Origin of the sequence: Neobacillus drentensis, assembly GCF_036962125.1 — a bacterium.
Classification (GTDB): domain Bacteria; phylum Bacillota; class Bacilli; order Bacillales; family Cytobacillaceae; genus Neobacillus; species Neobacillus drentensis_B.
The window spans coordinates 57,672-115,342 of sequence record NZ_JBALOA010000003.1 but is presented as its reverse complement, the minus strand read 5'-3'; the positions used below and the strand labels follow the sequence as shown (position 1 = coordinate 115,342).

Annotated in this window: 59 protein-coding genes and 1 riboswitch (2 of these 60 cut by a window edge); of the genes, 2 read left to right on the top strand and 57 right to left on the bottom strand. The window is 38.4% G+C overall.

The window, feature by feature from the left end; translation table 11 throughout:
• The 50 genes from flhF to V7121_RS02345 all read right to left on the bottom strand — a co-directional run.
• A protein-coding gene (gene flhF / locus V7121_RS02590; RefSeq protein WP_335502496.1) for a flagellar biosynthesis protein FlhF crosses the window boundary here: on the bottom strand, positions 1–311 show its beginning. Its footprint begins 997 nt before the window's first position; the window shows 311 of its 1,308 coding nt (coding positions 1–311); its start codon is at positions 309–311; the stop codon falls past the left edge of the window.
• Entirely contained in the window at positions 308–2,341 is a 2,034-nt protein-coding gene (gene flhA / locus V7121_RS02585; protein ID WP_335502493.1) for a flagellar biosynthesis protein FlhA, read from the bottom strand. Before flhA ends, flhF begins: the two co-directional genes overlap by 4 nt.
• Entirely contained in the window at positions 2,338–3,432 is a 1,095-nt protein-coding gene (gene flhB / locus V7121_RS02580; RefSeq protein WP_335502491.1) for a flagellar biosynthesis protein FlhB, read from the bottom strand. The genes flhA and flhB overlap by 4 nt, the downstream gene beginning before the upstream one ends.
• Positions 3,433–3,436: 4 nt before the next feature.
• Positions 3,437–4,213: a flagellar biosynthetic protein FliR gene (gene fliR, locus V7121_RS02575; RefSeq protein WP_335502490.1), complete on the bottom strand. Its 777-nt coding sequence runs from the start codon at positions 4,211–4,213 to the stop codon at positions 3,437–3,439.
• Between the two features lie 9 nt (positions 4,214–4,222).
• Positions 4,223–4,492: a flagellar biosynthesis protein FliQ gene (fliQ, locus tag V7121_RS02570; protein ID WP_335502489.1), complete on the bottom strand. Its 270-nt coding sequence runs from the start codon at positions 4,490–4,492 to the stop codon at positions 4,223–4,225.
• A 16-nt stretch (positions 4,493–4,508) separates the two neighbouring features.
• Positions 4,509–5,117 carry a flagellar type III secretion system pore protein FliP gene (fliP, locus tag V7121_RS02565; protein WP_420490638.1) on the bottom strand — a complete coding sequence of 203 codons (609 nt, stop codon included), beginning with the start codon at positions 5,115–5,117 and terminating at the stop codon, positions 4,509–4,511.
• A 145-nt stretch (positions 5,118–5,262) separates the two neighbouring features.
• Positions 5,263–5,838, bottom strand: a complete 576-nt coding sequence (locus tag V7121_RS02560; RefSeq protein WP_335502487.1) for a flagellar biosynthetic protein FliO — start codon at positions 5,836–5,838, stop codon at positions 5,263–5,265.
• 26 nt (positions 5,839–5,864) lie between these two features.
• Positions 5,865–6,722 carry a MotE family protein gene (locus V7121_RS02555; RefSeq protein WP_335502486.1) on the bottom strand — a complete coding sequence of 286 codons (858 nt, stop codon included), beginning with the start codon at positions 6,720–6,722 and terminating at the stop codon, positions 5,865–5,867.
• A gap of 12 nt (positions 6,723–6,734) precedes the next feature.
• Positions 6,735–7,169 carry a flagellar export protein FliJ gene (fliJ, locus tag V7121_RS02550; RefSeq protein WP_335502485.1) on the bottom strand — a complete coding sequence of 145 codons (435 nt, stop codon included), beginning with the start codon at positions 7,167–7,169 and terminating at the stop codon, positions 6,735–6,737.
• Complete coding sequence (gene fliI / locus V7121_RS02545) at positions 7,166–8,488, bottom strand: flagellar protein export ATPase FliI (protein ID WP_335502482.1); 1,323 nt, start codon at positions 8,486–8,488, stop codon at positions 7,166–7,168. The genes fliJ and fliI overlap by 4 nt, the downstream gene beginning before the upstream one ends.
• A complete protein-coding gene (locus V7121_RS02540) occupies positions 8,472–9,299 on the bottom strand; it encodes a FliH/SctL family protein (RefSeq protein WP_335545592.1) in 828 nt (275 codons plus the stop codon). The genes fliI and V7121_RS02540 overlap by 17 nt, the downstream gene beginning before the upstream one ends.
• Positions 9,283–10,293: a flagellar motor switch protein FliG gene (gene fliG, locus V7121_RS02535; protein WP_335502479.1), complete on the bottom strand. Its 1,011-nt coding sequence runs from the start codon at positions 10,291–10,293 to the stop codon at positions 9,283–9,285. Before fliG ends, V7121_RS02540 begins: the two co-directional genes overlap by 17 nt.
• Before the next feature lie 5 nt (positions 10,294–10,298).
• Entirely contained in the window at positions 10,299–11,888 is a 1,590-nt protein-coding gene (gene fliF / locus V7121_RS02530) for a flagellar basal-body MS-ring/collar protein FliF (RefSeq protein WP_335545590.1), read from the bottom strand.
• 31 nt (positions 11,889–11,919) lie between these two features.
• Positions 11,920–12,219, bottom strand: coding sequence for a flagellar hook-basal body complex protein FliE (fliE, locus tag V7121_RS02525; RefSeq protein ID WP_335545588.1), 300 nt, complete (start codon positions 12,217–12,219; stop codon positions 11,920–11,922).
• A gap of 11 nt (positions 12,220–12,230) precedes the next feature.
• A complete protein-coding gene (gene flgC / locus V7121_RS02520; protein ID WP_335502470.1) occupies positions 12,231–12,686 on the bottom strand; it encodes a flagellar basal body rod protein FlgC in 456 nt (151 codons plus the stop codon).
• A gap of 5 nt (positions 12,687–12,691) precedes the next feature.
• Positions 12,692–13,084, bottom strand: a complete 393-nt coding sequence (gene flgB / locus V7121_RS02515) for a flagellar basal body rod protein FlgB (protein ID WP_335502468.1) — start codon at positions 13,082–13,084, stop codon at positions 12,692–12,694.
• Positions 13,085–13,237: 153 nt separating this feature from the next.
• Positions 13,238–13,921: a glucosaminidase domain-containing protein gene (locus tag V7121_RS02510; RefSeq protein ID WP_335502465.1), complete on the bottom strand. Its 684-nt coding sequence runs from the start codon at positions 13,919–13,921 to the stop codon at positions 13,238–13,240.
• Positions 13,922–14,141: 220 nt separating this feature from the next.
• Entirely contained in the window at positions 14,142–14,456 is a 315-nt protein-coding gene (locus V7121_RS02505) for a hypothetical protein (protein WP_335502463.1), read from the bottom strand.
• A 149-nt stretch (positions 14,457–14,605) separates the two neighbouring features.
• Positions 14,606–14,692, bottom strand: a riboswitch (cyclic di-GMP riboswitch).
• A 213-nt stretch (positions 14,693–14,905) separates the two neighbouring features.
• Entirely contained in the window at positions 14,906–15,253 is a 348-nt protein-coding gene (locus V7121_RS02500; RefSeq protein WP_335545586.1) for a flagellar protein FliT, read from the bottom strand.
• Positions 15,254–15,267: 14 nt separating this feature from the next.
• Positions 15,268–15,648, bottom strand: coding sequence for a flagellar export chaperone FliS (gene fliS, locus V7121_RS02495; RefSeq protein WP_335502459.1), 381 nt, complete (start codon positions 15,646–15,648; stop codon positions 15,268–15,270).
• 177 nt (positions 15,649–15,825) lie between these two features.
• On the bottom strand, positions 15,826–16,728 hold the full coding sequence (locus tag V7121_RS02490; protein ID WP_335545585.1) for a hypothetical protein: 903 nt from the start codon (positions 16,726–16,728) through the stop codon (positions 15,826–15,828).
• Positions 16,729–16,985: 257 nt separating this feature from the next.
• Positions 16,986–17,600, bottom strand: a complete 615-nt coding sequence (locus tag V7121_RS02485) for a flagellar brake protein (protein WP_335502455.1) — start codon at positions 17,598–17,600, stop codon at positions 16,986–16,988.
• A gap of 127 nt (positions 17,601–17,727) precedes the next feature.
• Entirely contained in the window at positions 17,728–18,618 is an 891-nt protein-coding gene (gene flgL / locus V7121_RS02480) for a flagellar hook-associated protein FlgL (RefSeq protein ID WP_335545583.1), read from the bottom strand.
• An 11-nt stretch (positions 18,619–18,629) separates the two neighbouring features.
• Positions 18,630–20,081 (bottom strand): flagellar hook-associated protein FlgK, encoded by a 1,452-nt coding sequence (gene flgK, locus V7121_RS02475; RefSeq protein ID WP_335502451.1) that lies wholly within the window; start codon positions 20,079–20,081, stop codon positions 18,630–18,632.
• Positions 20,082–20,110: 29 nt separating this feature from the next.
• A complete protein-coding gene (locus tag V7121_RS02470) occupies positions 20,111–20,596 on the bottom strand; it encodes a flagellar protein FlgN (protein WP_335502450.1) in 486 nt (161 codons plus the stop codon).
• Between the two features lie 11 nt (positions 20,597–20,607).
• A complete protein-coding gene (flgM, locus tag V7121_RS02465) occupies positions 20,608–20,889 on the bottom strand; it encodes a flagellar biosynthesis anti-sigma factor FlgM (RefSeq protein WP_335502448.1) in 282 nt (93 codons plus the stop codon).
• A 393-nt stretch (positions 20,890–21,282) separates the two neighbouring features.
• Positions 21,283–21,858 carry a DUF6470 family protein gene (locus tag V7121_RS02460; protein ID WP_335545581.1) on the bottom strand — a complete coding sequence of 192 codons (576 nt, stop codon included), beginning with the start codon at positions 21,856–21,858 and terminating at the stop codon, positions 21,283–21,285.
• Between the two features lie 33 nt (positions 21,859–21,891).
• Entirely contained in the window at positions 21,892–22,254 is a 363-nt protein-coding gene (gene flaG, locus V7121_RS02455) for a flagellar protein FlaG (protein ID WP_335494826.1), read from the bottom strand.
• A 201-nt stretch (positions 22,255–22,455) separates the two neighbouring features.
• A complete protein-coding gene (locus V7121_RS02450; protein WP_335494829.1) occupies positions 22,456–24,672 on the bottom strand; it encodes a hemoblobin-interacting domain-containing protein in 2,217 nt (738 codons plus the stop codon).
• A gap of 89 nt (positions 24,673–24,761) precedes the next feature.
• Positions 24,762–25,586, bottom strand: a complete 825-nt coding sequence (locus V7121_RS02445) for a flagellin (protein WP_335494830.1) — start codon at positions 25,584–25,586, stop codon at positions 24,762–24,764.
• A 118-nt stretch (positions 25,587–25,704) separates the two neighbouring features.
• Positions 25,705–26,052, bottom strand: a complete 348-nt coding sequence (locus tag V7121_RS02440) for a carbon storage regulator (RefSeq protein WP_335494833.1) — start codon at positions 26,050–26,052, stop codon at positions 25,705–25,707.
• A 339-nt stretch (positions 26,053–26,391) separates the two neighbouring features.
• Complete coding sequence (gene fliD / locus V7121_RS02435) at positions 26,392–27,903, bottom strand: flagellar filament capping protein FliD (protein WP_335494836.1); 1,512 nt, start codon at positions 27,901–27,903, stop codon at positions 26,392–26,394.
• 140 nt (positions 27,904–28,043) lie between these two features.
• Positions 28,044–28,901, bottom strand: coding sequence for a flagellar hook-basal body protein (locus V7121_RS02430; protein WP_335494839.1), 858 nt, complete (start codon positions 28,899–28,901; stop codon positions 28,044–28,046).
• A gap of 27 nt (positions 28,902–28,928) precedes the next feature.
• Positions 28,929–29,807 (bottom strand): flagellar hook-basal body protein, encoded by an 879-nt coding sequence (locus V7121_RS02425; RefSeq protein WP_335545579.1) that lies wholly within the window; start codon positions 29,805–29,807, stop codon positions 28,929–28,931.
• A 16-nt stretch (positions 29,808–29,823) separates the two neighbouring features.
• On the bottom strand, positions 29,824–30,246 hold the full coding sequence (locus V7121_RS02420) for a DUF6115 domain-containing protein (RefSeq protein ID WP_335494843.1): 423 nt from the start codon (positions 30,244–30,246) through the stop codon (positions 29,824–29,826).
• Positions 30,247–30,269: 23 nt separating this feature from the next.
• Positions 30,270–30,713 carry a YaaR family protein gene (locus V7121_RS02415; protein WP_335494846.1) on the bottom strand — a complete coding sequence of 148 codons (444 nt, stop codon included), beginning with the start codon at positions 30,711–30,713 and terminating at the stop codon, positions 30,270–30,272.
• 196 nt (positions 30,714–30,909) lie between these two features.
• Positions 30,910–33,117, bottom strand: a complete 2,208-nt coding sequence (locus tag V7121_RS02410; protein WP_335545577.1) for a methyl-accepting chemotaxis protein — start codon at positions 33,115–33,117, stop codon at positions 30,910–30,912.
• Positions 33,118–33,129: 12 nt separating this feature from the next.
• Entirely contained in the window at positions 33,130–33,642 is a 513-nt protein-coding gene (locus V7121_RS02405) for a chemotaxis protein CheW (protein ID WP_335494850.1), read from the bottom strand.
• A gap of 42 nt (positions 33,643–33,684) precedes the next feature.
• Positions 33,685–34,131, bottom strand: coding sequence for a chemotaxis protein CheW (locus tag V7121_RS02400; RefSeq protein WP_335494853.1), 447 nt, complete (start codon positions 34,129–34,131; stop codon positions 33,685–33,687).
• Positions 34,132–34,146: 15 nt separating this feature from the next.
• The gene (locus V7121_RS02395) at positions 34,147–36,159 is read right to left on the bottom strand and encodes a chemotaxis protein CheA (protein WP_335494859.1); all 2,013 of its coding nucleotides are present in this window, start codon (positions 36,157–36,159) and stop codon (positions 34,147–34,149) included.
• 239 nt (positions 36,160–36,398) lie between these two features.
• Positions 36,399–38,564, bottom strand: a complete 2,166-nt coding sequence (locus V7121_RS02390; protein WP_335494861.1) for a methyl-accepting chemotaxis protein — start codon at positions 38,562–38,564, stop codon at positions 36,399–36,401.
• A gap of 180 nt (positions 38,565–38,744) precedes the next feature.
• Positions 38,745–39,149 (bottom strand): flagellar protein, encoded by a 405-nt coding sequence (locus V7121_RS02385; protein WP_335494863.1) that lies wholly within the window; start codon positions 39,147–39,149, stop codon positions 38,745–38,747.
• Positions 39,150–39,204: 55 nt separating this feature from the next.
• A complete protein-coding gene (locus V7121_RS02380; protein ID WP_335494866.1) occupies positions 39,205–39,567 on the bottom strand; it encodes a response regulator in 363 nt (120 codons plus the stop codon).
• Positions 39,568–39,608: 41 nt separating this feature from the next.
• Positions 39,609–40,736, bottom strand: a complete 1,128-nt coding sequence (fliY, locus tag V7121_RS02375; protein ID WP_335494868.1) for a flagellar motor switch phosphatase FliY — start codon at positions 40,734–40,736, stop codon at positions 39,609–39,611.
• Between the two features lies 1 nt (position 40,737).
• The gene (fliM, locus tag V7121_RS02370; protein WP_335494870.1) at positions 40,738–41,715 is read right to left on the bottom strand and encodes a flagellar motor switch protein FliM; all 978 of its coding nucleotides are present in this window, start codon (positions 41,713–41,715) and stop codon (positions 40,738–40,740) included.
• 59 nt (positions 41,716–41,774) lie between these two features.
• The gene (locus tag V7121_RS02365) at positions 41,775–42,752 is read right to left on the bottom strand and encodes a flagellar hook-basal body complex protein (protein ID WP_335494873.1); all 978 of its coding nucleotides are present in this window, start codon (positions 42,750–42,752) and stop codon (positions 41,775–41,777) included.
• A gap of 32 nt (positions 42,753–42,784) precedes the next feature.
• On the bottom strand, positions 42,785–43,222 hold the full coding sequence (gene flgD / locus V7121_RS02360) for a flagellar hook assembly protein FlgD (RefSeq protein ID WP_335545576.1): 438 nt from the start codon (positions 43,220–43,222) through the stop codon (positions 42,785–42,787).
• A gap of 16 nt (positions 43,223–43,238) precedes the next feature.
• On the bottom strand, positions 43,239–45,203 hold the full coding sequence (locus V7121_RS02355; RefSeq protein ID WP_335545574.1) for a flagellar hook-length control protein FliK: 1,965 nt from the start codon (positions 45,201–45,203) through the stop codon (positions 43,239–43,241).
• A gap of 189 nt (positions 45,204–45,392) precedes the next feature.
• Positions 45,393–46,436, bottom strand: a complete 1,044-nt coding sequence (gene cheB / locus V7121_RS02350; RefSeq protein ID WP_335494880.1) for a chemotaxis-specific protein-glutamate methyltransferase CheB — start codon at positions 46,434–46,436, stop codon at positions 45,393–45,395.
• On the bottom strand, positions 46,405–47,229 hold the full coding sequence (locus V7121_RS02345) for a CheR family methyltransferase (RefSeq protein ID WP_335545572.1): 825 nt from the start codon (positions 47,227–47,229) through the stop codon (positions 46,405–46,407). Before V7121_RS02345 ends, cheB begins: the two co-directional genes overlap by 32 nt.
• Positions 47,230–47,562: 333 nt before the next feature.
• Between V7121_RS02345 and motA the strand changes: the two genes are divergently transcribed.
• Both motA and V7121_RS02335 read left to right on the top strand, forming a co-directional pair.
• Positions 47,563–48,360 (top strand): flagellar motor stator protein MotA, encoded by a 798-nt coding sequence (motA, locus tag V7121_RS02340; protein WP_335494884.1) that lies wholly within the window; start codon positions 47,563–47,565, stop codon positions 48,358–48,360.
• A complete protein-coding gene (locus V7121_RS02335) occupies positions 48,344–49,099 on the top strand; it encodes a flagellar motor protein MotB (protein WP_335545570.1) in 756 nt (251 codons plus the stop codon). Before motA ends, V7121_RS02335 begins: the two co-directional genes overlap by 17 nt.
• Positions 49,100–49,151: 52 nt before the next feature.
• Here the strand turns inward: V7121_RS02335 and V7121_RS02330 are convergent, their stop codons facing one another.
• The 7 genes from V7121_RS02330 to V7121_RS02300 form a co-directional block, all read right to left on the bottom strand.
• Positions 49,152–50,006: a GNAT family N-acetyltransferase gene (locus V7121_RS02330; RefSeq protein ID WP_335545568.1), complete on the bottom strand. Its 855-nt coding sequence runs from the start codon at positions 50,004–50,006 to the stop codon at positions 49,152–49,154.
• A gap of 113 nt (positions 50,007–50,119) precedes the next feature.
• Positions 50,120–51,328: an iron-containing alcohol dehydrogenase gene (locus V7121_RS02325; RefSeq protein WP_335494890.1), complete on the bottom strand. Its 1,209-nt coding sequence runs from the start codon at positions 51,326–51,328 to the stop codon at positions 50,120–50,122.
• Between the two features lie 19 nt (positions 51,329–51,347).
• Complete coding sequence (locus V7121_RS02320; protein ID WP_335545738.1) at positions 51,348–52,871, bottom strand: aldehyde dehydrogenase family protein; 1,524 nt, start codon at positions 52,869–52,871, stop codon at positions 51,348–51,350.
• 89 nt (positions 52,872–52,960) lie between these two features.
• The gene (locus V7121_RS02315; protein WP_335545565.1) at positions 52,961–53,854 is read right to left on the bottom strand and encodes a R2-like ligand-binding oxidase; all 894 of its coding nucleotides are present in this window, start codon (positions 53,852–53,854) and stop codon (positions 52,961–52,963) included.
• 23 nt (positions 53,855–53,877) lie between these two features.
• The gene (locus V7121_RS02310; RefSeq protein ID WP_335545563.1) at positions 53,878–55,398 is read right to left on the bottom strand and encodes a class I adenylate-forming enzyme family protein; all 1,521 of its coding nucleotides are present in this window, start codon (positions 55,396–55,398) and stop codon (positions 53,878–53,880) included.
• Positions 55,399–55,437: 39 nt separating this feature from the next.
• Entirely contained in the window at positions 55,438–56,382 is a 945-nt protein-coding gene (locus tag V7121_RS02305) for an MBL fold metallo-hydrolase (RefSeq protein ID WP_335494899.1), read from the bottom strand.
• A gap of 116 nt (positions 56,383–56,498) precedes the next feature.
• Positions 56,499–57,671: the 3' portion of a long-chain fatty acid--CoA ligase gene (locus V7121_RS02300; RefSeq protein ID WP_335494902.1), read on the bottom strand. Its footprint extends 504 nt past the window's final position; 1,173 of the gene's 1,677 nt are visible here — the last part of the coding sequence; its start codon lies beyond the right edge, outside the window — the gene reads right to left on this strand; its stop codon occupies positions 56,499–56,501.

Here is a 57,671-nt window from a genome sequence, read left to right as displayed (position 1 = left end):
TCTTGAGGCTTCTTATGGAATCCCGATTTATTCTCTTCCTTATCGTCGATATTGATTTGGGAATCATTACTTTTTAATTCTGGTTTATAGGGCTTCTCTTTCAATTCTAATGAGAATTTAGGCTCAGATTTAGGGCTTTCCTTCTCAATCGAATAGGCAGTCACTTCAAATTTTTGTTTTGAAAATAACCCAAAAATCCCCCCCTTGTTAATGGTCCTCGTATTAACAATAATCGCATTTTCCCCTAATTGCTGCCTAACCATCTTTAAAGCAAGGGGCATAGAATCTGCAACAATTTTTTTTGTTTTCATATATTCACCACTCCTATACTTTGAATTTCAATAGTAGGTTCCAGCTCAGTGTAAGCAAGAACAGGTACGGTCGGCATGATTTTATCAACAAATTGTTTCAAGTACATCCGAATCGACGGTGAAGTAAGAAAAATGGGAAGACCACCCGCTTTAACCACACGGTCGATTTGTTCCTGAAGGACTTCTATAATCCTTCGATTTGTTTGTGGGTCCATTGAAAGGTAATAACCTCCAGCTTCCGTTTGCTGAATGCAATCTGAAATCCCTTTCTCTAATGTGGCTCCTGCAGTTAAAACATTTATAACTCCATCTTCCGAATATTGCTCAGTAATTTGACGTGTCAGCGACTGACGAACATACTCTGTTAATACCCTTGGGTCTTTCGTATAGACTGCGAAATCGGCAAGAGTTTCAAAGATAGCGGCTAAATCTCTGATCGATATTTGCTCTCGAAGTAGATTCTGTAAAACCTTTTGAATGTCACCGTAAGAAAGTAAATTAGGTACGAGTTCGTCAACTAGATTTGGGTGACTTTCTTTTAAGTTATCGATTAATTCCTTTGTTTCTTCTCTTCTCAATAACTGGTACGCATATTGTTTCAATACCTCAGTCAAATGCGTGGCAATTACGGAAGGAGGATCAACAATCATATAACCCATTAGTTCGGCCATTTGTTTTGCTTCCAAGCTAACCCAGGTAGCTGGTAGGCCAAACGCTGGTTCTATGACCTGAATTCCATCTATCCCTGATCCTTCTGCACCCTGATTCATCGCGAGAAAATGATCTAAGTATACCTCACCGCTTGCAATCTTAGTGCCGCGAAATTTAAGCACATACTGATTCGGGGTCAACTGTAAATTGTCTCTAATCCGAATCGTCGGAATAACCAAACCTAATTCAATCGCAAATTGCCTACGAATCATGACAATTCGATCGAGAATGTCACCGCCCTGTTTTTGATCGGCTAAAGGAATTAACCCATAGCCTATTTCTAATTCCAAGGTATCAAGCTGCAACAGGCTAATTACCTTCTCAGGATTACTGATATCATCTTCGATTGATTCATTTTCAACCTCTGCACTGAGTAGTTCCTCTTTATTAGCAGATTTCTGCATAGTATAAGCACTAAATGCTAAAATCCCAGCAACTGGAAATGTTAAGAAAAGACCGATTGGTGTAAATAATCCAAGCATAAAAATGGTTACAGCAACAATATAGAGCAGCTTCGGGTAATTAAAAATTTGTTGGATAATATCTGATCCCAAACTGCCGTCTGTGGCAGCTCGAGTCACCGTTATCCCAGTAGCTGTTGAAATAAGTAAGGCTGGTACCTGGCTGACCAATCCATCCCCTACAGATAACAGGGTGAAGGTGCTTGCTGCCTCGGCAAACCCCATGCCATGAATGGCAATACCAATGATAAATCCACCAATAACATTTATTAAAAGAATAATAATACCTGCGATGGCGTCCCCTTTAACAAACTTACTTGCCCCGTCCATCGCTCCGTAAAAATCAGCTTCCATTTCGATTTTCCGGCGGCGGACACGGGCATCTTGTTCACTAATTAATCCAGCATTCATATCGGCATCAATACTCATTTGCTTACCAGGCATGGCATCCAAGGTGAAACGAGCTGCAACTTCCGCAACCCTTTCAGAACCCTTAGTAATAACAATAAATTGAATGACAACAAGAATTAGGAAAACAATAAAACCGATGACCGGACTTCCACCAATTACGAAGGAGCCAAACGTCTCGATTACTTTTCCACCATCAGCTTTAGAAAGAATGGAACGAGTAGTTGAGACATTAAGGGCTAACCTAAATAACGTCGTAATTAAAAGCGCGGTTGGAAAAATTGAAAAATCTAATGGTTCTTTCGTATTCATCGCTACTAATAAAATCATTAAGGATGCACAGATATTAAAAATTAGTAGAAAATCCAATAATAGTGTAGGTAGTGGAATGATCATCATCGTGACAATTAGTATGACAACGATGAATACCGAAAATTCTTTTATTTTCATGTCATCATCCCCTTATACCGACCTTCCTGATAGTAAACATACGCTAATATCTCCCCCACTGCATTGAACAATTCTTCTGGTATTGGCTGTCCGATTTCCACTGCTGCATAGAGTGCACGAGCCAAAGGTCTGTTTTCAACCGTCATAATTTTATTTTCTTTTGCGATTTCCTTAATTTTCAAGGCAATATGGTCTATTCCTTTAGCAATCACTTCTGGTGCAGCCATTGTTTCGAAATCATATTTGATAGCTACAGCAAAGTGCGTAGGATTAGTAATCACGACATCCGCCTTGGGGAGATCCTGCATCATCCGATTCATGGCCAACTGCTGCTGCCTCGCTCTCCGTTTCCCTTTTATCAACGGATCGCCTTCCATCTTTTTATGTTCATCCTTAATATCCTGTTTAGACATCCGAAGCTTCTTTTCATGGGAGAACCATTGATAGAAGTAATCGGCAGCAGCCAATACAACCAAGCAGATAGCTATTGTTATCCCAATATTCACCGTAAGTGAACCTACAAATCTTGCAGAGTCATACAGATTTTTTTCACCAATCTTAAACAACTCATTTTTCTGTTTCCATATTATTAAAAAGACGATTACTGTGGTTATCACGATTTTCAAAATTGATTTGATTAATTCGACGATGGAACGAATCGAGAAAATTTGTTTTGCTCCTTGCAATGGATTTAGTTTAGCTAAATTCATTTTTAATGACTCAGCATTAAACATAAAGCCAACCTGCATGTAATTGGCTAAGACCCCTGCTACGAGCACCACTGCAAATATGGGCAAGACTAACTTCGTGACATCCCACAATAATTGAGTAAATAACATCTGTGTATTAGAGATTGATAGATCCCAAAGCAAGTATTCTTGAAAACTATGCCGATAGATATTTAAGCAACCCTCCATAAAACTCTTTCCGCCGATCATAAAGAATGAAAAGGCGAACAGTAATGTGAGCGCAGAAGAAACCTCAGGGCTCTTCGCGACCTGCCCTTTTTTCCTAGCATCACGCCGCTTATTTGGCGTGGCTTTTTCCGTCTTTTCATCAGCAAATAATTGCAAATCTATACGAAGAAGCATTCTTCTACACCCCCATTATTTTCAGGATTGAGTACATCGAGGTAAACATGTTTTCAAAAAGAATTTTTAATAAATAAAAGAAACTAGGAAGAATAAAAATATAAATAAAAAAATGAATCATGATCTTCATAGGTGGGAATACCGCAAACAAGTTCATCTGTGGCACAGTCCTTGCAATAATTCCCAAGGCCACATCCACCAGAAACAGCGTCCCAATAATTGGTGCAGCCATCATAAAGCCAATTAAAAACATTTGTTGGACACAATCTAGCAAAAAGGAGGCTAAATGGCCGTCGGTAAACGCTGGAACAGTAGCTTGGATAGGAATCCAATCAAAACTTGTTAATACCCCTTGGATAAGGAGATGGTGACCATCTGTTGCTAGTAATACAAGTAAAGCTAAAGTATTTTGCATCCGACCCGAAAGTTGTGCGCTTGTCCCAAACGTGGGATCAAAAAGGCTTGCCATCGAAAAACCAATCAAAACATCCATCAAGGAGCCTGCCATTTGGACTGCGTACAGCAGAATATTTCCAACCATACCGAGTACGATCCCTACTAGAAATTCTTTGAGAATCAAAACAATAATGAACGACTCATCCAGTTCTGGAATCGGTTCTTTAACCAAGCCCACACAAAGAATACTAAGGACGGCACTAAAACCAATTTTATATTGGTTGGGAATTTGACGTCCGGAAAATAATGGAGCAGTCACCATAAATGTTGTGATGCGTATAAAAATAAGTAAAAGGGTCCACAGTGTCGCAGAATCCATATTCATAATCATCACTTATCCAACAAATTGAGAAAGATTTCCCAATAAACTTTGTGTGAAATCAACCACGTGTCGCAGCATCCACGGACCAAAAATTAAAATGGAGAGGAACACAGCGACAATTTTTGGAACAAAGGCAAGAGTCTGTTCCTGAATTTGGGTAGTCGCTTGAAAAATACTTACTAATAAGCCGACAATTAAGGCAATCCCAGCTACTGGAGCGGTAACAATCAATATGGTGTAAATAGCTTCTTGGGCGATCCGTAAAATTAATTCCGTCGACATGAGCAAAACTCCCTTCTTAGAAACTCACAAGCAATGATTTTACAATTAAATGCCAGCCATCTACTAAAATAAATAATAGAATCTTAAATGGAAGTGAAATCATCACTGGCGGGAGCATCATCATACCCATTGACATCAGGACACTAGAAACAATCATATCAATGACTAGAAATGGGATAAAAATCATAAATCCCATTTGAAAAGCTGTTTTTAATTCACTAATTGCATAAGCTGGCACCAAGGCAGTGAGTGGTATGTCTTTGATTTGATCTGGTTTTTTCATCTTGGCATAATCCATAAATAGCGCTAAATCTTTCTCACGTGTTTGTTTAGCCATAAATTCTTTCAGCGGTTCACTAGCCGATTTGAAAGCTTCCTGCTGCGTCATTTTCCCTGCTAAAAATGGCTGTAGTGCATCATGGTTCATTTCAGAAAAGGTTGGGCCCATGATGAAAAATGTCATGAATAAAGACAATCCGATTAAGACTTGATTGGGAGGTATTTGCTGTGTTCCCAAGGCATTACGAACAAATCCGAATACGACAATAATACGAGTAAAACAGGTCATTAACACGAGTATAGCCGGTGCAATGGACAGAACCGTTATTAATAAAATGATCCGCATGGTATTGGAAACTTTATCGGGATCACTTGATGAGCCTAAGTCGATTCCTGGTAAAATCGATTCAACCGGTCCAGCGGCATGAACCACTGAAATCAAACTGAGTGAAAGCAGAGGAACAAGGATGGCAAGCTTTTTTATCATCTTCCTACTCCTCTCCACTTTCTTGCTGCAAGTTTTGCAAATGTTTTCGAAAAACAGTATTCCAGATTTTTTTCGTATCTTTTGGAAACCATTTAGGTGTCTGTCCATCAGCTGCTTGATTTTCATAGACTTCAAGAAGATGCTGATACTCTTCACCTTGAGAAATGGTCCGAATTAGCGTAACGTCTTCCCCTACCCCAACAATATAGATTGTTTGACCAATGAGTAAGATTTGCATTGATCGGTTATTGCCAAGCAAATGACTGCCGATGGGGAGGACTGGACCATTCGCTTGCATACCATTTCCTCTTTTTGATAAGTAACGTAATAATAAAAACAATAATCCAATCACCAAAATAAACGAGAAAATAAACTTCAAGAATAAGGGGAATAAAGAAGTTGATTGACTATCCACGGCTTTTGTCGATGTTGTTGATGCAGGCGACGTTTTCGTTTCACCCTTTTGGATAGAATCATAAACGGAAGGCTCGCCGCTAGATATTGAACCCGCGGCAAAGGTAGTGGATTGAAATGAAAATAAATATAAAAGCAGAACAAAAAAAACTATCGTGCGTTTCATGAGTTTCTCCTTCCTTGGAGTTATTTCTAGTTGTTTAAATCGGCAGTGATTAGTGCAGCTAATTTAGCATCCACTTTAGTAATTTCCGTTAATATTTGAGACCGGGTAGTTGTACTAATATTTTTCATAAGTTCCATCGCTACAATCGAATTACTTTTCATCATGGATTGAATAATGATGGCTGATTGAGCTGCTGGCATCCCTGCTATTGTCTCCGATAGGGTATCGGCTGGATTCTCTTGTTTTAAGGCAAGTTCTTGAACCTGTTCTTCGATTGTTTGCTGTTCAGTTTCATAGAGTGAAGGGATTTCTTTCAGCATCATTGTTATTTGAGCCGCTTTCTTTGGGTCCTTCATCCCTCCAAGAATATTGCTTTGTTGCTCTTGACCCAGCATCATTAATGTTACTGATGCGTCCTCCAAGGACATTGCTTCAAATATTTTTGCTGCTTTAGAAGGTGACATATTTTCATAGATTGCTGCCACTTGCTTCAAGTCTTCTTGGGATTTTTGAGTTTCTTTTTCTTTTAATTGAGTTTCTAAATCCGTATTTTTCTGTTTAAGTACCTCTAAACTATTTTGATTGGTGCTCAGGTCTTTTTTCAAGTTTGACATTTTTTGATTTAACTCTTTAACAGCAGAATTACTTGCTACATATTTATTCTTCCAGTAATCGGTATCATCCTGACCTTCTGCCTGTACAGTTGCTGGTTCAGGTACTAATTGATTAATGAGTGGAATTTGATTTCCCCATTCTTGAAATGTCTTCCCCACTGAAAAACCCATAAATTTCAATAAAAACGCCACTAAAATAACAGTAGCTATTAAAGGTATGATCACAATATAAGTGATATTGGCTAGTTTTGAGCGATGCTTTTCTTCCATTTGTTTCTCTCCTCATAACCTCCGGGAATAGCGAAGGATGGCCATTTCATCCATCATGGCTTGTTCCTGTTTATCCAATTGCTTTTGAAATACATCCTTGGATTTGGCTTTCCATTGATTCCACATCTTTGCTTCCTGTGTTTTTTCGATGAGTAATTGGTGTTTTTGTTCTACCTCTTGGTGTATTAGCTGAGATTGGTTCTCCAGTTTTTTCATCTGTTGGTTAACATGATCAATCTCATTCTGAAGCTCTTGAATTTCCCAAATGGTTTTCCGGTTGACTTGGTTATATTGGTTGAATACCTCGTCCTTTACCATTACTAAACCTTCTATTTGATCCTCAATTTGAGATTGTTGAAGTTTAACCGTACCGTATTCCTGATGGGCTATTTCTTTTTCTTTTTCTTTGAAATCAAGTACTTTTTGAAATGAAAAGTTAAATTTCATCGCATAATCGCTCCAAATTGTGATGTTAAGAAGGATTCCGCTTCCTCTAGTTTAGAAGGTTCATAGATACCCTGCCTTAAAAAAAGATTCATTTGAGGCCTTAACCGCATGGCTAAATCAATCTCACGGTTCGACCCCTTTTTGTAGGCACCAATATTTATTAAATCTTCTGCTGAGTTATAGGATGCTAATAAGTTTTTAAAGTTTCGTGCCGCGTTTATGTGTTCATCGGAAGCAATTTCTGTCATGACCCGGCTAACACTGTTTAATACATCAATGGCAGGGAATATCCCCTTCGCCCCAATGGCACGATTGAGAACGACGTGGCCATCTAATATTCCTCGAACGGCATCTGCAATCGGTTCGTTCATGTCGTCTCCATCGACGAGTACCGTATAAATGGCAGATATCGTTCCCTTTAGTCCAGTTCCAGCCCGTTCTAATAACTGTGGAAGCATCGCAAATACAGAAGGTGTATATCCTTTAGTTGTTGGCGGTTCTCCAATTGCTAAGCCAATTTCCCTTTGAGCCATAGCAAAGCGGGTAACAGAATCCATTACTAGCATTACGTCCATACCTTGATCACGGAAATATTCCGCAATGGAGGTGGCGGTTAAGGCACCCTTTATTCGTATCAATGCCGGTTGATCAGATGTAGCAACAATGACAACTGATTTTTTCAACCCTTCTTCTCCAAGGTTTTGTTCAATAAAATCGAGGACTTCCCGCCCTCTCTCACCAATTAATGCAATGACGTTTACATCTGCTGTTGTATTTCTAGAAATCATCCCAAGCAATGTACTTTTTCCCACACCGCTTCCAGCAAAGATCCCCATTCGCTGACCTTTGCCCATCGTTAAGAGTCCATCAATGGTCTTTACACCCACTCCTAATGGAGCTTGAATCCTTGGTCTGCTTAATGGGTTAGGTGGGACTGCGTGAGTAGCAACCTCCTCTAATCCAACTGGCATTGGTTTACCATCGATTGGCTGACCCAGTCCATCAAGAACGCGCCCTAGCAAATGGCGGCCTGCTTTTACCATCATCTGTTTACCACTAGCGACCACATCACACCCTGGGCCAATCGAACGGACCTCACCAAGTGGCATCAGCAGCACCTTGTTTTCCCTGATGCCTACTACTTCTGCCTGAATGGGAATTTGAGAATTTTTAGGGTAAATCGAGCACAATTCACCAATTCTAACATCTGGCCCCTGTGATTCAATGGTAAGCCCAATAATTTGCGTGATTTTCCCATTTACCCGAACCGGATCCACGCTGCGAATGAGCTTGGCATATTTATCAGCTGATAATTCCACTTTCCGGCTCCCTTCTCGCTTCTAGAATCACCTTTTTGATTTCTTCGATTTGCGTATCAATCCGTGCATCGACACTCCCATAGGCGGTGCGGATAATACATCCTTTCGCCGTGACTGAATAGTCTGGAATAATTTTAATTTCAGTTTCCCCATTAACAACGGCAACCAAATGGGCCCGTTGTGATTGTATGAAATCAAAATCATCGGGATGAACACAAACGGTGATAAATTCTTTTTCTTTAAAGCGAAGGATATGTTGTTTAATCAACTCCACAAATTGAACTGGATTATTGGTTAATTCTTGTTTGATGATATGGGTCGCAATAACTGTACTAAGCTCAAGCAAAAATGGTTCTGCTTCAGAAATAATTGCTTCTTTTTGTACATAGGCTTGTTCTAACAAGTTTTGCACCTGCTCTATTTTTCCTAAGTACGCCCGTTCAATTCCTATCTCTGCTTCTTGTTTTCCCGCAGCATATCCATCTTGATAGCCTTTCTGTTCCGATTCACGGGATAGGAGTTCTAACTGATGATTATTTTCTTCCCACCATTGGTCCAACTGAGCTTTTGTTGATTCAAGTAGTGCTGCTGCCTTTTGTTCAGCTCCAGCAACGATCGATTGTGCTTGAAATTCGGCCTCTTGGATTATTTGCTGCGCCATACTTCCTAAAGAATCGTCTGCCGCTAGTTCCAGCTGATGATTGGAATCATCCTCATTCCTTTTGACAAAAATCCTCGGCTGGGTAATTAGTTTTTTTTCTTCCATTACTGAAAGCTGGGAGGATTTGAAAACCTTAGAATAAGACGTCATCCGACCCACCTCGTGCAATAACTAACTCGCCAGAATCCTCCAAACGGCGAATAATGGAAACAATTCTTCCTTGTGATTCCTCAACATCCTTGACTCTAACCGGTCCAAGATATTGCATTTCTTCCTCGAAGGTTTCGACCATCCGTGAGGACATATTTTCGAAAATAACCTTTTTTACTTCTGGACTTGACGCTTTTAAAGCCAACAGCAAATCCTGGTTTTCAACTTCTTGGATGACACGTTGAATCGCACGTTTATCCAATGTAATGATATCTTCAAACACAAACATCCGTTTTTTGATTTCATCAACAAGTTCATTGTCTTTCATTTCAAGCTGCTCTAGAATGCTCTTCTCTGTCGCACGGTCTACACCATTAAGGATATTGACGATTGCATCAATTCCACCCACCACACTGAAGTCGTGTCGAATCGTTGATGCTAGCTTTTGCTCTAAAATATTTTCTACTTCTTTAATTACTTCCGGTGAAGTTTGTTCTAACATAGCAATTCTTCTCGCAACATCCGATTGCAATTCATCATCGAGTGAAGCAAGAATCATTGATGATTGCTGAGGTTCTAAATGTGCAAGTACCAAAGCAATGGTCTGCGGATGCTCATTTTGAAGAAAATGATAGATTTGCATTGCATCTACGCGGCGCGCAAAATCAAATGGCTTAACCTGTAGCTGTGTCGTTAAGCGGTAGATAATTTCTTGAGCACGTTCTTTACCAAGGGCTGACTCTAAAACATCCTGTGCATAACTAATACCACCCATTTGAAGAAAGTCTTGAGCAATACACATCTCATGAAATTCCTTTAAAACTTCTTCTTTTTCTTTCGGATCGACCTTTTGAATATTAGCAATCGCAAGTGTAATCTGATCAATCTCTTCCTCAGGCAAATACTTGAATACTTTTGCGGAAGCTTCCTTTCCCAATGCAATTAGCAAAATTGCTGTTTTTTGTTTTCCATTTAACTTTAATGCAGATGCCATGGGACTTAAACCTCCTCTTCATGTATCCATGTTCTAATAACCTTTGAGAAATCTTCCGGTCTTTGATCTAATAATTTCTTCAGTTGACTTTCAACACTCATATCTTGCTCAGCAAAATAGTCAGGCTCATTAACAGGTGATGAATGCTCTAACTCGTCTTCCATTTCATCTTCTTCTTGCCTTCTACGTCTTACCATCCACCAAACCAGACCGCCCACTATTAGGATTCCTGCTAATGCAGCTATACCAATAAGTAACCAATTTTTGGATGTAGTACTTTGTGCTGACGTATTTTTAGCAAACGTATGCGGAAAAACGGTGATCCGTTCATCAATCTGTTGTTGAGTAAGATTGGGATGACCTAGCGCTGTTCGAACAGTATTGGCAACAATATTTCGAATATTATCCTGCGTGGCTTGTGATAACGTTTTGGCTGTGGCTGAATCTGGTTCGACACCAACATTAATGGTAATATCCTCAATTTGATATGGACTTTTTATGATTTCATTGTTAATATGGTTTACTTCATAATTAACCCTATTTTCTGATTCTTCAGAAGTACTTTCACCACCAGAATCTGTCCCCACATAACCCGGAACATCCGTTTCACCAGTTCCTACCACGCCTCCAGCATTAGACCCTGAACCAGTGGAAGATTTAGAGATTTTTTCAGAACTGACAGCAATACCATTGTTATTATTATCTGTTGGCTTTACAAGTTTTTCTTCCGTTTTAACTTTATCAAAATTCATTTTTACATAGGTATGAACAAACACTTTATCTGTTCCAAGGATGTTCCCCAATAAAGATTGCAAATCCTGTTGAATATCCTGCTCAACATTTTTTTGGACTTTACGCTGTTCATCATATTTATCCAATGTCTCGTCCGCACTGTCAGTATCTGTCAGCGTAAGTGTCTCGCTGTACTGGTTCATAATTGTGATATTTTCTACCGGTAGATTTGGTACACTTCGAGCCACTAAAGTATACAGGGCCCTTATTTGCTGAGAAGTTAGCTTCGCACCAGGTTCTACTTCAACCATCACAGATGCACTTGCTTTTTCTTCATCATCCTGACGAATAAACACAGAATTATCAGGAAGGGTAACAATGACCTCAGCGTTTGCAATTCCATCTACATGTTTGATGACTTCAGCCACTTGGTTTTGCATAGCTTCGCGTTCAAGGATATCGTATTGTCGATCAGTTGCGCCAAATGATAAATTTTGGCCAAAAATATCGTAATTTATTTTGTTATCTTTCGGATAACCCTGCGAAGCAAGGCTCACTAGTAAGTCAGGTGCATCCTTTTGAGCAACCTGTATACTGGTTCCTGTTTCTGATAACTTATAATCTGTGTAACCTTCCTTGTCCAATTCTGCTTTGATGTCCCCTACTTCCCGCTGGGATAATTGCCCCGTATATAAGGGTACATATTGAGGGCGTGACGCAAAAAAGATAAAGGTAGAAAGGGCAACTAAAAGAACCAAAAATGTCCCTATGATGAGTCCTTTTTGTTTTGAGCTTTTCGACTTCCAGTAATTACTGAAGAGCTCTCCTGTTTGTTTAAGTTGATCTGTCCATGATCGTTTCATCTCTCACCCTGCCTAGCTTTCTATCATTCTTTTAAAATTGCATCCGCATCATTTCTTGATAGGCTTCTAGTGCCTTATCTCTAACCGTAACCGTAAGTTCTAAGGCAACCTTTGCTTTTTGTGATGCTATCGTTACATCATGTATATTGTTAACTTCCCCTGCTGCGGCTTTTACAGTAAGGTCGGAAGCCTGCTTAACAGTTGTATCCACGTTCTCTAGATATCCTTGGAGCACATTCGCAAAGGAAGTGTTTGTAGAATTAGCATCTACTTTTTGAAAAGGATTTTGATTTATTTTGATTAATCCTGTATTAATACCTGAAATGGCCATTTATATTCCCCCTAACGACCCACTTCTAAAGCTTTTAACATCATCGACTTTCCAGTATTAAAGGCCGTTACATTTGCCTCATATGCTCTGGATGCAGCAAGTAAATCAATCATTTCCTTTGATATATCCACATTCGGCATCATGACATAGCCATCAGCATTCGCATCAGGGTTTGTTGGGTCATAGATTGTTTTGAATGGCGTCTTGTCACTCACAATTCCTGATACCCTTACTCCTTGCAATTGTGATTTTGATTCTGATTGTTTTTGAATTTCACCTTGTAAAATTTGATTAAAGTTTTTCTCTCGAGGCTCCATCATAACCATTTTCCGGCGATAGGGCTCCCATTTTCCATTCACAAATTTACCTCTGGTTGATTCAGCATTGGCTATATTAGAGGAAACAACATCCATGCGCAGACGTTGGGCTGTTAATGCGGATGCACTTATATTTAATGAATCAAACATGCCCCTTAACTCCTCCCTTTAATCGCAATTGATAACTGTTGAAATTCACTGTTCATTTGTTCTGTTAGTGTATAGTACCAAATCGAATTTTTTCCCATTCGAGTCATCTCTTCATCGATATCTACGTTATTCCCATTGTTTTGAATAACCGAATTTGTATTATCAACAACCGTTCCTGTAGGAATATTATTTGAATTACCAATCACTAAATGACGAGCATCGGTACGGTTTCCAGCAAAATTAGTTTGATTGGTTAAATGTTTTTTAAGTATATCTTCAAAAACGACTTGTTTTGTTTTATAGCCGGGAGTTTCTGCATTTGCAATATTATTAGAAATAACCTGTTGTCGTAAACTAGAGGCATCCATTGCCTTTTGTAGGAGGCTAATATTACTCAAATCGACCCCTCCTTTCTACCTGAAAAACTTCAAAATATTTTGATAGTATATCAATATCATTTTACATACATCAATCAATATACTAAAAAAAGGTTAATAAATCTATTGTTTTTTCACATACCGCAATGAAGGCAATGAACTTTCTGTTAACTGTTAGGCTTTTAGTTGATCAAAAAACTTGCTTACTCCATTTACCCAATGGTTGTTTAACCCAATGGGGTCATTACCTGCACCAATGGGCGCATATTTGCCAGCTATTTTAGAAATACTGGTAAGCCCAATTCCTATATAATTTTTACTGAGATTTCTGGCCATATCCATAATACTTTCCTCAATGGAAGAATACGACTTCAACCCATTTTTCCCCATCATTCCCGCCACATTATTCTTTATATAAGCAGCCTTTGATGTTCCATTTCCCGTTTCGTGCTGGGCAATTGCTGTTAATAAGGCAGGGTTAACATTATACTTTTGACCCGCTTTTACAAAAGCTTCTCCCATTCCTTTTAGCTTTCCATTAAGTATCTGGTTAATTTTGTCAGAGCTAACCACTTGAAAGCGTAATGGTTCGTTCGTACTGAATGTGTTTATCTTTAGATCAGTATTTGTCATTTCATTGTTAGTTGACAAAGGATTCGTTTGTAGATGATCTACAAACGATTGCAGGCTTGGAGTAATGGTTGAAGGTAACTCCTTTTGCATTAATTCATTTAAGACAGAAGTAAAAAGATCTCCAAAATCAGAAGTAATGGTCCCACTTTGTGATTTTATTTGCTCATTTCGGGCCAGAGCATTAATTAACATATTCTTGGTAAACCAATCATCACCGATAATCAACGGAATACTCCTTCCCTTTACCATTTCTTTTCCTAATTATTCATTCTTTAACCCATGGTGAACAGAAAAGATGCGTGACAACGATAATATTTTCGTTGTCACGCATTATAAATCTGCTTTATCTAAGCATTTATCCCGCATTAACTGGCAGTATATAAGCCCCCACTGATGGAAGTTTCACTTTATTGTTGTCATTGTTCATCTTTTTCTTTTGTTTATTTTAAATAGCACCTTCTAACATCCTGCTAACATCACCGACCCACTCTTCTGAAAGCATTGAAACACATGTGAGCTGACCATTTTCTATTTTCCCTTCAACTAACACGATTGTATCGGATTTATTTTCTTCCTGCATAGCTAGAATTTGCTTTCCCATGTAAACTATATTTTTTACAATATAATAGGAACTATTAATTGGATAACCAATTGTTACTTTTATTGGTTTTATGAAGTACGGTTTCTTCTTCTTAAATTCTAAAAAGTCTAATATTTTAGTATCGACCTGCTCGTCTGTTCTTGCCTGTGGTACGAACATTCTTTCGCCCTCTCCTTTAACCAGATGTTAAAGAGCATAAAAATAACCCCGCCTCTACCGAAGGGGGTTAACAGACATAAATGTTTATGTAGGTAAAGAAGACCTAAACCTATGTAAGACATATTATACCTAGGAAAAACACCCTATCTTTAGGCAGCTGGCTGGCATAGTTGTATTTCTCCTTAGCCCCTATAGCTTTGCGCCGCTGATTTTCATCAGTTTTGCCTTGATCGAGATTCAATGTTTTTAGCAACAAAACTAATCTATAATCAAATAATAGAATGTTTTATCATTATCGAATATCCGACTATTTTATCATTTTTTGTCGAAATAACTAGGTATTTTGTACTATTTGGCGGATTATTCCGTCAAAACGGATATAATCTTGTCAAAAATTGTCATTTTTGCAAATAAAAGCTCGTTTTTCCTTGATCAAACTTGTAACCCTACTACCTTTTTGAGTCTAAAAATACACCATTTGTTTGTTTACTATATGGAGTGTATTGCTTGGACACCTGTTTTTGTTTTTTCAATTGATTTAGTTGAGCTTTTATTTCGGTTAATTTCTTTTCAACTAACGGTGTTATTTGTTGATCAACCGTAAGGATATTGCTCAACATTTCTAGCGCCTTGGAAGTATACTGAAAATCCGTTACCTCTTGCTTCCATTCATCTACTCTTATCATCAATGCGCTTCGATGATTTAACAGCTCTTCAAATTCCTCAAAAGCTCCTTCTTTCAAAATGCGCTCCATGACGATCGTTAGTTCATAGATAGTTTCAATTAATTCGTCCATTTATATCTCAGACCTTAGTTTTTAGTTTTACTTAATTTCATAGCAGTGGACCATGTTTCAGATAACTCTAATGCAAATTCTTCCACTTCATTTAGGATATCCAAATTTTTGTTCATATTTGCTTCAATTAGGCGCGTTTTCATATAATTGTACATTGATAACAACGATTCAGACATTTTATACCCTGGTTTTAAAGTCACTATTAACTCACTGAGAATATCTTGAGCCCTTAGATTGTTTTTGTGACCTTCTTCTATGTTTTTATTTTGCAGCGCATGTTTTGATAATCTGATGAATTTGACCAACCCTTGATATAACATGAAAGTTAAATCTTCTGGTTTAGAAGTAGTAACGGCTTGTTTTTGATAGGTTTGATATGGATTATTTAAAACCATGATGTATTGCTCCTTTATTAAAGACATTTCCTATTCACTTTGTTTATCGGACCCATCGAAAAATAGTTTAGTACCCTAGCAACTTTTGATCACTTTTTCGATTAGTGTAACTTGCCAAGGTACATTATAAAAAAAGATAGTCCATTACCGTTTATGGATTATCTTTTATGACTACACTTAGCTACCCACTTGAAGGACCACTCCAAACCCATCAATGAGATAATTTAGTCTTTGATTATAAGATTTAAGATTTTGAATTTTGGCCGCATCACCTAACATATTAAATGCCGAAATTTCTTTAGCAAGCTTTGCGACCTCTTTTTGCAATTCGTCATTACGTTTTTTCTCCTGTAATAACTGCTGTTCTTGCTTCGTTAGTTTATCACGGAGCGTTTCTTTTTCGAGATTGATGGTTGATTTCATTTCCTCAACCTGTTGAACAGCCTCCTGGTTTTGAAGGGCCATGTTCGTCAGTTGGTATAAACCTCTTAACATCTCGTTTAAGTTTATACTAGGAATCTGTTGAACGTTTGTAATTAGGCCAGATAAAATGTCTAACAAATCCGTCTCTTGTTCAGGTTTCATTTGATTGGTAACTTGCTCTTGCGTTTTAACAGGGATCGCTTCAACCGTAGTCACAGGAACATCTTTATGGGCAATGGTTGTAAACTTATACGCCTTTTGATTTGTCGCCTGTTTTTTCTCATTCGCCTTTAAAATAGAATAATATTTATAGTTTACAGATTGGTAACCACGATTTAAAAGCTGTGCTGACTCCTCAAGGATTTCTGTAATATTCAGTGCACCTTCTTCTTGACGTGCCTGAATGTATACAAACATAAAATCAATTTCATGTTTTGTCCATTTACGGTTAACCTTTTTCGTATCTACAAAATTTTGACTAGCCTTCTCTAATTGATTCATACTCTCAATCATTAAATAATTAAAATAATAAACCAACGATCCAGAAGTCAAATTATTTTTATTCTCTAACTCTTGGATAAAAATCTCTTCAGAATGTCCTAATTTCTGATTGTCTAATCCTTCTTTCAGCTCAAATAGTGCCGATTTTAAACTCATAAGAATACCTCCTACATGGTCATAAGAAATGAACGTATTGGTGTAAAGCAATATTATCCTAAATTCCAAAATCCAGTTATCAAAATAATTTTGTACTTTCCAAACGCACTTCATAATCGGTGTTTTACTATATGTATTCGCACTTATGAATTTTTTATGGGTGTAGAGCAATCAAAATAATCATTTACTACTATTTACTTGATTATGATAATTATATAAATTTTGTAATTATCTGTAAACACTTTTGTTTGATATCGTTACTTTGAACGGATTTTTCTTTGCTTTTCAAAACAATGTTGAATGATTTTTATTTGATCATTTCGTTTAATATTGGTAAATTCAATTGCCACATGTTTCCTCTCGTGGCTTTTCATGATCCGGATAATTTTGCTTTTAAAGGAAATGGGGACTATATCCTTACTCTGGATATCTGGTACTAATAGAGTTCCGGCTAACTCTTCTCCCTCACGAAATGAAAAATCCAACTGACTTGAGAATAACGCACCACCAGCACTTATGTTTATCGTATTTAACTCGGTTCCATTAATAATTAAACGTAAATTAGAGTTGACACGAAAATTTTCTCGTTGCTGAATTTTCTCAATCTCTTTTTCCTCTGGCTTGGCCAACCGCAATAATGGAATGGTATCATTTGTTCTACCAATGATGTAGGTTCTAAAAACATATTTATTTTCACCTGTGATAAAGGATATGTCTAAATTCGAACGGATCGATAAGAGTCCAATAATTTCTCGATCCAAAGGGATACTAATTAGAATCTCCGAATCTCCCACTTCTGCAATATTTGACCTACAAGATAAGCCATGGTCTACTATATCAATCTTAATATTTTGGTTTACTTTTGGATACATAGTGTCCCCCTAAATCCATGACAAAAAATTTGATATCACTATTTCTAGTTTAATTTGCAATTAATTGCATCCGATTCATTTCTAAAAAAAAGGGCTCCCACAATGTAGATTGTGATGCCCAAAATAATTAACGTAAAAAATCAACAAGCGATGGTTGGATGATTCGTGCTCCAACGGATAAGGCAGCGCGCTGGACGTTCTCCTGGGTCTTTAGATTGGTAATCACTTCTGCCATGTCTACATCCTCTTCATTGGATAATAAACGTGTGGTAGAAACCTCTAGGCCCTCAATCCTCGACATACTTAACTCCATTCTGTTCATCCGGGCACCAAGTTCCGAACGTTCTCTTAAAAGATTGTCCATTTGACTATCCAATTGGGTTAAGTGATCAGTTGAACTTGAATTGGGTGAACGGAAATCAGCAACAATATCGCCAAGCACCTTAAAGACTCCGCCTGCCTCGTCATTGTTAAACACACTAGTTCCCTCAACATTGATTTGAATGGTATTGGTTTGGCCAACCACCAACTCCAGTTTGTCATTGTTTGTATTACTAAACTGTTTGCTGGCCGTATCGTACGGAGGAGTTTTTACATCCGTTCCGGCGAAGATGTATTTTCCACCTATCTGCGCATTGGCAATTTCCCCCAGATGCTCTTTTAACTGGTTTATTTCATTAGCAATCGCATTCCGGTCCGTATCACTATTAGTACCGTTTGTTCCTTGAATGGTAAGCTCCCGAACCCGTTGCAGGACGGAGGTTACCTCATCTAATGATTCATCTGTGACAGTCATCCAGGCAAGACCATCATCTGCATTTCGTTTGTATTGATCAATTTCATTTAAAGAGGAGCGGTAGAACATACCACGGACAGCTGTGACCGGATTATCAGATGGTTTACTGATTTTTCTTCCTGAAGACACTTGTTCTTGGAGCTGGTCCATCGTTTTATTGGTGCGCTGTAAATTAAATAACAGATTTTGATTTAATATATTTTGAGTCACACGAATGCTCATTTACATTCCTCCTACAAGCCTACCCGGCCCATGCCATTGATAATCTTATCTAAACATTCGTCCATCACTGATACCATTCGTGCAGATGCATTGTATGCCTGTTGGAATTTGATCATATTCGCCATTTCTTCATCCAAAGAAACGCCTGAAACAGATTGACGTCGATTTTCGACCTGATTGATAATCACTTCTGAGTTGCTCTCCAAACGCTGAGCTTCCTGCGAATCAATTCCAAGTTGACCGATAATGTTGCGGTAATAATCATCAGCAGTAGAACTTGAACCAGGGAAAGCAAGTGGTTTAAATTTAATATTAGCAATTTCCTGAGCTATGGTGCCATTACCAATCGATGATTGCCCCGAGGCGTCTTCTTTGGCAGCGGCAATCAGGTTCAAGGAGTTCATAATTTTCGGATTCACAGCCAAGTCTTTGGCACTGGTTCCAATAAAGAATGGTACCTTTTCAGTGGATACCCCATTAATATTATCTAAATTCATTCCACTTTGATGAATGCTATTGACTGCATCGGCAAATGTTTTTGCTAAAGCATTAATCTTATCATTAATAGTAGGAATGATAGATTTTGTATCCCCGCCAACGATCCCGTATGATTCAATTCTTCCTAGCAACTCACCAGAATTTAAACTTACATTCGTATCACCAATCAAAATCTTCGCTGGATCAACCAATCCAGTCGCCGAGTCATAGCCAACTGTCAGCTTATTAGGGCCCTTTGCCGATACCAACGACACGCCCCCAACTGATATGTCCACTACCCCTGTATCTTTATCTGGAGGTGAAACCTTTACCTCAACAAGTTTAGACAGTTGATCAATGAGAACATCTCGCTGATCATATAAATCATTCGGTTGAAATTTATTAGGGACAAGACGAGAAATCTGATCATTTAGACTGCCAATTTGTGTTGCCAGGGAATTAATTTCATCAGTTCTAGACGTAATTACAAGTTTAAGATCATCTTGAATTTGTGTTAACGACTGTGAAATATGTTGGAAGGTATCGGCCATGGCGACACCCTTTTGACGAATAACCGCCCTAGCTGCGGCACTATCAGGGTTTTTCGCGAGTTCCTCCCAGCCTTTCCAAAACTCATCCATGGTAGTAGCCAATCCATCATCAGATGGTTCGTTTAAAAGCTCCTCAACTTTCGTCAGCGTATCACTTTTGGCTTCCCAATACCCTAAGGTCTTGTTTTCCCCGCGCAATTGGACGTCTAAATAATCTTCGCGTAAGCGAACAATCTTGGTAACATCCACACCTGTTCCTAGCTTAATTTGCATACCCGGTATGGAGACGGAATTGGAGGCTTGCATCTCGGCCCGTTGCCGTGTATATCCTGTTGTATTCGCATTGGCTATATTATGCCCCGTGGTAGAAAGTGCTGCTTGCTGGGCAGCCAGCCCCCTTTTCCCTACCTCTAAGCTGTGAAAGGTTGAAGTCATCCTTAAATCCTCCTAAAAAATAAACCTATCTAAACCTTCGCATCCAACATGTTTGAATATCGATTTTTCGCATTCGGACCGTAGCCTATTGCCGGTTCTTTTTTAGCAAACATGCCAATCGAATATTGAATGTACGAAAGCGAAGTTTGAATTAATTGTTGATTGCTCTCATTTAAATGACTAATCTCTTGAATGAGTCCACGCAATTGTTTAGCAATCTTCGTTAAGGTTAGTCTTGAACTATCATCGACCTGTAGTGCTATTAATTCCTCAAGGGTAAAAGCATTCCCTTGATAGCCTTTTTGCTCCATATATTTTTGTACGTATTGTTTACGATTCTGTTCAAGCTTTTGAATTTCCTCGACGCACAAGCCTTCACGGTATACATGACTTTGCAGCTCCTGAATATGACCATCGACAAGAATGGTTTGTTTTCCTTTGGCCAAGTCTAGTAATCGTTGATGTGCGTCGACCATTGTTTCCATCGTTTGTATAAGTATGTTCAGGGCTGTCATATTCTCGTCTCCTAAATGGATGTATTCTTCCAATACGCAGTTAATTTATCAGCAATTTTGCTACTATCCACATGATAGTTTCCGTCGGCAATCTGCTGTTTCAATTCCTGAACTCGTTTTGTCCGCTGAGCTTGCTCTGACATCATCGCTTGAGAGATTTCACGGCCTCGTGAAGAGATATTCACCTCAGCAGGAGTAGATGTAGAGGTCTTTTTTGTTGTTTTATCTATATTTGAACGGTTCTGTTGATTTTGGTAGGAATAAAAACCATATTTGCTATCGTTAATTCTCATTACCTATCCCTCCTATTCCTTTATTAATGATTATCGGCAGTTTTATAAAAAAGTTTAGTTTCTTTTTTAATAAATAAATACTCTGTTTAACCTGGTATGTTGATTTCCGCTCCAGGCACTTCGCTTTCCGCGGGCGTAGCGGAGAGCCTACTCGGCGCTTAAGCGCCTGCGGGGTCTCTCCTGCTCCGTACTCCCGCAGGAGTCTTCGTGCCTTCCGCTCCAATCAACATGTGGAAAAAATCGATCCAGAGGTTTAACTTAGCTTAAATATTAAACTAATAAATACGGTATATAATCTGTCTAATTGTATCAAAATGAGGCTGGTATTTCATTATTAATTTATAGGATAAAAAACAAAAACAGCGGAAAGTTTTCTCCCCACTGTAGGTTATTTTACGATTTAGTATTGATGTTTCCTCCGACGAAATCTATTTGGAGTGATTGCATTTGACGAAGGTATACTTCTGTTTTTCCTGGTGTGTAGGTGTGGTTGGGTTTGTGTGGTGTTACTTCTATTTCTGCTCCGCCTTTTTTCCAATCAATGTTGAGTTCTGGAGGTGTGTAGTTTATTTTTACTGATCCCTCACTAGGGATAAATGCGATAATAGTCTCTGCTGGTCCAGGATTGGCTTTTGAGGTGACAATCGCATCAATAGCATCCGTCTTTTTCTCAATCGCTGCCATTTGGTCGCCTTCTTGGGATTTTTCAGCAATCGCCTCAAATCCCTCCTGCCTTGCAAACTCTGCCATATCCTCACTAAAGACACTATTACTCTTAAAATTCAGCTCATTCCACATCTGCTCTTGATTGATATCGAGATGATAGGGTTTGTGGTCGATATTCATAGTTGCCGGGACCTGTTTAATAGATAGTTCGGCAGGTAATTGTTCAATCTCTTGCACAGGCTGTGTGATCCGGAGTCCAGTCTGGGCATAGGTTTGTTGTAATCGAATTTGTGGAACCTGCATATTTCTCACCATCTTAGTAATTTATTCTAAAAGTTAAACCTTTTTATCGACCAATAGGCCAAGATAATCTGTCATCGCTGCATACATATCTAACAGTTTCTTTGATGGAATCTCCTTGACCACTTCGTTGGTTGAATCATCAACAAGCGTAACATAGTATTCTTTCAATTCATCATGGAACTGGAACTTCAAATGAGTATTGGAAGCCTTTAAAAAGTCATTCATACTATTAATAACTTTTTCTGTTTTTTCTTTTGCCTGTGATTGTGATTGAGGTTGTGATTGAGGCTGTTCTTGTTGGTCAGGTAAGACTTTTTTAATCTTGGGAGTACTTTCAACTTTTGGAACAGAATATTCCGAAGTTTGAGTTGTAGAATTGTGCATCTTGTCGATCATGAGAATTCCCTCCTTAAATACAGTGCTATTTTAACCTATTATCGGATGAGTAAAGGAAATGTTTAGTGTAAGAATTGGAAGTTAAGTTAATTATTTGAGGGAATTTTGTTCTCTAGTTTATAATGAATATTTTTAATAAATTCCTATGAACAAAAAAACTGACTCAAAGATTACGTATGAGTCAGTTTAGAAATTAAATAATTATGGAGCTGTTACTAATGTAATTGTATATTCTGCTGTTTTACTTGTATCTTCAGCAGTAGTATTAATTGTCATATATTCAGAAACAAGTTCCTCAGCATCCGCTTCTCCCAATGCTTCATTATTAATTATGAAATTTCCTTTACCACCATCTACTAAAAGAGCAGCTTTAAGTGCTCCTGCTTTAATCCCATCAGGAACTTTAACTACTGTACCCTCTATAACAATTAAAGAATCGGAAGATGTCAATGTGGTAACCGTGCTTTTAACAGCTTCAAGTTCTTGAGTTAACGCTCCCGTTGTAAGAGCCGTTGCTATTTTGTTTGCAAATTTGTCCTGCACTGCATTAGCAGCAATTTGAATTTTATTCGTATTACCAGACAAAGCAGTCTCAAATGTAATTACTAAAGTCTTACCTGAAATTGCAACTTTATCACCCGTTTTCAAAGCTGCAAACGTTGTCCCATTCGCAGCAAACTTAACTGCTGATTTTAGTGCAGAATCAGTTGTACCTGTTTTAAAGATGTTTTCACTAAATGTTAGTGTGACTACCTTTTTATCTGCAGCATAAGTTGCTGCTGTAGATAGCGTTGGAGCTGTAGTCTCTGTTTTTACAGAAACAGCTGTTAAAATTATCAGTTTAAACTTTACAACTCTATCATTTTTGTCTATTTCATAAACACCAATGTATTTATTATTAACTGCATCCACGTCGCTAATAATTTTGTTCACAGGTAAATCTATCAATTCAAGACTTGTGACATCAGCTCCAGCCTTTGGTGCAGCAACAGGAGTATTTGAAACTTTATATTGTACTTTATTACCAGAAGCTACTCCAGTTGCTGTTACTTGTGTAGTTCCTACTTCTGTTAATTTACTAGAAGATGCTGTAACAGTTAATGCCTGAACAGTACCTTCAATTAATTTTTGTGTTAATACCACATCATTAAAGCCATCATTCTTTAATGTAATCGTATTACTTCCTAGGTTTAACGCATTTGCCTTGATTGTTAACTTTCCAGAAACAATGCTGTACTGTGTATTATTAAGTGTTACAGCTTCTTCACCTGTTCCAACAGTAACTGCTGTATTAGCAGTAGTCATTAATTTATTAGCATCTGAAAGGGTAATAACTACATCCTTACCGTATAAGGCATCTAAAGGAGTAACAGTCATTGATAATTTAGGGATCGATGAACTCATAACATCTAAGTATTCATTGCCAGCTGCATCAACCACTTTAATAGCCAACTTTTTACCAGGCATTACATTTGACAATTTCAATGCAAAATTACCAATTCCAGTTGTTTTGTTGTTAACTACTTTTGCGGAAGTTACTTGATTTAAATTAGTAGAAATTACTTTTCCTTCGTTATCCTTCACTTCTGCTACTGTATAAAGGTAAACAGTTGAATCATTAAGTGCTGTTCCTTTAATTTCTTTTGTCGTATTAGCTAAATCATTAATTGTCTTCTTTTCAATAGCGGTTCCGAAAGTAAGCTTATCATATCCAAGTTTGTTTTCATTTACTGTCCATTCTTGCTTTGGATTTAAATCCTCCAAAGGAGATGAAGTGACCCCAGCAGTAACCTTTACGTCATATACATTATTTTTATAGTCTACTGACTCATTTTCATCAGTTTCAGGATTATCTGAAATATCTTGTCCAATTACATAAAGCTTGTAGCTTCCCGCTGGTACAAATATTTTGAATGAACCTTTACTATCTGAACTTGTTTCCCAAGTAGTGGTGGCATCTTGCACTTTGATTGCGGGTGCATCCTTCACAAGGTTGTCTGTGCTATCAAAAAGTACTCCGCCAATAGCTCCTAATTTGCTAGGGTCAATTACTGAAGCAGAAGAAGCAAAAACAATATTTTTCTTAAAAGTAGTACCTGATACTTTTAACTTAGATGTCATTTTAACTTTAGTATCACTCACAACAAGAGTGTAGTCACCAGCTTTAAGATTGGATGCTGAATACTTTGTTGTAGCAGCACTTAAAGTAATTTCCTTATTTGCTGAATCGTATAATTTAACAGTTGTTCCAGATAATGCGGCACCTTTACCATTAGTAATGGTCAATTCTACATTAGAATTAGTCACTGTTGCAGCTGTTGCAGTTTGAACAAAATGACTGCCTGCAATTGGAGAGACTAACAAGCCCAGGGACAAAGTAGCGCTTAAAAACTTCTTTGAGTATGGATATTTATTCATCATTTTTCCACCTTATAATATTAATAAAGAACTAATTTTAATGTATGTAAGTAAAGAGACTCGGAAAGGAGTCTCTTTATTAGTCATAATTAACGAAGTAATTGAAGTACTCCCTGCGGCTGCTGATTTGCTTGAGCTAACATAGCTTGAGCTGCTTGAGAAAGAATTGAATTCTTAGTTTGGTTCATCATTTCTTTCGCCATATCAACGTCTCTAATACGAGATTCAGCAGATGTTAAGTTCTCTGAAGATGTATTCAAGTTGTTAATAGAATGTTCTAAACGATTTTGGTACGCACCCATTTGAGCACGAGAAGCTGATACTGACTTGATTGCATCATCCATTGTATCAATAGCTGTTTGTGCATCAGATTTAGTTGCAACTGTAACAGCACTAATATTTACTGCATCTTCCCCTAAAGCGTCTTTAGTTTGAGCTTTCCATGCAACTGATAAGGCTTGAGACGAATTTGAACCAATGTTAATATCTAGAGTCTGATCAGTTGCTAAGATATCTTTAGTATTAAATTGAGTGTTTTTACCAATACGGTCTACTTCTTCGATTAACTGTGCTACTTCTTTTTGCATTTCAGCACGATCATCGTCAGTATTTGAATCATTTGATGATTGAACCGCTAATTCGCGCATACGTTGTAATATGTCATGAGTTTCGTTTAAAGCTCCTTCTGCAGTCTGGATAAGGCTTATTCCGTCCTGCGCATTTTTAGAAGCCATATCTAACCCACGGATTTGCCCACGCATTTTTTCAGAAATTGCGAGACCAGCTGCGTCATCACCAGCACGGTTGATTCGTAAGCCTGAAGCTAATTTCTCCATAGACTTTGATTGCCCAGTTGACGCAGTGTTCAACTGACGAAGTGTGTTCATAGCTGTAAGGTTGTGGTTAATTTGCATAATAAAAATCCTCCTTTGAAATTCTTTGATTATGGTTTTGTTTGGGAAATTCCCCTTTGAAAAAATTTATCTATAATAAACCTTTTAAGGTTATTATCTAAAATTAACTAATTAAAACTTAAAGTATTTTTACTTTTTGATTGTTTGATAATTGTTTTTCAATAGACAATTCTTCTCGAAAAATACTGATTTCTCTTGGTGCATCAATTCCAAAGCGAAGTAGTCCTGATTCTGTCTGGAGAATTGTCACTTTAATATTGTCTCCAATTAAGGTCGGAGACTCAATGATTTTAGTTCCTTTTCTCAGATAATTCATGCTATTTTTATTATCTTTTTCCTTTGAAATCCGAATACCCTTTGGTGCATCAATGACCAGTCTTAGCTTAGAACCTATATGTAGAACAGTAACTTTAATGACATCATCTATGATCACTGATTGCCCAATTTCCCTGCCTACAATGAGCACGTTACCATCCTCCATGATTCATTTACTACTACAATTCTTATTATCGGATGATCAAAAGAATAGTTTAGTAGTTTTATAAAAAGAGTTTCAAAAAAGTGGTTAACAAGTATTTCTTTGTAATATATTTATCGGTTCCTCAAATAAATTGTTTAGCTATTTTTTAATTTATTTTTTTGTTCTCAAGGAATTCCTTGTTGTTATTTATTATCGTCAGGTCAAAAATATTGTTTAGGGATTTTAACAAATTGTTTGATAGTTTTTTATAAATTTATAAAAAAAAGAACCATAAATCATTAAGGGTAGTAACCCCAAAAAGATTAACGGTTCTTATTTCTCTATTTACCCACCTAACTGTTGTGATAACCATGACCCTTGGGAATTAAGCTTTGATAAGGCTGATTCCATTGCCCCAAATTGTTTCCAAAGTCTTTGCTCGTAGGTATTTATTTTGTCTTGTTCTCGTTCGATGTTTGTATCAAGAGATTTGATTTGTTTAGCCATAAAGCTATTTGTATCAACTGTTGAATTTGGAGAACCAGCTAATGACCCCAATTGTGTAATAGTCGAATTCAACCGTTCATATATTCTCCAGCCAAAACCACTTTTCAGATGTAAGGTACTATCTGTCACTGTTGTCGCAGACCCAGTGGCTGTCTCTTTAGTCGTGAACAGATTCTTTACATCCTCTAAATTAGTTTGTAGAACTCCTTTAAGTTTGTTCTCATCTAAAACCAATTTACCATTATCACGATAATTAGTAGAGTAGTTTATACCGATATCTTTCAATGAATTAAAACTTCCGGAGTTTTGTACAGTAGATACTAAACTATTGCGCATTTCCGTCAAGAAGGATCTGATTGTTGAATCGCTCGAAAGTACGCCACTCTTTGCTTTTTCATCCCAAAGTTTGATATCGTTGTCTTTCATATCCTTTTTTTGGTCATCAAGTAATGGCGGATAATCCCGATACCGTTTTTCTGTTAATTTTCCATTTAAATCGGCAATTAGTTCATTGTATTTTTCAACGAATGTCTTAACGCTATCAATAATCCCTTGTGTATCACTTCCTATTTTAACAGAGACACTCCCACTAGTAATCTTGTCCTTTAACGTAATCGATACACCGTCATAGGTAAACTTATTAGACGAAATCGGGATCTCTTTTCCGTTGATAGTCACTTTTCCACTAGTTGCAGGAGTTTTTACGGCACTCATATTATTTATATTTAAAGAATTATCAAATGTTGTGGTACCCGTCAAAGTAAGATTGATCGGTTCTTCTAAGCTTGTTGAGGTCAGAACTAATGAACCACCTACGTTTGAGGCCTTTACTTTGGTATCAGTACTATACTCATTAATTTTCGCCACAGCATCATCCAAACTCATGCCAACAGTAAGCGTAATTGAGTTTTCAACTGGTGTGTCACCTGTGGTATCTGCTGGTATCCCATTTAGTTTAAAAGTTATATTTGAACCTTCAATCTTTGCAGAACTACTCGGAAAGCTTACCATTGCTGGTTTTGCAGATGAAGCTAATGTTACATCCGATATAGTAAAGTCGGTCTGCGTACTTGTCCCACCCATTGATACTTCAACTCTAGAATCGCTTGATGTAACTGACTGTTTATTAAAAGTCGATTGCAACCTCAAATTTTCCACGGCCGTACGGAAGTCATAGATTTTTTTGTTCACGTCCCGATAAGCATCAGTTTTCCAGGTTGACGTGATTTTGGTTTGCTTCATTTTATTTAATCGGCTGCTTTGCGCTTTTACAAGGTTAGCGACGATTTCATCAGTATTCATCCCAGAAGCAAGCCCGCTTACACGCAATGTATTACTGCTATCAATCATTTTACTCACTCCTTTTCGATTCGATCTATCTTAGTAGAGTAGTTTGTCATTTATTATCGGATTTTTATTAAAAAAGTATAGTACTTTTATTAAATCGCTTCACAGACAAAAAGAGACGCTATAAAACGTCTCTATTAAACTTATCTTAAAATCCCATTGGCAATCCCTATCATTTGGTCTGCATAGGAGACGGCTCTTGCATTCATTTGGAAGCTTCTTTGTGTTGACATCATATCCGTCATTTCTTTCGTTAAATCGACGTTTGAGCCTTCAAGATATCCCGTGGATAGCTGGACCTCATTCGTTTGCATTGATTTTACATAGTCAGTAACATCCGAACCGTTAGGCAGCGCTGTCGGCTCAACCGCAAATTCATTCCCGCCCAAATTCTTTAGTAAATGTGGATTTTCGACATCAACGAGCCCTACTTGTTGACTAGCGAGGAATTCTGTTCCCTTGCCATCTTTATTTTTCAAATGGATTTGACCATTCGCTCCGATACTTACATGGTATTGATCATCCAGCTCGATCGGTTGTCCACTTTGGTCTAGTAAAAATCCGCCATTTGCTGTAACAAGATGATAGCTTCCTTGTTTGTTTGGATTAGGGCTTATATGGAAATTACCATCGCGGGTATATCTTACTCCATCAGCCGCTCCGGTCGCGTTTGAAGGATAGCCTACTTGAAAAAATCCCTTTCCTTGGATCATAAAATCGAAAGGATTGCCAGTTGAAACAGCTTGACCTTGTGCCATATCAAGTTGAGTAAGACCTGTCCGGACGCCGTAACCGACTCGGATTCCATTAGGAGTGAGGCGGCCGATTTCTTGACCAGTCCGTCCTTGATTGTTGAGTTGTGACGCTAAAATCTCGGAAAAGCTTTGGTCTTTGCGCTTGAATCCGGTCGTGTTCACATTGGCGATATTGTTTGCAGAGGTATCAATTTTTTGTTGGTATGCCTGCAAGGCACCAGAAGAAATATATAATGACGTATTCAAAAGTCTATTCTCCTATTCTGGAATGGATTATCCGTTAATCTTCCCAACCGAGTACAGCTGGTCAAGTGTTTGATTATATGCACTAATCACTTTTTGATTGGCCTCATAAGCGCGGACCGTACTCATCATGTCGGTCATCGTTTGCCCGGCATCTACATTTGACTGTTCAATAAACCCTTGGTGGAGAGCCACACCTGGATTCGTACCGCCATTATCTTGGATAAACGGCAATTGGTTATCTGATTTATAGACATTGACACCGTGTCGTTTCAAATCATATGGGTTTTGTACGAGGGCAATCCCTATTTGTCCTATATTAGTAGATTTTGGCGGGTTATTGGTCTTAGCCACTACCTGCCCCTCGGCATTAATGGTCAAATCTTCTTTACTTATACTTCCACTGATTTGAATCGGCTTGTGATCGGCCCCTAATACACGATACCCATCTGATGTAACTAAATTACCATTCGAATCTAAATCCCATTTTCCGTTCCGTGTATAGCCAACCGTTCCATCAGGCAACTCAACAGCAAAAAATGCAGTTGGTTTCACGGTGCGGCCGTTGACCACCTGTAGTGGAATATTTTGATCTTCAATCGCCACATCTAACGGTTGGTCTGACTGGACCAGTGCCCCTTGATTGAAGCTTGGAATCCGTTCCTGAGCATAGACACCGTTAGTTAATTCACCAATGTTTACATGCTGACCTAGTACTTGAGAGGCACCTGGTACATTTTCATTAAAATCTTGAATTCGTTGAATGAATAATTTAGGGAATGCCCGCAGGACTGTATCATCCTTTTTAAAGCCTGGTGTTTGCGCATTCGCCAAATTATTTGATAGCACTTCTTGTCTCCGTTCCATTGAAAACATTCCAGAAGCAGCAGAATATAAACCTCTTAACATGAACAAACCTCTTTTCCTAGGTACGTGCTTGGACCGCCAGCTGGAGAATGAAAGATACCTCTCCTGATCCTTTTCCGAGTTGCATTGCGATTTCATCCGCGGTTAGACCCTGTTTTTGAAGATCGAATATCTCCTTGTAGCGATCATTTAAAAATAAATTCTGTACACTGTCTTCGATCTTAGTTTTAAATTCAATTTTTTCATTAGCTTTTAGACCGGATTTCCATTGTTCATGCTTATTCCGAATGAGTGTTTGATGATGCATCATAAGCTCTTTTAACTCCTGCATTTCACGACTCAATATTGCTTGGTTTTCGATTATTTTTTGTTGTTGATCCTGTAGGTAATCCGATTTTTGCATAGAAAAAACTTTGACGATTAAATACAGCACAACAATAATACTTACAACTAAAAGTGCCTCAATTAGATAATACTGCACACTGTACTTCTCCCTTCTTACTACTAAGTATAAAGATTTACCAACAATCCTTTAATTTCTCCAATTCGACCTAAGATGGAAAGTCCGGCATTTTGTTGATTTATCACATGATCGGTTAATTCCATTAGTTTACGGTCAAGAACTTGAATTGTTTTCAAGGTTTTATTTCCCCCATACGGGTCCCAGCTTTCAGTTTGGTATAATCCAACCCCATTTTTGGTTACCTCTCCCATAAACTTTTTGACTAAATCCTTATATTTACGAAGTTCAGAAAAAGTTGGATTCTCACTTAAGCGCTGGCCCTGCTGCTCCACGTCTTGGAAAATTTGTTGGAGATGGTCCTTAGTAAGGTCCTTAGAATAGGTATTGATTATTTTTTGAAAGGAAGCTGCATTGGTTGATGAACGATCGGCTACAGGCAGACGTGAATCACCGATATTTATTCGAACTGGATCTTGTATTTTCAAGTGATTTCACCCCAAATTCTTTATTCAAAAAAAGCATCAAAATAAATCAAAATTATGTTGTAATTATACCCCAACTTTTCATAAATTTCATTATAAGTTGTAGAAAAGTATTTTGATAGATACATGGTTTGAATAGTTTCGTATCAACACATAAAAACGCCTCCGCTATTGCGAAGGCTTTTTTATGGTACACTCATTATTTTAGTCGTTTAATTTCCTTATTAACATCTGTAATAGCACTTACGACTTCTTCTACTTCTTTGGATTGGGTTTCAATACTTGAATTAAGTTCTTCTGTTTGCTTTTGAACATTTCCAACCTCTAACGCAATTTCTTTACCATATCTTGCTTGGTCATTCGTTGCAATTAACATCTGTTGGACCATATCTTTGATGCTGTTGATATTGCGGACGATTTCCTCCGCAGTCAATGCCTGTTCTTTTGTTGCATTGGTTACTGAGCTTGATTGGTTAGTCACATTTTCTACAGCTTCAACAATTGCATGACTGCCTTTGGCCTGCTCAGCAGTTGCAATCGAGATTTGATGAATTTGGTCTTTTGTATTAATAATTCCTTTTACGATCGCTTCTGCGGTTATTGATTGCTCCTTCGTTGAAAGGGTCATCTCCTCAGCTTGGCTGGTCACACTTTCAACCGCTTTTGTAATGAATTCACTATTCTTCGTTTGTTCTTCCGTTGCTTTAGCGATTTGGTTCATTTCTTCTGTAACCTGAGCAATACCATCAGAAATTTTCTTAATTGCTTGGTTTGTTTTTTCAGCCAACTCATTTCCTACTTTTACTTTTTGTGAGCCATTTTTGATAGAAGTTATCGCGACAGTTGTTTCTTTTTGAATTCCTTTAATCAGATTGGCAATTTCTTTCGTAGCATTGGCAGATCGTTCGGCTAACTTTCTTACTTCATCCGCAACAACTGCGAATCCTTTACCATGTTCGCCTGCTCGGGCAGCCTCAATCGCCGCGTTAAGTGCAAGTAGGTTAGTTTGATCGGCAATATCATCAATAACTGCGATAATACTTCCTATTTCTTCTGAACTTTTTCCTAAATTCTCCATAACAACACTAGTTTGGTCTATCACTTGAGAAATTTCTTTCATCCCATTCAATGTTTCATTAAGAGAAACGGTTCCTTCAACTGCATCAACTTTAACGGCGTTACTTAACTGGTTCACTGTTTGCGCACTAGCCGCTACTTGTTTGATTGAAACAATCATTTCCTCAACTGTTTCAGAGGTTTGTTCAGCAGTATCAGTTAAGCTTTCCGCATGTTCACTGACACCCTTGATTGAATGGCTCATCTCCTCAATAGATTCAGAGAACTTTTCTACACTATCCGTTACATTGCTTGTATTTATGGCAACCTGTTCAATCGAAGCCATCATTTCCTGTATAGCAGAAGACGTTTCTTCTGCTGAGGAAGCCAAATGGTCTGCGTTTCCTTTAACTAAATTAATTGAAGCACTCATTTGTTCTACCGCAGCGGAAATTTCATCAACTCCCGAAGCGGTTACATTAGTGTTTCCAGCCACCTGTTGAATGGATGCAACTAGTTCGCTGACGGAATCGTTGGCTTTATTCATCGATGTGTCTAATTCTTGGGCACTGATTGCTGATTTATCAATGGAATTCTTAATTTCAGTTACAGAATTCACGGTAATTTCTGCATTTTTGATGACTCTAGTGACCGTACGACGAATCAGACCATTAATCAGGAATGCAATTAAGATACTGAAAAACATCGCAATCACTGAAATGACTATGATTTGAATCAGAGAATTTGTTGATTTCTTCTTGGCATCATTTATTATCTCATTAGTACTTTTTTGAGCATTTTGCGCAACTTTTTCAAGGTAACTTATCGTGGTATCCCCATGATATGCTAGGACACCTAATCTTGCATGCGAAGTGTAATAATCGTCTCCACCCGTTTTATTAAAGAAAGAAGGAATAACAGTAACATAGTCTTCAAAGTTCCTGTTGAACTCTGCAAATAATTTTTCATCATTATTCGTCGCTTTTAATTTTTTCATTTCTTTAATATTATTGTTTGCTTTTTGGATGTCTTGGTTTACAAGTTTTTTGATTTTATCCTGTTCTTCTTTACTCTGTTCATAAGAATACTTGGTTAAGTTTAAACGAATATCAGTTACGCTGTCTTTAAGTTTAGCGATTATTTCAAGCTCTTTTACTTGAGTGTTTCCTAAATATTTCACGTCCCCACTAAGATTGTTAATTTTATAGTAGGAAACAACTGATACCGATCCTAAAAATATTAAGAGAATAATAAAACTGCCCCAGAGTTTTATCCCCATTGGCACATTATTTGCCCTCCTTAAAATCTTTAAACTACGGCTTGAAATATTACTTTTTTCTGGTTTTGACATAAATAACTCTCCTTAGGATTCGATTGCCTCTTTGCTAGTAATATAGGATTCAATCATTTCTTTCAATTCATCTAAATTAGTCGTATCCTCGAGGAGCTTTTCAATATCTAGAAGAATGACTAAACGATTTTCTAATTTAGAGACACCTAAAAGATAGGAAACCTCTTTTGTTTCAAGTAAATTGGTGTAATCAATTGATTCTGGAGGAAGCTCCAGTACATCTGTTGCTGCATCAACCACAAGGCCGATTTCTTTATCATAAACCCTCACAATAACGATTCTCGTTACATCCGTTTTCTGGAGTGATTCTCCTGTCAGTGCAGCACGGATATCCACTATTGGTGTTACAGCATTTCGGATTTTAGTCATTCCTAATACATGTAACGGTCGATTTGGATAAGGCGTAATTGAAAGTGTCTGCATTCTTTCAATCGAGACGACTTGATTAATATGCACACCATACTCAACCTGTCCTAACTTAAAAATGAGTACTTTAGAATCCTGAAACCTGATTTGATCTTCCATAAGAACCCCTCTTCATTTGATCTATTTTAGACCAGATCCTGCTTAATTCTCGTCTGTCGTTTGGTTAGTATCCGTTTTAATTAGTTCTTCCAATTTTATCAGAATGATTAAGCGCCCTTCATGTTTAGCTATACCTTCAAAAAAGTCTGAATTAACTCCACTTGATGCTACAGGTTCAACCATTTCTGAGGAAACATCGATTACATTACTGGTTTTCTCAACAATCAAACCCAATTCAATCTCGTGATATTTTACGATGATGACTCGTGAATTTGCCGTATACTCTGTATCTCCAAGCTCTAACTTGGCTTGGAGGTCAATAATTGGAATCACATTTCCGCGAAGATTAATTAGACCTTTAACATATCCCGGGACATTTGGAACTCTAGTAATTTGACTGAGTCGTTCAATGGATAGGACATGCTCTATATTTAATCCATACTCTTCATTGCCAAGTGTGAAGGCGATTACTTTTATATTTCCCAACATTATTCACCCTTCCTATTAAAAAAACTGATTTGAATCGATTATGAGGGCTACATGTCCGTTACCTAAGATTGTTGCACCAGATATATAATGTAAGTTTGTTAAATAGTCCCCTACTGATTTTAAGACAATCTCCTGCTGCCCAACGACAGTATCAATCACTAACCCTCTCGTCATATTCCCCTTCCGAACAATCACGATAAATTGTTCTAGTTCTTTGGAGTTTTTTTCAATCGCTGGCACTTGAAGAACTTCATTTAGATAGACTAACGGAACCACTTGTCCACGGAACTGAATCACATCTTGACCTTGAATTGTAGATAACTTGTTTTCGTCTGCTGTAGTAATTTCAACAATTGAATTGAACGGAATTGCGAATGTCTCATCTTCCACTTTTACCAACATCGCATAGATAATAGATAATGTTAATGGTAATTGAATATGAAAAATTGAACCTTTACCTGGTGTGGAATCAATTGTGATTAATCCACCCAATGATTCAATCTTTGTTTTAACCACATCAAGGCCGACACCCCGACCAGAAATATCAGATATTTTATCGGCTGTGCTAAACCCTGAGGAAAATAGTAAGGCGTAAACTTGTTGATCGGTCAAGGTTGCAGCTTCCTCTTCTGATACTACTCCGCGCTCTATTGCTTTATTCAATACCTTATCGCGGTTGATCCCCTTCCCATCATCAGCCACTTCAATAAACACATGGTTCCCGCTATGGTACGCTTTCAATAAAATTTTACCCTCTTCTGATTTGCTTGCTTCCAATCGCTCCTCAGTTGTCTCTAATCCATGGTCTAAGGCATTTCTTAGTAGATGTACCAAAGGATCTCCGATTTCATCAATAACCGTGCGATCTAATTCGGTTTCTTCTCCTTCTATGATCAACTGTACTTTCTTATTCAGTTCCTTGGCCAGGTCTCTAATCATCCTAGGGAAACGATTAAATACCTGCTCAATCTGGACCATTCTCATATTTAAAATGAGCCCTTGCAGGTCTGTCGATATCCTGGTCATATGTTCTACGGTTTCTGTCAGTTCGGTTATGTGCGCCATTTTAGCAATCTGATCCAATCTGCCTCGATCAATGATCAATTCGCTGAATAAATTCATTAATTGGTCTAGTTTATCAATATCGACACGGATTGATTTAGAACGCTGTTTCTTCTTTGCCGTACCCGAATCTTCCCGTTCCTGTGGTTGGCTCCTTTGTTCCTCGACAACATCCTTTACTTCAGCTGGACTTCCAGCCACTTCACTATCTTGACCCGTCTTTTCTGTAACAAGGACTTCCCGAATTTCTGAGACATTAATTAATTTTGAATGAATCTCTTCGGAACTTCGCTCAGACAACATTAATAGGGTAAAAGAGTCATCAAATTTCTCTTCTTCGATTTGTTCCACTGGAGGAATAGTCAGAATCAGTTCACCAAGTTCTTCTGCCGCCTGAAAAACAAGGTAAGCCCTAATTGATTTCATTACACATTTCTCATCAACTGATACAACAATTTGAAATAATTTATTTCCAGATTTTCTGGCCTCGTTAATAACTGTTGATTGATACTCATCAAGGACATATTCAGCTGTAGCTGCCATCTGCTTGGAAGCTTCTAAAATATCATTAAATACCAAAATAGCTGAAGGATCCTGTATCTGTTTTAGTTGTAATACCACGTCAGTTACGTTTTCTTTTCCATCTCCGCCTTGCTCAATACTATCAACCATTTTTTCAATTAAATCGACACACTTGAAAATTACATCCATAATATCGGAATTAGTTTTTAATTTTGAGTTACGAAGGAGATCTAAGACATTTTCCATTTCATGAGTTAATGAGGCAAGGTCATCGAACCCCATAGAACCTGCCATCCCTTTTAATGTATGAGCAGAACGAAAGATTTCATTAACAATCGCCGTGTTTTCGGAATCTGATTCAAGCTTTAATAATTCATCATTTATTGCTTGCAGATGTTCTTTCGATTCTTCGATAAACATCTCTAAATAATTACTTAAGTCCATTTCAACTTCCCCTCGCTAAATAGCATACAAAAGTAGTACTAAAGCTTTTAATTAGCTACATAAAAAAGACAAATATATATTTCATCTTAGCATATATTTTGATTAATTTAACCAGATTTTTTGATAGTTTTTTATATATTGATACCATATTTATCAAAAAATTATTTATTTAAATCTTTAAGTGTTTATATGAAAACGCTTCCGCAAGCATTGCGAAAGCGTTCTATCAAATTTATTATCTATTTTAATTTCTTTATCTGCGAGTTTACATCTGTAATTGCTTGTACGACCTCTTCTACTTCTTTCGTTTGCGTTTCGATACTTGAATTGAGTTCCTCGGTCTGCCTCTGAACATTTCCAACCTCAATGGCAATTTCCTTCCCGTATCTGGCTTGATCATTGGTTGCAGTTAACATTTGTTGAACCATCTCTTTAATGCTGTTAATATTGATAACAATTTCTTCCGCGGTTAGCGCCTGTTCTTTCGTTGCATTAGTTACCGAACTTGATTGATTTGTCACACTATCAACTGCTGCAACAATCGCGTGGCTTCCTTTTGCTTGTTCTGATGTTGCAATCGAAATTTGTTGTACTTGTTCTTTTGTGTCAATAATACCTTTTACGATTGCTTCTGCAGTACTCGATTGCTCTTTCGTTGAACGTGTCATCTCTTCTGCCTGACTAGTTACACTTTCAACAGCTTTTGTAATAAATTCACTATTCTTCGTTTGTTCTTCTGTTGCTTTAGCGATCTGATTCATCTCTTCTGTTACTTGAGCGATACCTTCTGATATCTTGCGAATCGCTTGGTTTGTTTTCTCAGCAAGCTCATTTCCAATTTTCACTTTACTTGCGCCATCTTTGATCGATTCAACGGCAACAGTGGTTTCGTTTTGAATTCCTTTGATAAGCGTTGCAATTTCTTTTGTTGCTTTTGCAGATCGTTCCGCTAACTTGCGGACTTCATCAGCAACAACGGCAAAGCCTTTTCCATGCTCTCCAGCCCTGGCAGCCTCAATTGCAGCGTTGAGGGCTAAAAGGTTAGTTTGATCGGCAATATCATTGATAACGGCTACAATGCTGCCAATTTCTTCTGAGCTTTTTCCGAGGTTTTCCATGACAATACTAGTTTGATCGATAACTTGAGATATTTCTTGCATTCCATTTAGCGTTTCACTCAAGGAGATGGTACCTTCATAAGCATCATCCTTAACATTGTTACTTAGCTGGTTGACTGTTTGCGCACTAGCTGCTACTTGCTTGATTGAAACGATCATTTCCTCAACAGTGTCTGATGTTTGCTCAGCTGTCGCAGTTAAACTAACGGCATTTTCACTTACGCCCTTGATAGAATGGCTCATTTCTTCAATAGATTCAGAGAATTTTTCAACACTTTCAGAAACATTACTTGTACTGGCAGCCACTTGTTCAATTGAAGCCATCATTTCTTGGATCGCAGAAGAAGTTTCCTCTGCAGAAGATGCTAAATAATCTGCACTACCTTTTACTAAATTAATAGAAGCACTCATTTGCTCTATGGCGGCAGAGATTTCATCAACCCCTGAAGCCGTAACATTTGTGTTTCCGGCTACTTGTTGAATAGAAGCTACTAGTTCACTTACAGAATCATTAGCTTTATTCATCGAAGCATCTAATTCATTCGCACCTAGTGCAGTTTTGTCTATCGACTTTTTGATTTCAGCCACTGACTCGGTAGTGATTTCTGCATTTTTAACAACACCTTCAACCGAACGACGAATGAGTTTATTAATTCGAAAAGCAACTAAAATGCTGAAAAACATTGCAATAATAGAAACAACAATAATTTCAATGATCGCTCTTGATGAATCTTTATCTGCTTTCGTGATGATCGTTTCATTACTCTGTTTCACACTTTTGGCAAGCGCCTCAAGAGACACCATTGTCGTGCCACCAAGGGATGATAGTAATGACATTTTTTCGTGGACTTCTACATAATTATTACTTTTTGACTTTTCGAAAAAATCCGGTGTATATGCTATGTATTTTTCATAGTTATCACTAAACTTCGTTAATAATTTATTATCATTTTTAGAAGTATTCAGTTTTTTCAGCTCTTTAATATTCTTCCTGACCTTGACAGATTCAGTTTCAATATATTTTTCAAGGTTTGATTTACTTGTTGCCTCCTGCTCGTATGCATGCATTGAAGCATACATTCTAATGTTAGTTACTTCCTCTTTTAAATTTCCGATTAACTCTAGTTCAGGAACCTGCGTATTACCAAGGCCACCGACATTACCACTTAATATGTTAATCTTATTAAATGATACAATTGAAATAGAGCCCAAAAATATAAGCACAATAATAAAACTACCCCATAATTTTATACCCATGGACAATTTGCTTGTCGCTCTACTTAACATTACTTACCTCTCCTTGTTCAAAAATAATATATTTTGAAATCAATCAATACATACTCATGGTAGCATATATTTTGATTTGAAAACCAAATATTTTGATAGTTTTTTATATTAGTTTATATTACAAGAAAGCGAGAATGCTAGGAACTAGGCTAATGTTCCATTCACATCTCGCTTATTGTATTATAAGTAATGTGTTATGTAGCCCCCAGCATTATTATTTTTCTCTGGGTTGTGCTCTTTTTCTTCCTTTGATGTTTGATTACTTATTTGGTTTACCTGGGCCAAACAGCTTTTACACGCTTTACCACCGCGAATCATATTCCCACAGATTTCACAGGGATAGGAAAGGTTAGGAAAACTTCCCATTAGAATTCGTCCAGATAAAATGTATTGGCGAATTTGCGTCACCGAAACCTTCGTTTCATCACTGACTTCTTGAATCGTGCTGCCAGGATATTCACGTAGATAGGCAGCAGTTTTTAGATAATCCTCCTCTTGTTTTTGATAACATTCATCACAAATGTTTCTGACTCGAAGGTACAACTTCTTGCATTTCGGACAATTTCCCAGTTGCGGCGTAGCCAAAAGCCCCCACTTCCTTTGCTTTTAAAAATAACTTTACGAAAGTGATCAATTAATATTAACTGCCTAATACTTTTTTAATTGATTCCATTACTCGATCTGGTTGGAATGGTTTTACAACGAAGTCCTTGGCACCAGACTGTATTGCTTCTAATACCATCGGCTGCTGACCCATGGCAGAACACATAATAATTTTCGCCTGTGGATGGAAAGCTCTTATTTCCTTCACCGCTGTGATTCCATCTTTTTCAGGCATGGTTATGTCCATGGTCACAATATCTGGATTCAGTTCTCGGTATTTATCCACAGCATCGGCACCATTCACAGCCTCACCAACAACCTCAAGTCCATTTTTAGTCAATATATCCTTCAACATCATTCGCATAAAAGCAGCGTCATCAACGATCAATACCCTTGCCATTTTTTTCTCCTCCATTATTCATTGTTGTAAACGGTTTGCAGTTAATGAGACATTTTAGTAATACGTTCAACCGGGTTAATAATGTCAGTAATCCGCACACCGAAACTTTCTTCAATTACGACAACTTCTCCTTTTGCAATTAGCCTCTGGTTCGCAAGAATATCCACAGGTTCACCCGCTAATTTATCCAATTGGATGACCGCTCCAGGTCCTAACTCAAGGATTTTTTTAATTTGCATTCTTGTACGCCCTAACTCCACCGTTATCTCTAATGGAATATCAAATAACATATCAATATTACCTGAGTGAGAGCCAGCTTGTGGGGCATCAGAAAAGGTAGCATATTCAACCTTTTGTACATTAGCATTGAATGGAGCATTCGCCGTGCTTTCTTGGACAGAGACTTCCCCAAATGGAGATGAAGGTACAGTTTGGGCTGTTGGCGTATGAAAAGACACATCCTTCATTTTGTTATCTGCCACTGGTTCAGTAACTACCGGTGCTGGTTCACTAATCGAAAGGATTTTTTGGATCATTTCCTTCCCAAAGGATAACGGAATAAATTGAATCATATTGGAATCGATAAGAGTTCCAACCTTTAAACGGAAAGAGATCTCCAAAATAATATCTTCATCAAGTTCTTGTAATTTTTTCGGAGGAAAACCAAGTATATCAATTGTTGGTGGTGAAATATCCACCTTTTGACTAAACATGGTTGACATAGATGTAGCAGCCGATCCCATCATTTGATTCATAGCTTCCTGTACAGCACTAAGATGCATTTCAGATAGTTCAGGTTCGAGTGTTGTACCGTCACCGCCCATCATCAAATTGGCAATAACTTTTGCATCCTTTTCTTTAATCATCAACAAATTTTTACCACGAATACCCTCTGTATAGTCAACATGCACAGCTACATGCTTTTCGCTGATTACTTCTTCCATCCGTTCTTGCTCAATCACGGCTAAGGTAGGTGTGGTAATTTCCACCCGTTGGTTCAACAGAGAAGATAAAGCAGTTGTTGAACTTCCTAACGCTATATTTCCAATCTCACCTAAAGCGTCTTGCTCTAAGGAGGTCAAGAAGTCGTCTATAGATAAACTCCGATTTTCATTCATCTGATTAAATAGTGCGTTAATCTCATCTTGAGATAATAACCCTTCGTTCATCTTAATTGTCATCTCCTTCAGAGTGGATTATTTGATCGATTTGCACCGCATATCGTCCTTTTTGAACGCCTGGGTTTCCTAAAAATCTAGTCATTTGATCAACTTTGACTTGAATTTTTCCGGTTTCGATACCAATCACATCTCCAATTTGAAGGTTGAAAAGTTCGGAAATCGGTAATGTGGCCCTGCCTAATTCTGCGATGACGGGAACACCTATAGTGTCCAGGTTTTGTTTTAATTTATCTTGCTGCGGGACGCTTGCTTTTGACATGGATGAAAGCCATTGATGTGTTGATAATTTTGGTAATACTGGTTCCACAATTAGATGTGGCAGACACAACGTCATTCTTCCCGTAATCTCTCCAATAGTCGTATGGAGAGCAATAACAATCACCGTGTCGTTTGGGGAAGAAATTTGAATAAATTGCGGATTGGTCTCAATGGCTTCCCATCTAACCTTAATATTTTCAATGTTTTTCCATACACTTTGATACATGTCAGAAGCGCGTGAAAAAATCTTTTGCAGAAGTACTGTTTCTATTTCCGTTAACGAACCATTTCGTGAAGATGGATCCCCTTGCCCCCCTCCTAGCAATCTTTCTAATACCGCATTAGCGACTTGGGGATTCATTTCCATAACCATTTTTCCGTCCATCGGTTTAACATCAAACACGTTCAAAATTGTTCGCGAGGGGATAGACGCGATAAATTCTTGGTAGTTCACTTGATCTACCAGGTCAATTTGAATTTGAACGAAGGTTCTAAGCTGCGCTGAAAGATAGGAAGTCAATAGTCGTGTGAAATTCTCGTGAATTTTTGTAATACTTCTTAGTTGTTCTTTGGAATAACGCATAGCGCGTTTGAAATCGTATAGCTTTACTTTTTCTTCCTTAACTGTAACATCAGAAGCCTTAATATCACCATTATCTATGGCTGATAAAAGGGCATCGATTTCTTGTTGCGATAGTACATCTGCCAAAGGGCTTCCCCCTAACTCTTCCCTGAGTTAATCAATCTTTTTAGTATTATTTTTATCTATTATCGTTTTAAGTTCACTATTTCTTCCAATAAGGAATCAGAAGTAGTTATTGTTCGCGCATTAGCTTGGAAACCACGTTGAGCAACAATCATCTCCGTAAATTCCTCTGTTAAATCAACATTCGACATTTCTAGAACACCCGAGACAATTTGACCACCCTTAGTGTCGTCAATCCGGCCAACATCAAGCTTCCCTGAGTTTCCAGTTTCCACAAACATTGTATTGCCAACCTTTTGTAAACCACCTGGATTAGTAGCTACAGCTGTAGCGATAGAGATATTTTCATTCGAATCTGAAGAATTCAAATAATACTTGCCGTAATTAGGACTAGCTGGATCCATTACCATAGCTAATTTCCCGCTTGTATTATCCTCTCTAACGACGTTAATATAACCTTTTGAATCAATGGAGTAGGATGTGAATTTTAATGGTTCTTTCTGATTACCATTCTCATCTGTAATTACGTTCCCACTATCATCAAGATTACTAGTTTGATCTACGGTTATGTTTATTGGAACATATTGAAGTGCCCCAGCCGGAGACCCGTCTGTTGGATTTTCACCTGCCATTCCAGTTACAAAAAATCCATTGGCATTTACGAGTGTCCCATTTCCATCTCTAGTGAAATTACCAGCTCTAGTTAAATAACTTGCTTCACCATTATTGACTACAAAAAACGCATCTCCATCTATAGCTAAATCTGTTCCTACAGATGTAGTCATTGGGCTTCCCGGTGTATGAATCGTATCAATCGTTGCGGTTCGTGCTCCAAGACCAACTTGCATTGGGTTCACCCCGCCGCTTTTTCCCGTTGGTGATGTGGCTCCAGCAATATTTTGGTTAATAATATCTTGAAACATGACACGATTCTTCTTAAATCCGACCGTATTTACATTCGCTACATTATTTCCAATAACATCTAATTTTGTTTGGAAACCTTTCATTCCAGAGATTCCCGAGTAAAGTGACCTTAACATTATATATTCCTCCCGCGTTTCTTTTCTAGAAATTATTTACTTTCGACATTTACTTGCTTTATTTCAGAGATTTCTTCCATTGGTACTTTTTCATTGCCAATTATATAAAAGAAATTACCATCTTGATTTGCTACCCCAGTTACCACACCTGTGACAGGGTTTGTAGCACCATCTGGCGTCCAGCTTACCCCTTTGCCAATCACAGCAGCGTATTGACTCATTTGGCTTCCTGCGAACTTATCAAACGACTTATTCAAATTTGTCATTTGTTCTAAGGAACTAAATGTTGCCATTTGCGCAATAAAATCTTTATCTTGTAAAGGACTGGAAGGATCTTGGTGTGCTAATTGAGTGGTTAAGATCCTCAAAAAATCATCCTTGCCGAGAATGCTTTTTTGTTCAAAAGATTTCACATTATTATAGATTGAGTTATTTTTAGAAACAGTAGTAACATCGACCCAATTACTCATTCAGCTTTACTCCTTCTTATGCAGTGAAATCAATTCGAGAGGATGTCTTTCTCGGGGACCCACCGTATGTAATTGATAAACTCTCTAAATCTCGTTCTTTTTGATCTGTCGACTCTTTTTGTTTTTTAGTGCCATCCTGGGATGGAGTGAATGCGCGCTGATCACTTGAGGATGAGGAACCACCTTGAGAAAATGACAAACCTGCTTGGCTAGCCTCGGAAGATACTAGCGTTTGCTGTACTATATCAATTTTTTGCACATGCAAACTTGACTGTTGCAGGGAAGTCCTTAGATGTTGTACTTGCCCTTCTAATATTTCCTTTGCTATAGGTGTATCGGTCAAAATTTCAACAGAAATCTGACCCTGCTGAGAATTGATCTTTATTTCAATATGGCCTAAGTGTTCTGGATATAATGAGAACTTTGCCTCCGTACTCCCCGACTTACCACTGGTTATCTTTGTAAAACGGCTAATCCAATCGCTGACTTCAGGAGCAAATTCAGAAACTGTAAGTTTCGTTGGAATCGTTTCTGGTTTCAATTCTTTACCATCCATTTGTTGTTGTAGTAATGCTATATCTGGCTGGCCACTTACTTTTAGTAGATCATCTATGTGTGATGCATCTGGACTAGGACCAACTCTATTTTCTAATGGAACTCTACTACCGTGTTTTGCCAATCTATTTTCTTCTGGAACATGGTTAACTGATAGTGCCAAGTTATTTTCATTTGGTACTGTGCTTCCAACTACTGCAACTTTATTTTCTTCTCGTGCTGTGTTAACCGATGCTGCCAGTTTATTTTCTTCAGGTACTATATTAACCGGTGTTGTCAGTTTATTTTCTTCTGGTGTTAATCTAACCGGTGTTTCAACTTTATTTTTTTCCAGTACTGTGCTAACAATTGCCGTCATGTTATTAACTTCTGGTAGTTTGCTTACGAGGGTTGTCAGCTTATTTTCTTCTAGTCCGTTCCTAACTGGTGCTGTCTCAAAAGAAAAAATCACTTGATTTTTATCTAAATTTAAAACTGGTTTCGAATGATAAGCGAGCTCTGGTTGTACATTATTTGACCCTAAAGTGTCTATATTGGGCTGGCTAGAAGAAAGTGCTATCCCACTCCGTTCTACCAATTTTAATTCATTCATAATTGTTTGAATCTTTTCTTTAATATTTTCAGGAATAACCAAAGCTTTCTGGTTTCTATTAGCGTTCAACGCACTTACTAATTCGGTAAGACCTTGCAATACTTGACTAGAATTGAAAGGGTGCTGTTGAGCAATTTCTTCAACCAAACCTTCCCTCTGAGCTGGTACCTTACCTACCTCAAGATTAGCATGGCGGAGTGAACTTACACTGATAAAATTTGACTTTGTTTGTGAGCTACTTATTAAAGAATCGGAGTTTGTAATACTTTCCTGTACATCGTTAGTATGTAGAGCTTGCTGTATGATAGTAGTAAGGGCAGTTAATATTTCGTTTATTTTCTCCGAATCTTCTTCATTCATTTTCACTTGTTCAGATTGAGCCACTTTTTCATTATTATTCATTAAATTTGTTTTACTATTTTCTAAACTGGTTGAGTCATCTTTTGTTACCTCTATGTGAGATTCCAACTGATTAATTAGGTCATTTCCCACTGAATTTAACTTTACGAAACTAGATTTATCTTCTTCATCACCCGATCCAATCAGAGCAGATTGCTTGTATAAATCAATAGATATCTTGGGATTAATCTGTCCGTCACATTGAATCTGTTTCAACATTTCAATGTGATCATCGCTAAACTGATTAGGGACGTTTTGTAAAGATGGTGTTGCTGGCTGTTCGTCTTTTTTGAGCGCTTGACCTGAAAAGTTAAACATAGCTAAAATCTGGTCGAAAGAATTTATTGGCGCATCTGATAAAGAGGCAGAATTGGGTTTTCCTCCGGATAATAATTTAGTTTGATTTATTTTGATATCAATTTGAGTAATTCCCAAATAGTTTGCCTCCTCTCGATTTTGATTACTTAATTCAACTAATCTACATTATACCTCATTGACTTCTTTTCGTCATGACAATTTTCTATTACCAATATGATAATATTTTATCCCAAGTAATTTACTTTTTGATAGTTTTTGAAACTTAAGTAAACAGGTGGTCATTACAACTTTTACCACCTGTTTCGTCTATAAAGCTTTTATAGAAGATATAATTTCTTGATAGATTCGTGTCAGTACATATTGACCATCTGCATGTCCTGCATCAAGAACAGCTTTTGGCATACCGTAGACAATACATGAATCCTCTGCTTCCACTAATACCTTCCCGTGATATCTCTTGACTAAACCACAACCTTTAGCCCCGTCGATCCCCATTCCTGTTAAAATCACAGATAATAATCTATCCGTAAAAATTGGCGCAGCTGAACTAAGTGTTATATCTATGGATGGTTTGTATAATTCATTTTCGTCTTCATGGTTTTCGACATTAAAAATGATCTTTCCATCTTGTTTTTCAAAACGAGTTTGATAACCTGATGGGCAAATATAAATTGTTCCTGGCTTTACTTCTTGACCATTATTTATCTCAGTTACATCCAATTGACATATAGAGTTAAACCTCTCAGCCAAATGCTTAGTAAAACCAGTCGGCATATGTTGGGCGACCACAATTGGAATAGGAAATTTTTTCGGAAAACACGGTAAAATCGTTTGCAAGGCTTTTGGCCCACCTGTTGAACAACCAATAAAAATAAGTTCCGTTTTCCCTGGTGATCCTTGACCCACTTCGTTTCGATAAGGTTGAACCGTATCCTCGCTCTTTGGGAGTTTGGCTTCCACTATTCCAGATAAACGGTTTAGAAATTCTTTACTTTGATCTTCACCATTGTTGTTTCTTATCAGGTTCTCCTTTAAAAAGAAATCAACGGCACCCAAGTCGAGGGCCTCTAAGGTTTCCTGTGCTCCTTCACTAGTTCTGGCACTTATCATAACCACAGGAACTGGTGAGGATTTCATAATCTGTTCCAATGCCAAAAGACCATTCATTTCTGGCATTTCCACATCCAAAGTGACCAGATCAGGTTTAAGTCGCTGAACCTTTTCGACAGCTTCCACACCATTCCTTGCGATTCCAACCACAAAAAAACGAGAGTCATTTTCTATCATTAGACAAATGGCTCTGCGAATAAAAGCAGAATCATCGACTACTAAAATACCGTATTGTTTCATCCTGATTAGATTCCTTTCGATAATAAAAACTCTTATCTGAACGTACTTTTTGAAACCCCATGCTCGAATCAGTTATGGATTCAGCATGGCCAAGAAACAGGTAACCAGTAGGTGTTAAATTTCGATATAAACTTTGAATCACTCGCTTAGTTTTATCTTGATCAAAATAAATCAAAACATTTCTACAGAAAATTATGTCCACTTGACCAATCTCAGTTAATTGATTTTCGTGAAGCAAGTTTACTTGTTGAAATTTCACCATTCTTTTAGTAGATGCATTAATTTGATATCCATCATTTTCATCAATAAAATATTTTTTTAATAACCTTTCTGGTATGCGCCGAAAGGCAAATGAACTATTATGATACCAGCCCTTTTCGGCTTTTTGAAGGACCTTCTTGTTAATATCGGTCGCAATAATCTCTACTGAACCAGGTAAAAAAAGACCAGTTTCTTGTATCAACATGGCAAGCGTATAAGGCTCCTCCCCACTTGAACAAGCTGCACTCCAGATCCTTAATGGCCGATTTTTATTTTTATCTTTCATCAAAGGCAGAACAAACGAACAGCACTCGTTTAATTGGTCTTCTTCGCGATAAAAATAGGTCTCATTAATTGTTAGTAACTCTATAACTACATCCCATTCTTCATTTGTTTTAGTCAGATAATTACAGTAATCTTCGTAAGTTAATCCAAGTTCATTCACTCGTTTTGATATCTTATCTCTAAGGATGGTAAGCCGATCATGGTAACCAAGTCCACAATAGTCATGAATAATTTTGCTTAATTTCACTAATCCGGTCTCTTGCAAGTGCATCACCTTTTTCTTGCTACGCTTTCATAAAGTAGAGCAGCTATTTTTTAATATGAGAGAAAATGACTAAATCTAGAATTTTTAAAACAAAAACTACAGTCGAAGTTCACGGACACATACTAATTAAGTTTAAAATTACTAGATAAATAGTTACACGTCAATTGGATTCCATAAATGTATTAAAAATTGAAAAACAATCAAAATTCTATTACTAAGTTAATCAAAAAAATTTGGTCCTATCAAAAACAATATTGTCGTAATTCCACGAATGGCGTACAATTAAATTAAAAACTTTTTAATAAGGAGAATATAATGTCTAGTCTTTTCGGAATTATCTTGGCATTTCTTGCAATTGGAGTGGGAATGGTCTTAAAAGGGGCCTCACTATCAGCATTATACAATCCGGCAGCATTTCTCATTATTTTCGGAGGTACTGCAGCTGCGGTCATCATTGCATTCCCCTTTAGTGAGATTAAAAAATTTCCAATTTTGTTAAAAATCGCCTTTTTCGAACCAAAACAATTATCAAAGTCTGAACAAGTTGCCAACTTAGTTAAATGTGCAGAAATTGCTAAAAAAGAAGGATTATTAGCCCTTGAGGAAATTGCCAACGACACAAAGGATCCTTTTTCCAAAAAAGGTCTAGAAATGATTATTGATGGACACGATATTGAGTTCATAGAAGAGGTATTATTAGATGAAGTAGCTGCAATTGACAAACGACACAAAACGGGAGCTCTTATTTTTACACAGGCAGGCACCTATGCCCCAACTTTAGGAGTACTCGGTGCAGTAATTGGACTCGTTGCATCCTTAGGGAATTTGAATAATGTTGAGAAACTTGGACATTCTATTTCTGCAGCATTTATTGCAACCTTACTAGGTATATTTTCCGGTTACGTTATGTGGCATCCGTTAGCTAATAAATTAAAGCGAATTTCTAAACGTGAACAGGAGTTTAAGCTCCTTACAATTGAAGGATTGCTTGCTGTTTATCAAGGTGTTTCTCCTAGCTCACTAGAGAAGAAATTAACTGTTTACATTGCACCGAAAGAACGGAAAAAGTTTGAAAAAACAAACGAGGAAACTACACATGAGAAAACAGCGTAATCGATTTGATGAGGATCATGAAGAACACATTGACGAATCTTGGTTGATCCCCTATGCAGATATACTAACACTTTTACTTGCATTATTTATCGTATTATTTGCTTCAAGTACCGTCGATAAAGAAAAATATCAGTCCATCATGGAATCGTTCAAATCCGAATTAACTGGAACCAAAATTGAAAGTAAAGAATCAGGTCTTTCAGTTAATCCTTCTAATACGAAAACAGATGAACAGACTGGCAAAGTGCCACCTGCAAAAGAAGCTGCTCCCGCTCCGAGTAAAGAGGAAGTCGAGCTCAACCATTTAAAGGAAAAATTAGAGAACTATGTTAAGAATAACGGCTTGAATGCAGTTATTACCCTTCAAGACACAAAACGTGGAGTTGAAATTTCCTTAAAGGATGTTATCCTATTTGATCCCGGAAAAGCAGAATTAAAATCAAGTTCTTTCAAGACACTTAATGTATTAGTTGGCTTAGCAAAAACAGTCGATAATCCAATAAGTATTGAGGGTCATACCGACAATGTTCCGATTAAAAATGCGTCATACGCTTCAAACTGGGAGCTTTCCTCAGCTCGAGCTGTTAGTGTTTTGCATTACTTCGAATCAAAAAAACTAACAAAAAAACGCCTGCAATTTGTTGGATACGGTGAATATAAGCCCATATATCCCAATGATACTAATGCACACAAGCAAGCAAACCGCAGGGTAAATATCGTTATCCTACGGAAAGCCTAAAACTATCAGTTAAAAAGCCAGTCTCCTATTTGAATAGGAAACTGGCTTTTCTTTAATTTATTTTTTTCACCATTTGCACTTGCTCCGTTGTTTTCTCAAAGCCTAAATCTTGTAAGATTGGAATAACTAGATTTGATAAGGATGCGTTAATGGTCATGAAGTTAAGCGGCTTCTGATTTTCTTCAGGGATTGTTCGAAAAATAGATTTAATTAATTCTATTTTACTTTCAACTAATACTTCAAGTTGATAGAGCAATACTCTTTCCAGTTGCCCCTGTTGATTCCATACCCGTTTAAATAAAGAGTAGCCCAGTGGATTCTGATATTCATCAAAGTAAATCTGTGCTTCGCCTGACTTCACACTTTGCCACTGACATTGCCACGGGACATTTTCTTTATAAAAACTAAACGTTGGGAGCTGCTCGGGACGGATTGATGTGTACGGAATTAACGTATCTTTCAACTCTACGGTCCCATTTAAATAAACTAGGGAATTAATTATTTCATAACCGAAGCTTTGATAGAGGCGAATCGCCCGTTCATTTTCTTTAATGGCCTCAAGGGTGGCAACTTCGACTCCTTCTTTGGAATAAACGCTGAAGGCTGCCTCCATTAATTGTTTAGAAACCCCTTTCCCACGGTATTCAGTAGCGATTCCAGTCCCGCCATTCCAGGCAGTCTTTTTCCCGTCTATAACGCGAAAACCATTTAAAACTATCGCTACAGGTTCTTTTCCGTCAAAAGCAACGATTGAGTGCTCTAACGATAACTCTTCATTAACCAAACGGTTAAAGAATTGTTCGGGAGTCATCTCTAATTTCACAAAATATCCTTCAAACCCCCGATTCCAAGCAGTTATTGTGTCTTCGATGGAGCATTCTGTTAATTTTTTAAGCGTAAGATTCATCCAGTTTTACCCCCTCAAAAATACAGAAATACATCTTGGCTTTTCTATGGCAGACCATTGAAAAACCATTATGAACAAATCACATTCATAATGGTTTCTCTACTATTATCAAATTATTTCACTGTCAATGGAACGACTTTTTGCCCAATCGCTGCAATTAATTCTTTCGGCATTGGGAAGCTTAATGCGGCTGGGTCCTTCATGACTGCTGGAATCGCCTGCTGGAGTGCCTCTTCTGTTATGTTGAATTGTTTGAAATCCGCTGGCAATCCTACCTTATACTGGAGTAATTTAATTTTCCCAATCACTTTCGCTAACGCAGTTTGCGGGGAATCTCCCTTCAAATCAACGTTTAACGCTTGCGCTAATTCAGCTGCTTTTGGCAGATATAAATCTGGAACCATTTCCATGACCACAGGCAAAAAGACAGCATTGGCTAGGCCATGCGGAATTCGGAACAAAGCGCCATAGGCATGGGCCATATTATGAACCGGTATTGCATTTAGGGCAAAACTGAAAGCGGTAATCCCCATTAAGCTTGCTTGCAGTAGATCCATGCGTGCATCCAGGTTCGTACCATCTGCGACCGCCACAGGCAGATTTTTTTCAATCAGCCTAATTGCATGCAGCGCATAAGCGTCAGTGAGACCGGTTGCTGTTGGAGAGGCTAGAGCCTCAATCGCATGTGTTAAGGCATCAAACCCTGTAAATGCCGTTATCATTGGTGGAAGTCCGACGGTTAAATCCGGATCCAGGATTGCCATATCAGCATTAATAAATGGATTAATGATATTTGTCTTCATTTGAATATCTTCATTAAAGATTACCGCAATTGGCGATACCTCTGAACCAGTTCCCGCGGTTGTCGGGATGGCGATATGCGGAATCGGCATGAAATTGGCTTTTGGAAAAGACTCATACAATAAACCGCCTGGGATGGCCTCTTTAATGTCCGTCAAACCTTTATGAAGTGCATATTTTACTCCTTTTACCGTATCTAGGACACTCCCCCCACCCACTGCTAGTAAGGAATCCGCTCCGATTTCTCTTGCATAACGAACCGCTTCATTGATGCATCTACTTTCGGCATCCTGTTTAATATCAAGGTATTGACCCACTAATTCCGGGCCAGAACCATGCCCTGTCAGTGAAAAAATATCAGCCACTTTTTCAACAATTCCGGCTGCCTCTAAGCCTCTGTCACTTAATAGAAGCACGCGTTTCGCACCAAGGCCCGCAAAAAGACTTGGTACCATCGCCCTTGAGTTTGAACCACTGTAAATTCCTGTACGTAACATAAACTGTGATAAGGTTGTTTTCATTAGCTTCCTCACCTCTTCTTTAGTTTTGGCCAAACAGAATTCCGTACCAATTACGTCGCTCAAGTTCCGGAGTCATCGAAGTGTGAACATGCTTTACCTGGGTATAGGCATCGAGTGATTGCTGACCCATTTCTCTGCCAATACCACTTTGTTTATACCCTCCAAACGGGGCATCGCTGCGGAGCATATGCCAGTCATTAATCCAGACCACACCAGCCTGTAGTTTCCTCGCGACCGCATAGGCTTTATTGACATCGCGCGTCCATACACCTGCTGCTAAACCATAAATTGTATCGTTCGCCATTCGAATCGCATCGTCTAAGTCTGAATAACGAATCACACAGAGGACAGGCCCGAAAATTTCTTCTTGGGCAATTTTCATATCATTGGTGACATTTGTAAAAATCGTTGGTTCGATAAAATGTCCCTCTTCACAGCCAGCTACCTTCACTTCTTTGCCGCCACATACAAGTGTAGCTCCTTCTTGTTTGCCAGCTTCAATGTACGAAAGTATGGTTTCCTTTTGCTTTTTCGATATTACAGGACCGACATCAGTGGCTGGATCTAGTGGGTTACCGAGCTTTAATTTACTAGTGAGTGCGACTAACCCTTCAACCACTTGGTCATAGAGCTTATCAGGTACAAATAATCTTGTTCCAGATTCACATAGCTGTCCAGAATGGAGAAATACTCCAAATAAACTACCAGGAAGGGCTATACTCAGGTCGGCATCCTCCAAAAGGATATTAGGTGATTTTCCACCGAGTTCGAGTGTGGTTTTTTTAATGGTACCTGCAGCAAGTCCCATAATCCGTCTACCCACCACTGTAGAACCGGTGAAGGCTACTTTGTCAACCTTCGGATGGTTCACTAATGCTTCGCCCACTTCTGTGCCTGGCCCAGAAACAACGTTAATTACACCTGGAGGAACAACTGCAGAAATGATTTCTGCTAGTTTCAAAGTCGAAAGCGGAGTATAACTAGCCGGCTTAATTACAATTGTGTTCCCCATTGCAAGTGCAGGGGCAATCTTCCATGTGGCGATTACCATCGGCAAATTCCATGGTGTAATTGCTGCACAAACACCAATTGGTTCCCGCCAAATAAAATTATGTGCTGGACCTGGGAAAGGTGGAACTGGAAGTGTTTCCGAGAATGGGTAGTCCGCCGTAAAGTTGGCTAATGTTTGGAACAAGTCAACCATCTGTAAAATATCACTATTGCCGATGCGCCGTACCGTTCCGCCCGAGCTAATTGCTTCTAAGTAAGCTAGTTCCTCAGCGTGTTCAGCAATTTGATAGGAAATTGCGTATAACACCTTGGCACGGTCCTTTGGCTTCATATTTCTCCACTCGCCTTGATCAAAAGCAGCGCGGGCTGCATCAACAGCACGATTGACATCTGCTGTCGTACCTTTTGCTACCCTTGCCACGAGTTCACCATTAGCCGGGTTAAACACATCAAACGTCTCTTGGTTCGAAGCTTGCTCCCACTTTCCGTTAATAAAGTGGGGAAATGTTTGCACGTCTACCTTTACCGTCATCATAATTCCTCCTCTACTAAAATCACTTACTAACTAGCTACAGCGCCTAGGGGATCGGGGTCAAAGCTCCTAAACAAGGCGACTTCGCTTTAAAGTACTCCTAGTTCACTATCTGTATATCTATAAATCTCTTCGATTTTTTTACCCCTCGCCCGCGCTAAGATTTCCATTCGGACGGAGAGTTGTTTTAAGGTAAAGTTCATAATGTCCTCTGGATCCCCGCCGAATGCACTAACCTCCCTTCCCGCGATTCCTTCTTGGTTTAGTCTAATGGCGAGCGGCGTCAATTCACCCATCTTTGCTGCCACAAAATCAAAGAGATGTGGATGTTCACAAATCAACCGTTGTAAAAGAAAAGTCCCATAACCAATATGCCTCGACTCATCCTTCTTTAAATTGCCAATTCCTTCAAGCAGCCCCGGCATGATTCCGGCTGTTTCTAAGGCAGCGTAAAAGGAAAAATAACCCGTTTCTGCTAATACACCCTCGACAAACATGTTGTAGACTACAGATGCTTCGGCGATCGCTTCTGGAGATTGGTCGGTAACAAGCCGTTCCATTGTTGATGGGAGGATTTCATAGAATATCTTCTGATAGGTTTCCGTATGATAGTGGGACAGGTCCCCACGCTCCCCAATCGCATTCAACACGAGCCGGAAAAATTCTGTATGTTTCGCTTCCTCGTATAAAAAGGTTGTTAGGAACATTTCTTCTTCAAGTCGCCCTTCTTTTGCTATCGCCATGATTAGTGGAAGCAGATCCAATGTAACCGCTTCCTCTCCTGCTTGGAATTGAGATATTAGTCGTAAAATATCCGCTTGCTGCTCTAAATTCATCGCTTTCCAATCCTTTTGATCCTGACTAAAATCGATATCAGCAGGGTTCCAGGTTCCTAACCGTTTTGCTTTTTGGTATAAGCGATATGGGAAGGAATCTTCAAGCAATCCTCGACTACTCGTTGTTAATATGGTTCTTTTTTCCATTTGTACTTTCCTCCTTTATTCTTTTACGGTTTGATTACAGTTTCCAAAGCCTGTTTTCGAAGATGCATTTTTAAAATTTTTCCGACACCATTTCTTGGCAATGCTTCTAGAAAAATAATTCTTTGCGGTGTTTTATTTTTGGCTAAATGGTCTTGGCAATAAGTGATTAATTCGTTTTCGGTTACGTCTGAGCCTGGTTTTATTACAACACAGGCGACTAATTCTTCGCCCAGCCGTTCATCAGGAACTCCCACAACAGCTGCCTCTACCACTTGTTCATGGCCATTTAATATCTCTTCGACATCCCGTGGATACACATTAAAGCCCCCGCGAATAATTACATCCTTTTTTCGGTCAACAATATAGACATACCCTTCATCATCAATCCGGGCCATATCACCCGTAAAGAGCCAGGAATCTTTTAAGACCCGATTGGTTTCGTCGGCATTTTGATAGTAGCCAGGAGTTATATTCTCACCGCGGACAATCAGTTCCCCGACTTCACCGGCTGGAACTTCACCGCCATTTACATCGACAATTTTCAACTCCACCCCTGGAATCGGAATACCAACTGAGCCAGGTTTGATGTCAATTCCTTTACAGTGGGCAGTTACAACCGGAGCAGCCTCTGACAACCCATAGCCCTCGTAAACCTTCGCGCCAAATTTTTGTTCAAAAGCATGCAAAAGAGCAACTGGCAGAGGCGCCGACCCTGACCCAACTGATTCCAGACTGGAGGTGTTATATAGGTCTGCTTGTGGATAAGAAACTAGAGCATGAATCATGGCTGGAACGGCTGAGAAAGTTTTTACCTTGTATGTTTCAATCGCTTTAAATACCTCTTTTGTATTAAAGCTTGAAAAAACAACAATGGAACTGCCTGTGAGAAAACAGATATTTGAGATGGTCAGGCCATACACATGGGCAAGCGGCAGAACACCAAGTGTTGTCCCACGCTCAGTTTGATTATGTTTCGCAGAATTTTCTGCGTTGGAGTATAAGTTTTTATGGGTTAATAGCACACCTTTGGGATTACCGGTGGTTCCTGAAGTGTAGAGAATGACAGCTATTTCATCGGCGTCTCCCTCATCCTCTATTAGATCATTAGCCGGCATGAGCAGATCATAGAAGTTTTTGGCTCGGTCATCTGACGGCCTATCAACGACAATTAACTGTGGTTTCTCTGGTAAACCATCGAGTGACTTTTCAACATTAATGCGGATTGTGGATGAGGTAATAACTGCTTTTGCCCCAGAATTTCGTGCGATGTAGTGAATTTCCTTTGGATGGAGGGTAAACATTACTGGGACAATCGTTGCTCCTGCTCTTGTGATCCCTTGATAGGCAAAGAGGACCTCAGGACAATTGGGCATACAAACGATTACCCGATCTCCCCTAGCAATGCCAAGGTTCCGTATGCCTGATGCAAATTGGTCCGCGTATTGCTTCGTTTCTACGTTTGTGAACGTTTTCTCTTTGTAAAATAACAAAGGATATTCAGCAAATTCAGCAATATTGGTTTCTAGCAGGTCTTTTAGCTTCATTCCACAACATCCACTCCTTTAATAGATTTCATTACTTCGCTAGCACAAGTGATAGATGACAAGCGAACCTTGTTGTTGAAAGCTCACCTGTTCTCTTTCTTCAAGTAAATCCAAGTGGCCTTGAATTTGTGATAATCCTAAGAATACGGTATGCCCTTGAAGACGAGGATACATTTCCCTGCAGATTTGATAAATGCATTTTCCTCCACTTGCAAGAATCGCTAGAATTTGATCACATCGTTTTTCCTGTTCTAGTAATCTTGTATGGATGAGTGATTGATGATCAGAAAATGCCTCGCCATGACCAGGGTAAATCGTCTTTAATGGCAACTTACTTACTTTTTCAAGTGAGCTTCGATATTGCAATAATGGCCGCGGACGGGCTACATCACCCTTAATAGGCGGTTCGATAAAGGCATTGACAGAAAACGCCTTTAATAAATGATCGCCAGCAAAAGTATCGCCTGTTTCTTCATTCCATAGTAGAATGTCAGATTGGCTATGGCCGGGAACGTGAACCACTTTAAATGGCAGTCCGCCAAGCGGAATAACATCTCCTTGATTTAGGTAGCTAATATTTCGCCATTTTTCCTCTTTAAATGGACGCTTGATGATGTGCTGCATGGTGTCCGCACCGCAACTCGTTAGAAACTGCTGAAAAAACGTTTCCACTCTTTGATACTCATCCAGACCAGTATTAATGGATCCTTGTGCTTGTTCATGAACAAAGATTGGCAAATCTATTGTTTCTAAAATGGAAGGAATGGCACCCGCATGGTCGATATGGATATGTGTAAGGACAATTCGATCAATATCCTTCAATGAAACGCCGTGCGTATGTAGTTTGCTTTGGAGCTGCTGAAACGAAGCCTTACCCGGATTGCCCGTATCGATTAGAGTAACCGAATCTCCAATTGCCAAAAAGGCATTGACCGTACCCTCGGCAAAATGGGTTTCTAGTTCTAACGGAATAATCTTAAACAATTTGACCCCCTCCTTTCATAGACATTATTATTACTTTTGACAGGAGGACTGACCTAAGTGCGATCATGAATGATTAAGTTACGGGGAGCTTACTATTTGTCTCACTCCCCTAATGATTACTGAACTTTATTTGAGACTTTCACTTTTTCTTCTTCTTGAAGGGTACGCCATAATATTTTGCCGCTTGAAGTCATGGGAAATTGTTCTCTAAATTCAATTAATCTCGGGTATTTATAGGCAGCCATATGCTGTTTCGACCACTCGATTATTTCTTCAGGACTGACTTTCCCTTCAAAGCCTTCATTTAAAATAACAAACGCTTTAACGGTTTCGCCTCGTCTTGGATCTGGCACGCCGACAACACAAGCCTGCTGAACGGCCGGATGCTTATAGAGATAAGATTCCACTTCAGTCGGCCAGACTTTATATCCTGATGCATTAATCATTCGTTTCACCCGGTCAACAATGAAGAAATAGCCTTCTTCGTCATAACGACCAATATCACCCGTTCGGAAGAACTGTTTGCCCCCAATATCAATAAAGGAATTTCTATTTTCGTCATCCCGGTTAAAGTAGCCAACCATTACTTGTGGTCCGTTGACAATAATCTCGCCTACTTCCCCGACACCCAGTTCTTTTCCTGTTGCTGGTTCGATGATTCTAGCATCTACATCAAACGATGGAATCCCCAGACATTGCATTTTTGGTCGCTCAGCCGGATTAAAATGTGTCTGCGCAATCGTTTCAGAAAGACCATAGCCTTCAACAAACCGCAAACCTGTTAACTTAAATAATTTTTCACCAACAGCTTCTGGCAAGGCTGCCCCTCCACCCGAAATTGATGTCAACGAAGCGATATCCTCTGCTTTCAGTCTTGGATTGGCGAGGAAATCAACAATCATGGTCGCAATTGTCACCCAGTGAGTACAATGAAGTGTTTTTATCATTTCGACGGCAAGGTCTCGATTCCATCTAGTTAAGATGACCATCGTACTTCCACTGTAAATTGGCATATGCATACTGTGTACCATTCCTGTTACATGAAAAAGCGGCAAGGACATTAAATGGACAGCATTGGTGGTAGTGGAAGACCAGTGATACGCACCCACCGTGTTCGCATTAACCGTTCGGTTGGTATGCATACAGCCCTTTGGCAAGCCTGTTGTCCCAGATGTATAAGGCAGACATGCCAAGTCATCCCCTTTCGCCGTATGCTTCGTTGGGGTGAAATTTGCCTGAATCGCCTCATTCCAAAGATAATTACCGGACTCTGAAAATAATACCCTTGG

What these genes read in the sequence shown, in the direction of transcription:
- V7121_RS02470 (WP_335502450.1), bottom strand. Translation starts at nt 20,596, where the DNA reads ATGACAGCCCTGAACATACTTATACAAACGATGGAAACAATGGTCGAC.
- V7121_RS02500 (WP_335545586.1), bottom strand. Translation starts at nt 15,253, where the DNA reads ATGGACGAATTAATTGAAACTATCTATGAACTAACGATCGTCATGGAG.
- V7121_RS02460 (WP_335545581.1), bottom strand. Translation starts at nt 21,858, where the DNA reads ATGCAGGTTCCACAAATTCGATTACAACAAACCTATGCCCAGACTGGA.
- fliQ (WP_335502489.1), bottom strand. Translation starts at nt 4,492, where the DNA reads ATGTCGACGGAATTAATTTTACGGATCGCCCAAGAAGCTATTTACACC.
- fliE (WP_335545588.1), bottom strand. Translation starts at nt 12,219, where the DNA reads ATGGCCATTTCAGGTATTAATACAGGATTAATCAAAATAAATCAAAAT.
- flhB (WP_335502491.1), bottom strand. Translation starts at nt 3,432, where the DNA reads ATGCTTCTTCGTATAGATTTGCAATTATTTGCTGATGAAAAGACGGAA.
- flgD (WP_335545576.1), bottom strand. Translation starts at nt 43,222, where the DNA reads ATGAGTAATTGGGTCGATGTTACTACTGTTTCTAAAAATAACTCAATC.
- V7121_RS02365 (WP_335494873.1), bottom strand. Translation starts at nt 42,752, where the DNA reads ATGTTAAGGTCACTTTACTCGGGAATCTCTGGAATGAAAGGTTTCCAA.
- V7121_RS02450 (WP_335494829.1), bottom strand. Translation starts at nt 24,672, where the DNA reads ATGAATAAATATCCATACTCAAAGAAGTTTTTAAGCGCTACTTTGTCC.
- V7121_RS02425 (WP_335545579.1), bottom strand. Translation starts at nt 29,807, where the DNA reads ATGTTAAGAGGTTTATATTCTGCTGCTTCTGGAATGTTTTCAATGGAA.
- V7121_RS02405 (WP_335494850.1), bottom strand. Translation starts at nt 33,642, where the DNA reads ATGGAAGATCAAATCAGGTTTCAGGATTCTAAAGTACTCATTTTTAAG.
- V7121_RS02325 (WP_335494890.1), bottom strand. Translation starts at nt 51,328, where the DNA reads ATGAAAACAACCTTATCACAGTTTATGTTACGTACAGGAATTTACAGT.
- flgK (WP_335502451.1), bottom strand. Translation starts at nt 20,081, where the DNA reads ATGACTTCAACCTTTCACAGCTTAGAGGTAGGGAAAAGGGGGCTGGCT.
- V7121_RS02400 (WP_335494853.1), bottom strand. Translation starts at nt 34,131, where the DNA reads ATGTTGGGAAATATAAAAGTAATCGCCTTCACACTTGGCAATGAAGAG.
- flhA (WP_335502493.1), bottom strand. Translation starts at nt 2,341, where the DNA reads ATGAAAATAAAAGAATTTTCGGTATTCATCGTTGTCATACTAATTGTC.
- fliR (WP_335502490.1), bottom strand. Translation starts at nt 4,213, where the DNA reads ATGAATATGGATTCTGCGACACTGTGGACCCTTTTACTTATTTTTATA.
- fliS (WP_335502459.1), bottom strand. Translation starts at nt 15,648, where the DNA reads ATGGTTTTAAATAATCCATATCAAACCTATCAAAAACAAGCCGTTACT.
- V7121_RS02315 (WP_335545565.1), bottom strand. Translation starts at nt 53,854, where the DNA reads ATGGAAAAAAGAACCATATTAACAACGAGTAGTCGAGGATTGCTTGAA.
- fliD (WP_335494836.1), bottom strand. Translation starts at nt 27,903, where the DNA reads ATGATTGATAGCAGTAATACATTGCGTGTAAGCGGGCTTGCTTCTGGG.
- V7121_RS02505 (WP_335502463.1), bottom strand. Translation starts at nt 14,456, where the DNA reads ATGTTCGTACCACAGGCAAGAACAGACGAGCAGGTCGATACTAAAATA.
- V7121_RS02330 (WP_335545568.1), bottom strand. Translation starts at nt 50,006, where the DNA reads ATGAATCTTACGCTTAAAAAATTAACAGAATGCTCCATCGAAGACACA.
- flaG (WP_335494826.1), bottom strand. Translation starts at nt 22,254, where the DNA reads ATGATCGACAAGATGCACAATTCTACAACTCAAACTTCGGAATATTCT.
- flgM (WP_335502448.1), bottom strand. Translation starts at nt 20,889, where the DNA reads ATGAGAATTAACGATAGCAAATATGGTTTTTATTCCTACCAAAATCAA.
- cheB (WP_335494880.1), bottom strand. Translation starts at nt 46,436, where the DNA reads ATGAAACAATACGGTATTTTAGTAGTCGATGATTCTGCTTTTATTCGC.
- fliJ (WP_335502485.1), bottom strand. Translation starts at nt 7,169, where the DNA reads ATGAAATTTAACTTTTCATTTCAAAAAGTACTTGATTTCAAAGAAAAA.
- V7121_RS02380 (WP_335494866.1), bottom strand. Translation starts at nt 39,567, where the DNA reads ATGGCAAGGGTATTGATCGTTGATGACGCTGCTTTTATGCGAATGATG.
- fliY (WP_335494868.1), bottom strand. Translation starts at nt 40,736, where the DNA reads ATGAACGAAGGGTTATTATCTCAAGATGAGATTAACGCACTATTTAAT.
- V7121_RS02395 (WP_335494859.1), bottom strand. Translation starts at nt 36,159, where the DNA reads ATGGACTTAAGTAATTATTTAGAGATGTTTATCGAAGAATCGAAAGAA.
- V7121_RS02555 (WP_335502486.1), bottom strand. Translation starts at nt 6,722, where the DNA reads ATGGAAGAAAAGCATCGCTCAAAACTAGCCAATATCACTTATATTGTG.
- fliP (WP_420490638.1), bottom strand. Translation starts at nt 5,117, where the DNA reads ATGCGGATCATTTTATTAATAACGGTTCTGTCCATTGCACCGGCTATA.
- V7121_RS02445 (WP_335494830.1), bottom strand. Translation starts at nt 25,586, where the DNA reads ATGCAAATTAACCACAACCTTACAGCTATGAACACACTTCGTCAGTTG.
- V7121_RS02390 (WP_335494861.1), bottom strand. Translation starts at nt 38,564, where the DNA reads ATGTTAAGTAGAGCGACAAGCAAATTGTCCATGGGTATAAAATTATGG.
- V7121_RS02410 (WP_335545577.1), bottom strand. Translation starts at nt 33,117, where the DNA reads ATGTCAAAACCAGAAAAAAGTAATATTTCAAGCCGTAGTTTAAAGATT.
- V7121_RS02335 (WP_335545570.1), top strand. Translation starts at nt 48,344, where the DNA reads ATGAGAAAACAGCGTAATCGATTTGATGAGGATCATGAAGAACACATT.
- fliF (WP_335545590.1), bottom strand. Translation starts at nt 11,888, where the DNA reads ATGAAACGATCATGGACAGATCAACTTAAACAAACAGGAGAGCTCTTC.
- flgL (WP_335545583.1), bottom strand. Translation starts at nt 18,618, where the DNA reads ATGAGCATTCGTGTGACTCAAAATATATTAAATCAAAATCTGTTATTT.
- V7121_RS02540 (WP_335545592.1), bottom strand. Translation starts at nt 9,299, where the DNA reads ATGACGTCTTATTCTAAGGTTTTCAAATCCTCCCAGCTTTCAGTAATG.
- fliG (WP_335502479.1), bottom strand. Translation starts at nt 10,293, where the DNA reads ATGGCATCTGCATTAAAGTTAAATGGAAAACAAAAAACAGCAATTTTG.
- V7121_RS02310 (WP_335545563.1), bottom strand. Translation starts at nt 55,398, where the DNA reads ATGAAGCTAAAAGACCTGCTAGAAACCAATATTGCTGAATTTGCTGAA.
- V7121_RS02490 (WP_335545585.1), bottom strand. Translation starts at nt 16,728, where the DNA reads ATGAGTTTAAAATCGGCACTATTTGAGCTGAAAGAAGGATTAGACAAT.
- V7121_RS02560 (WP_335502487.1), bottom strand. Translation starts at nt 5,838, where the DNA reads ATGAAACGCACGATAGTTTTTTTTGTTCTGCTTTTATATTTATTTTCA.
- V7121_RS02320 (WP_335545738.1), bottom strand. Translation starts at nt 52,871, where the DNA reads ATGACGGTAAAGGTAGACGTGCAAACATTTCCCCACTTTATTAACGGA.
- motA (WP_335494884.1), top strand. Translation starts at nt 47,563, where the DNA reads ATGTCTAGTCTTTTCGGAATTATCTTGGCATTTCTTGCAATTGGAGTG.
- V7121_RS02485 (WP_335502455.1), bottom strand. Translation starts at nt 17,600, where the DNA reads ATGTATCCAAAAGTAAACCAAAATATTAAGATTGATATAGTAGACCAT.
- flgC (WP_335502470.1), bottom strand. Translation starts at nt 12,686, where the DNA reads ATGTTTGATTCATTAAATATAAGTGCATCCGCATTAACAGCCCAACGT.